This window comes from Pseudomonas sp. ZL2, assembly GCF_054788455.1.
In genome coordinates this window covers 1-40,852 of the sequence record NZ_JBGOGX010000035.1, presented here as the reverse complement: position 1 = coordinate 40,852, position 40,852 = coordinate 1, and the positions used below count along the sequence as shown (strand labels likewise).

Sequence of the window (40,852 nt, the reverse complement as noted above, 5' to 3'; positions counted from 1 at the left end):
ATGAACCTAAACCGGTGTCCAAAATCTGTTGACCAGTTCAAGCCAGCTCCCACAGGTCCCGCACCAACCTTGAGGGCACTGCCAATCCAGTGGGAGCCGGACTTGCCGGCGATCGAGCGCGCAGCGGTCGCAATCCAGCCGCCACCTGATGTGCCGGCAGTACTGGCCCCATCGCTGGCAAGCCAGCTCCCACAGGTCCCGCACCAACCTTGAGGGCACTGCCAATCCAGTGGGAGCGGGCTTGACCCGCGATCGGCTGCAATCCAGGCACATCGGCCATACGGACTAGGCGAGGCAAACGATTCTGCCGCCAACGCATCTGGCCACACTCGCCGGTACATCCGCCAGACGAGTAAAAGGCGCCGCGATGGAATTTGCATTCAGCGACGAACAGGAAATGATCCGTACTTCGGCCGAGGGCTTTCTCGCCGATGTCTCCAATTGCGCCGCCGTGCGCGCGGCCATGGGCAGCGAAAAAGGCTACGACCCGGCCCTCTGGCAGCGCCTGTGCACCGAGATGTACTGGCCGGCGATTCACATCCCCGAGGCCTACGGTGGCCTGGGCCTGGGCTTTGTCGAGCTGAACATCCTGCTCGAACAGATGGGCCGGCGGTTGTTCTGCTCACCGTTCTTCGCCACCGCCTGCCTGGCCACACCCGCTTTGCTGCTGACCGCTGACGAGGCGCAGAAAAACACCTGGCTTGCGCCCATTGCCGAGGGCCGCCTCACCGCCACCCTGGCGTTCACTCGCGGCAGCGGCTGGGGCGCGGAGGATATCCAGGCCACGGCCAGCGCCGAAGGCGAGGGCTTTGTCGTCGATGGCCTGTTCGGCCAGGTGATCGACGGCGACTGCGCCGGCTTGTTGATCGTTGCTGCCCGTACTCCGGGCAGCACCAATGAGAGCGGGATCAGCCTGTTTGCCGTCGAGGCCGGCCGCGAAGGCATCGAGCGCCAGTGGCTGCCGACCATGGACCAGACCCGGCGCCTGGCGCGCCTGCAGTTCAACCGCGTCTATCTGGGCCCCGAGGCACTGCTGGGTGAGGTCGGCAACGCTTGGCCGGCCTTGCACAAGGTGCTGCAGTTGGCCTGCATTGGTCTTGCCGCAGAGCAGGTCGGCGGGGCCCAGCAGGTCCTCGACCTGAGCGTCGCGTATATGCAGGAGCGCCAGCAGTTCGGCCGCCCGATCGCCAGCTTTCAGGCCCTCAAGCACCGCGCCGCCGACATGATGCTGCAGGTCGAGTGCGCACGCTCGGCCAGCTACTACGCCGCCTGTGTGGCCCAGGAAGTGCTCGACCCGCAGGGCGACCCGCAGGTGGCCGCCGAGCTGCCGCTGGCCGCCGCCCTGGCCAAGGCGCAGTGCTCGCAAAGCTATTTTCACTGTGCGGCGGAGTCGATCCAGCTGCATGGCGGCGTCGGTTTCACCTGGGAATACGACCCACACCTGTATTTCAAGCGTGCCCGCGCCAGCGAGAGCTACCTCGGCGCACCGGCCTGGCATCTGCAGCAGATCGCCACGCTGATCATCGGAGAGCAGCCATGAAAATCAGTTTCAGTGAACAGGACGAGCGCTTTCGTCAGGAGGTCGCCGACTGGCTGGCCGGCAACCTTTGCGGTGAGTTCGAGCCCCTGCGCTTTCGCGGTGGTCCGGGCGACGAACACATGTACCCGCAGCAGCGCAAAGCCTGGGAGCGCAAGCTGGCCGAAGGCCGCTGGACCTGTGTCGGCTGGGCGCCGGAGCATGGCGGCCGGGACCTGTCGATCAGCCAGCAGGTGATCTTCCATGAAGAGTACGCCCGCGCCGGCGGCCCCGGGCGCATGGGTCATATCGGCGAAGGCTTGGCCGGGCCGACCATCGCCGCCTTCGGCAACGACGAGCAAAGGCGCCGCCTGCTGCCCGGCATCGTCAGCGGCACGCAGTTTTGGTGCCAGGGCTACTCGGAACCAAGCGCAGGCTCCGATCTTGCCAACGTCAAGACCCGCGCCAGTCTTGAACACGGCAGATGGGTGATCAACGGCCAGAAGGTCTGGACCTCGCTGGCCCACGAGTCGGACTGGTGCTTCGTGATCGCCCGCACGGAGCCTGGCAGCGTCGGCCATCGCGGCCTGTCGTTCCTGCTGGTGCCGATGGCCCAGGCCGGCATCAGCGTGCGGCCGATCGAGCAGATGACCGGTACCTCGGAATTCAACGAAGTGTTCTTCGACAACGCCAGCACCGATGCCGCCAACCTCATCGGCCAGCCGGGTGACGGCTGGAAGATCGCCATGGCCTTGCTCGGCTTCGAGCGCGGGGTCTCGACCCTCGGTCAGCAGATGCAGTTTGCCAACGAACTGAACGAGGTCATCACCATCGCCAAGGCCAATGGCGCAGCCCGCGACCCGCTGCTGCGCCAGCGCCTGGCCGAAGCCTGGTGCGGCTTGCGGATCATGCGCTACAACTCGCTGCGCATGCTCTCCGGTGCCCAGGACGGCGCGCTGCGCAAGGAGGCGACCATCTACAAGCTGTTCTGGTCCAGCTGGCACGCCAACCTCGGCAAGCTGGCCATGGACGTGCTCGGCCCCGACGCCGAACTGCTCGAGGCCGCGCCCTACCAGCTCACCCGGCTGCAATCGCTGTACCTGTTCAGTCGCGCCGACACCCTGTACGGCGGCAGCAACGAGATCCAGCGCAACATCATCGCCGAGCGCGCCCTGGGCATGCCCAAAGAACCGCGCCTGCGTCCCTGACCGAAGGAGTTAGTCGATGTCCACCCCCAACTATGTAGCGGGCCATGGCCTGTTGCGCGGCAAGTCCGTGCTGATCACTGCGGCGGCCGGTTCCGGTATCGGTTTTTCCGCCGCCTTGCGTGCCGCCGAAGAGGGCTGCCGGGCTTTGATGATCAGTGATATCCACGAAGGCCGCCTGTACGAGGCGGTGGGCAAGATTCGCCAGGCCACCGGGCTTGCCGAGGTATCTGGCGTGCTGTGCAACGTCACCGACGAAGCCCAGGTGCAGCACTTGGTCAGCTGCGCCGAGCGCGACCTGCACGGCGTTGATGTGCTGATCAACAACGCCGGCCTCGGCGGCTCACGGGCGCTGGTCGACATGCCCGACCAGGAGTGGCAGCGGGTGCTCGACGTCACCCTCACCGGCACCATGCGCATGACCCGCGCGATGTTGCCGAAGATGATGGAGCGCCGCGCCGGGGTCATCGTCAACAACGCCTCGGTGCTCGGCTGGCGCGCGCAGAAGGAGCAATCGCACTACGCCGCGGCCAAGGCCGGGGTCATGGCCCTGACCCGTTGCGCGGCGGTCGAGGCGGCCAGCCACGGTATCCGCATCAATGCGGTCAGCCCGAGTATCGCCCTGCATGATTTTCTCGCCCGCTCCGCACCCCAGGCAGTGCTTGAACAGCTGGCGGCCAACGAAGCCTTCGGTCGCGCCGCCGAAGTCTGGGAGGTGGCCAACGTGATGATGTTCCTGGCCAGCGACTACAGCTCGTACATGACCGGCGAAGTGCTGTCGGTTTCCAGCCAGAGGGCCTGAGCATGACGCGCATATTCGACACGCCGCACGCCTTGCACGAAGCCCTCGGCGAGGTGCTGGGCGTCAGCGACTGGCTGCTCATCGACCAGGCGCGCATCGACCTGTTCGCCGAGGCCAGTGGCGATCACCAGTGGATTCATGTCGACCCGCAGCGCGCCGCCAGCGGCCCGTTTGGCGCCTGCATCGCCCACGGCTACCTGAGCCTGGCCCTGGTCAACCTGTTCCTGCCGCAGATCGTCGACGTGCGCGGCATCGCCATGGGCGTCAACTATGGCTGCGAACGCGTGCGTTTTCCCAGCGTGGTGCCGGTGGGTTCGCGGGTGCGGGGCAATGCCCAGCTGATCAGCGCCGAGCAGGTCAGTGGCGGCGTGCAGGCGGTGATCCGCGTCAGCGTCGAAATCGAGGGCCAGCAGCGCCCGGGTTGTGTGGTCGACACCATCAGCCGTTATTACCCCGCCTGAATCCAGGCATCGGAGCACTTGAACATGAATGAAGCCGTTATCGTTTCTACCGCCCGCACGCCGATCGGCAAGGCCTTTCGCGGTGCTTTCAACGACACCGAAGCGCCTGCTCTCGGCGGCCATGTGCTGCGCGAGGCCGTACGGCGCGCGGGCATCGAGGCCGACCAGGTCGATGATGTGATCATCGGCGCCGCCGCCCAGCAGGGCACCCAGGGCTACAACCTCGGGCGCTTGTGCGCGATTGCCGGCGGCCTGCCGTCGTCGGTGGCCGGGATGGCCGTCGAGCGCCAGTGCGCCTCGGGCCTGATGAGCATTGCCCTGGCGGCCAAGGGCATTATCTGCAATGAAATCGACATCGCCGTTGCCGGCGGCCTGGAGTCGATCTCGCTGGTGCAGAACAAGCACAAGAACCTCTACCGCAATCAGTCCAGCGCCGTGCTTGAGCGCGACCCGCAGGCGTACATCCCGATGATCGAAACCGGCGAAATCGTTGCCCAGCGCTACGGCGTGTCGCGCCACGAGCAGGATGCCTATGCCTTGCAGAGCCAGATGCGCACCGCCCAGGCGCAAGCCGCTGGCCTGTTCGACCTGGAACTGGCGCCGCTGAGCACACGCAAGGCGATCGTCGACAAGGCCAGCGGCGAGACCCGCTTCGAGACCGTGACCTTGCTGCACGACGAATGCAATCGCGCCGACACCACCCTGGCCAGCCTCACCGCGCTGGAGCCGGTGTGGCAGGGCGGGCAGTGGACCGAGCCCGGGCGTTTCATCACTGCCGGCAACGCCTCGCAGCTGTCTGACGGCGCATCGGCCTCGGTGTTGATGAGCGCCAAGCTGGCCGAACAACGCGGCCTCGCACCGCTGGGTATCTATCGTGGCCTGGCGGTGGCCGGTTGCAATGCCGATGAGATGGGCATCGGCCCGGTCTACGCCATTCCCAAACTGCTCAAGCGCCATGGCCTGAGGGTCGAGGACATTGGCCTGTGGGAGCTCAATGAAGCCTTCGCCAGCCAGGTTTTGTACTGCCGCGATACTCTGGGTATCGACAACCAGCGCCTGAACGTCAACGGCGGGGCGATTGCCATCGGCCACCCGTTTGGCATGTCGGGTGCGCGCATGGTTGGCCACGCCCTGATCGAGGGCAAGCGCCGCGGCGTGCGCTATGTGGTGGTAAGCATGTGTATTGGCGGTGGCATGGGCGCCGCTGCATTGTTCGAGGTGGCTTGAGCATGAACCTACCGACTGCGCAGGAAGTCCAGGGCCTGATGGCCCGTTACATCGAGCTGGTCGATGCCGGGGATATCGAGGCGATCGTGCAGATGTACGCCGATGACGCCACGGTCGAAGACCCGTTTGGCCAGCCGCCGATCCACGGCCGCGAGCAGATTGCCGCGTTCTATCGCCAGGGTTTGGGCGGGGGCAAGGTCCGCGCCTGCCTGACCGGGCCGGTACGGGCCAGCCATAACGGCTGCGGGGCGATGCCGTTTCGCGTCGAGATGGTCTGGAACGGCCAGCCCTGTGCACTGGATGTCATCGATGTGATGCGCTTTGATGAGCACGGCCGGATCCAGACGATGCAAGCCTACTGGAGCGAGGTCAACCTCAGCGTGCGCGAGCCGCAGTAGGGCTCAGGCAAGGCCCACCCCACCGGGGTGTGGCCTTGCGGGAGGCAGCGCTTACTGCGACTTTGCCGCGTCGAGAAACGCCGGGCGCTCGCCGCCACCATGCACGGCAATGTCGGCGCCGCTGACATAACGGGCCAGTGACGAGGCCAGGTACAGGCAGCTGTCACCGATGTCTTCGGGGCTGGCCAGGCGTTGCAGCGGGATGGTCGCCGCGACCTCGGCCAGGTCGCCTTCATCACCATAGTGCAGGGCTGCCTGCTCGGTGAGGATCAGCCCGGCGGTGACGGCGTTGACCCGTACCTTGGGTGCCCACTCTACCGCCAGCGAGCGGCTCAGGTTGAGCAAGCCGGCCTTGGCCGCGCCGTAGGCGGCAGTGCCGGGGGAAGGGCGGGTGGCGCTGACGCTGCAGATATTGATGATGCTGCCGCCGTCGGCCTGGGCCTGCATGATGCGGTTGGCCTGCTGACTGAGGTTCAGCGGCGCCAGCAGGTTCAGGCGGATGATCGATTCGCTGAAGCGCGGCGAGGCGCTGGCGGCTTCGGCATAGGGGGCGCCACCGGCGTTGTTGATTAGCACGTCAAGGCGGCCGAAGCGCTCGACGATCGCCACCATCATCTGCTGGACCTGCTCGATGTCCCGCACGTCGCAGGCCAGGAACAGCGCCTCGCGCCCGGCGCTGGCAGGCAATGTGGCAGGCGCCTGGCGCCCGCAGATCACCACCTCGGCGCCGCACTCGAGAAAGCGCCGGCTGATGCCGCGGCCCACACCTTTGCCACCACCGGTGACCAGAACCACCTTGCCGCGAAAATCCATAGGGTCGTGCATGCCTGCCTCGTGTTCGCCACAGTAATGAGCTGGATGCTAGGCAGCGCACGGGCAGGGGCCAACGTCCGAAGGGACTAGTAGTCCTGTCGGACGATGTTGGCGCGGCGGCCGATCTCAATAATCCCGGTACAACAACAAGCCGGGAGGACACCTCATGGGCGCATCAGCGCAAGGGCACGTGGTAACGCTGCCCGATGGTTTGCAGCTGCATTACCAGGACGTTGGCACGGGCGAGGCGGTGGTGTTCATCCACGGCAGCGGCCCGGGCGCCAGCGGGCATAGCAACTTCAAACAGAACTACCCGGCATTCGCCGCGGCCGGGTATCGGGTGATTGTCCCCGACCTGCCCGGTTACGGCGCTTCGAGCAAGCCGCAAACGGTCTATAGCCTGGACTTTTTCGTCAGTGCCCTGGGCGGGTTGCTCGATGCCCTGGATATCCAGCGCTGCGTACTGATCGGCAACTCCCTGGGCGGTGCCATCGCCATCAAGCTGGCGCTGGACCAGCCGCAGCGGGTCAGCCGGCTGGTGCTCATGGCCCCAGGTGGGCTGATGGACAAGGAGCAGTACTACCTGCAAATGGAAGGCATCCAGAAGATGGGCGCCGCCTTTGCCAACGGCGAGCTCAACGATGCCGCCGGCATGCGCCGCCTGCTCAGCCTGCAACTGTTCGACCCGGCGCTGATCAGCGACGAAACCGTGGCCGAGCGCGTCGCGGTGGTGGGCCAGCAGCCGACCTGCGTACTGTCGAGCATGCAGGTACCCAATCTGGCGTCGCGCTTGCCTGCGCTGCAGTGCCCGATCCTCGGCTTCTGGGGCATGAACGACAAGTTCTGCCCGGCTTCCGGCGCGCAGACCCTGCTTGCCGCCTGCAGCCGGATTCGCTTCGTGCTGCTCAGTGAATGCGGGCACTGGGTGATGGTCGAGCACCGCGAACTGTTCAACCGCGAATGCCTGGCGTTCCTCGCGGAGGCACGGGCATGAGCGAGCATTTGCATCGCCAGTATGGCGAAGAGCTGTACCAGGCCCTGTGCAGCGGCAGCACCCTGGTGCCGTTGAGCGAGCGTTGGGCGCAGATCAGCATCGAGGATGCCTACCATATCTCGCTCTACAGCATCGAGCGGCGGGTGGCGGCGGGTGACCGCATCGTCGGCAAGAAGATCGGCGTCACCTCGGCGGCGGTGCAGCGCATGCTCGATGTGCACCAGCCGGATTTCGGTTTTATCACCGAGCAGATGGCCTTTGCCGATGACGCGCAGATTTCCCTGAGCGCCAATCGCCTGATCCAGCCGCGCGCCGAAGGCGAGATCGCCTTCAAGCTCAAGCATGACCTGGTCGGCCCCGGCGTCACCGAGGCCGACGTACTGGCGGCGACCGAGTACGTCATGCCGTGTTTCGAGATCGTCGATTCACGCATCCAGGACTGGCGTATCCGCATCCAGGACACCGTCGCCGACAACGCCTCCTGCGGGGTTTTCGTGCTCGGTGACAGCCAGGTCGATCCGCGCCAGCTCGACCTGCCCAACCTGCGCATGCAGGTGTTCAAGAACGGCGAGCTGATCAGCGAAGGCCTCGGCTCGGCGGTGCAGGGCAACCCGCTGACTGCGGTGGCCTGGCTGGCCAACACCCTGGGCGCCTTCGGCATCCCGTTCAAGGCCGGGGAAATCATCCTTTCCGGCTCGCTGGTGCCGTTGGAGCCTGCCAGGGCCGGCGACCAGTTCTCCCTGACCATCGACGGCCTGGGCAGCGCCCGGGTGTCGTTCTGTGCCTGACCTGCGAGGTTGACGCGAATGAGCAAGAAACTGAAAGCGGCCATTATCGGGCCGGGTAACATCGGCACGGATTTGCTGATGAAAATGTGTCGCTCCGAGTGGATCGAACCGGTGTGGATGGTCGGTGTCGACCCACAGTCCGAAGGCCTCAAGCGCGCCCGCGAACTGGGCGTGAAGACCACCGCCGACGGCCTGGACGGGTTGCTGCCGCACGTACTCGACGATGATATTCGTATCGCCTTCGATGCCACTTCGGCCTATGTGCATGCGCACAACAGCCGCAAGCTCAACGCGCTGGGGGTGATCATGGTCGACCTCACGCCGGCGGCCATCGGGCCGTTCTGCGTGCCGCCGGTCAACCTCAAGCAGCATGCGGCGACGCTGGCGATGAACGTCAACATGGTCACCTGCGGTGGCCAGGCGACCATCCCCATGGTCGCGGCGGTGTCGCGCATCCAGTCGGTGGCCTATGGCGAGATCGTCGCCACGGTGTCTTCCGGCTCGGTGGGCCCGGGCACCCGGCAGAACATCGACGAATTCACCCGCACCACCGCCGGTGCCGTCGAGCAGATCGGTGGCGCCCGGCGCGGCAAGGCGATCATCGTCATCAACCCGGCCGAGCCGCCGCTGATGATGCGTGACACCATCCACTGCCTGACCGACGAGGAGCCCGACCGCGAGGCCATCCGCGCTTCGGTGCTGAGCATGGTCAAGGAAGTGCAGCGCTACGTGCCCGGCTACAAGCTGATCAACGGGCCGATTTTCGATGGCCGCAAGGTGTCGATCTTCATCGAGGTCGAAGGCCTCGGCGATTTCCTGCCCAAGTCCGCCGGCAACCTCGACATCATGACCGCTGCGGGTTTGCGCACTGCCGAGATGTTTGCCGAAGAAGCCCACAAGGGCACCCTGCAATTGCCCGTCCGTTGAGTGGAGAACTGCCATGAATCTGCAAGGTAAAAGCGTCCGTCTGCACGACATGAGCCTGCGCGACGGGATGCACGCCAAACGTCACCAGATCAGCCTGGAGCAGATGATCGCGGTGGCCAGCGGCCTGGATGCGGCCGGTGTGCCGCTGATTGAAATCACCCATGGCGATGGCCTGGGTGGGGCTTCGCTGAACTACGGATTTCCTGCCCACAGCGATGAGGAATACTTCGCGGCGGTGATCCCCAGGCTCAAACAGGCCAAGGTGTCGGCCTTGCTGCTACCGGGAATCGGCACCCTTGATCACCTGAAAATGGCCCATGAACATGGCGTCTCGACCATTCGTGTGGCGACCCACTGCACCGAAGCGGATGTTTCCGGCCAGCACATCGGCATGGCGGCGAAGATGGGCCTGGACACCGTCGGTTTCCTGATGATGGCGCACATGGTCAGCGCGGAAAAACTGCTGGAACAGGCGCGGCTGATGGAAAGCTACGGCGCCAACTGCATCTACTGCACCGACTCCGCGGGCTACATGCTGCCGGCTGAAGTCAGCGAGAAGATTGGCCTGTTGCGTGCCGGTTTGAATGCCAGCACCGAAGTCGGTTTTCATGGCCACCACAACCTGGGCATGGCGATTGCCAACTCACTGGCGGCTATCGAGGCCGGCGCCGTGCGCATCGACGGCTCGGTTGCCGGGCTGGGAGCGGGGGCGGGCAACACGCCGCTGGAAGTGTTCGTCGCCGTGCTGGAGCGCATGGGCGTGAGCAGCGGCGTGGACCTGTACCGAATCATGGACGTGGCCGAGGACCTGGTGGTGCCGATGATGGACCAACCCATTCGTCTCGACCGTGATGCCCTGACCCTGGGTTATGCCGGGGTCTACAGTTCGTTCCTGTTGTTTGCCAAGCGTGCCGAGCTCAAGTACGGCATTGCCGCGCGGGACTTGCTGGTAGAGCTAGGGCGGCGGGGCACGGTGGGCGGTCAGGAAGACATGATCGAAGACCTGGCCCTGACCCTGTCGCGGGCGCGTGGGGTGATGCCGACCTGAGAGGCGCGCTGGCTTCATCGCCGGCAAGGCCGGCTCCCACAATGGATCTGAGTACAGCGCTGAACCTGTGGGAGCTGGCCTTGCCAGCGATCGAGCGCATAGCGCTCGTAGTTCAGACAACTCCTTGCTGCGCAGGCTGCCCCGGCCTCATCGCGGGTCAAGCCCGCTCCCACAGGCCCCCATGGCCATGAACAACGCAGCAATCGCCCGGGCCTCATGCAACTCCCCACTGGCCACCCGTTCCGGGATCTGCGCCAGCGGTACCTTGATGCATTCCAGCGGCTCGGGCTCATCTCCGTCCAGGGCACAAGGGCTCAGGTCCTGGGCCAGTACCACGCGATAACGATGACACAAATGCCCCGGTGCCAGGGTCAGTTCGCCCAGTTCGGTCAGCCGTGCCGCGCGCAGGCCGACTTCTTCGCACAGCTCGCGCTGCGCCGCCTGCAGGTAGCTTTCATCCGCTTCGGCACCGCCCTTGGGCAGCCCGAGGATGGTGCCCTCTACACCCACGGCGTACTCGCGCACCATCAGCACATGCTCGGGATCGGGCATCGCCACCAGCATCACCGAGCGGTAGCCGGTACCGCGCAAACGTTCGTAGATGCGCCGCTGGCCATTGCTGAATTGCAGGTGCAGGGCTTCGATCTGGAAATGGCTGCTTTCAGCCAGCAGTTCGGTCTTGAGGATGGTCGGACAATTACGCATATGCAGGCCCACGCGGTGACGGAGGGTGGATGCCTGCACTGTGCGCTGTACTTGGCGGCCCGCCATCGTCCAAGCGGACGAGGGCGCCGCTTCAGCCGAGGGTCGCCACGCTGCGCAAAATCAAGCGCACCAGCATGGTCTGGCGGGTCACGCCGGTCTTGGAAAAGGTCGAACGCAGGTGGGCACGCGAGGTGTTGCGGCTGATACCCAGTTCTTCCGAGGCTTCATCCAGGGTCAGGCCGTTGGCCAACAGCATGGCCAGCTGGGTTTCGGCCGGGGTGAAATCGAACAGCGCACGGACGATCTCCTGCGGCGCTGACGATTGCTGCTCCGGGTCGCTGATGAAGATCACCACGGTCGGGCATTGCTTGCCTTCGCTCCAGGTCGACAGCGGTACCGAGCGCACGATGATGCCAAGGTCGGCGCGCCCGGACGGGCGTTGCACGCGCATGGCCTCGACCACCGAGGGGTTGCTGCTTTTTTGCGACAGCAGTGATTGCTTGACCAGGCGGCGGAACTCCTGGGTGTCGCGCGCGGTACCGACCTGCAGGCCGTCGTTGACCAGCTTGATGCCGTCCTTTTCCTGGATCAGCCGCTCGGCAACCTGATTGGTCTGCAGCACCTTGCCGGTTTCGTCGAGGATGATGGTGCCCACCGCCATCTGGTCGACGGCGCCGGCGTAGAGGTTGCGTTCGGTTTCGATGCGGTTGAGCTGCATGTGCAGCTTGATCGAGCGTTCCAGGTGCGGGATGAAACGCGCCAGCAGGGTTTTTTCTTCATCGCCGAAGGGCTGGTCGTTACGCCCGCGGCTGATGCGGATGCGGCACTGGGCGCCATCGCAGGTGTTGATGTCGGCACCGAGGATATGGAACACGTCCACCGGCTCGAGAAAATTCTTGTAGAACTCCGATTGCAGCAGCTCGTCGTTGGAAACGTAGCTGGCGAGGGTCACCACTTCACGGTTGGGCAGGTCGACGAATGGGTCGAGGGCAAAGAAATGCTTGTTATAGGAGGCGGTGGTTTCGCTCGAACTGCCGGTGGTGTTGACCATCAGGCCGTCGACGTGGGCGCTGGGCGGGCGCAGGATGAAGGTGACGTATTTGCTGTGCAGCTGCAGGTTGAGCTGGTTGAGGAAGGTGACCCAGGGAATGTTCTCCATTGGCCCTTGATAGAGGTGACCGAGCAAGTCGCTGAACGACTCTAGGGTGAGGCACGGCTGCATAGGGAACTACCATTTTTTATTATTAGCGTTGGCGATGGCAGAGAATAATCGTCGTCGACGCGTGCACGCAACGCTCCGTACACGCATCCGGACAGGCGTAACGCACGCCTGTCCGAAGCTGTCGGCAAGGCTCAGGCACGCTCGCCGTCAAGTACCACGAAACGCTTGTTGTCACGGGTCTCGGCAGGCAGCAGGGCGACGTCGGTATAGAACTGTTCGTACCAGCGCCGCAACTGGTAGACCGGGCCATCGCCGTCGCACAGCAGCGGGTTGTCGACCCGGGTCTTGCTGTGCCAGATCGCCACGTCTTCGTAGAAGGCGGCCTGGGCCTGTTGCACATAGGCCTTGGCCATGGCCTGGTTTTGTTCCTCGCTCAGCCCGGGGATCTTTTTCACCAGCACGCCATAGCGCAGGGTGAAGCTGTTGAGATCGATCGGCACATGGCAGTTGAGCAGGATCGAGTGGATCGGCTGGCCGTTCATCGCCCCGGTCATTTCGGTGATCTGGTAGGCCGGGCCGAAGTAGGTGGCCACGGTGCTCAGCTCGCTGTCGCCAGACAGGCGCTCGCTGCGGGCACGCATAATCTGGGTGGCCAGGTGGCCTTCGAAAACGTTGCTGAACTCGGCCACCGGCGCGCCATGGACCGTGCCGAAGTGCGCCATGTCGGCGACGTTGTCGATCAGCTCGCGGCAGTTGGTGTCGATCTGCAATTCGGCCACTTCCCAGCTGGCCCACTCGTCACTGAAACAGGCATCGATGCGCGGGATCGCCTGCTCGGCGATCGGCGGGTTACCTTGCGGGTCGTTCCAGACGAACAGCAGCTGGTTTTCCTCCATGATCGGCCAGCGCTTGACCTTGGCCCGTGGCGGAATGCGCTTGGCGTAGGGAATGTCGTCGCACACGCCATCGGCGCCCCAGCGCCAGCTGTGGAACGGGCAGCGGATCGAGTTGCCTTCGATGCAGCCGGTGCTCAGATCAGCGCCCATGTGCGGGCAGAAGCCGTCGAGAATGTTCAGTTGGCCGTCTTCACCCTGGAACGCCACCAGGCGGGTGCCAAACACGTCCAGGCGGTGGGCCTTGCCATCACGGTATTGCGCGGCCAGGCCCAGGCAGTGCCAACCACGGGCGTAGCGGTCTTCCAGCAGCTTGGCTTCAATGCGGTGCAGGGTGCTCATCTTATTGTTCTCCGGTGTATCACGGGGTGTGCTGTGCGAGTGATTCTGCCGCCCCTGTACTGGCGGGCATCGTCTGAACGGACGATGGCCGCCCGCTGGCTGACGGCTCTACTGGTGCAATCAAGCCAGCAGCGGGAGAGCAAAATGAGCAACGAGCAGGGGCGGGTGGCGGTGATTACCGGCGCAGCCAGCGGTATTGGCCGGGGCCTGGCCGAGCATGCGGCAGGGCTGGGCATGCAGTTGGTGCTGGCCGATGTCGATGGTCCGGGCTTGCAGACGCTCTGCGCGCAGCTGCAAGGGCAGGGGGCGCAGGCGATCGCCCAGGTGACCGATGTCAGCGATGTGACCCAGGTCGAGCGCCTGCGCGATGTCGCCTTGGCGCATTTTCAGCGGGTCGACCTGCTGTTCAACAATGCCGGGGTGATGCAGACCGGCTACAGCTGGGAAATCAGCCACGAGCAATGGCAGCGCATGCTCGCCATCAACCTGCAGGGGACGATCAACGGCATCCGCAGTTTTGTCCCGCTGTTGCTCAAGCAAGGCCACCCGGCACAGGTGATCAATACCGCGTCGCTCGCCGGGCTGCTCAGCAGCCCGTTGATGGCGCCGTACAACGTCACCAAGCAGGCGGTGGTGGCGTTGTCCGAGACCCTGCAGTTCGAGTTGAGCATGCTCGGCGCCCAGGTCTCGGTGTCGGTGCTCTGCCCGGGGCCGGTGGCCAGTGAAATCATGGCCTCGAACCAGGCCCGCGATCAGGCCGGCGCAGCGTTCAGCGCCGTACTTGACGACAGCATCCGCCAGGGCATGACGCCCCGCGCCTTGGCCGCCCAAGTGTTTGCGGCCCTGGCCGAGCAGCGCTTCTGGATCTTCCCCCATAAAGACTTCAAACCCGCCCTGGAGCTGCGCCTGCGCAGCATCCTTGAAGAAACCAACCCGCAGTTCCAGATGATCGATGTGCAAGGAGATGCCCATGCCGCTCGATAAGCAGATCGCCGCTGTGCTTGAGCCGTTCAGCGCCCGGGGTGAGCCCGACTACGACCAGCTCGATGCCGCGCAGTACCGCCAGTATGCCGACCACCTGTTGCCGCCGATCCCGGGCCCGGTCATGGCTGAAGTGCGCGACCTGCGGGTGGCCGGCGCTGCCGGTGAGCTGGATGCCCGGCTGTATCGGCCGCTGGATCAGGACAACCTGCCGCTGCTGGTGTTCTTCCATGGTGGCGGCTTTGTCATCGGCACACTCGAAACCCATGACCACCTGTGCCGGGCGCTGGCCAGTGCAACCGGCGCGGTGGTGGTCTCGATTGCCTACCGGCTGGCACCGGAGGCGCGCTTCCCGGCGGCGCCGCTCGATTGCTATGCCGCCACCTGCTGGCTGGTCGAGCAGGCCGGCAGCCTGCGGGTCGATGGCAGCCGCCTGGCACTGGCCGGCGACAGCGCCGGGGCCAACCTGGCGATCGCCGTCAGCCGCCTGGCCGCACAGCACCAGGGCCCGCGGATCCGCTATCAGTGCCTGTTCTACCCGGTCACCGATGGCCGTTGCGACAGCGCTTCATACCAGGCGTATGGCGAAGGTTATCTGTTGTCGCGGGCGATGATGGCCTGGTTCTGGCGCAGCTACCTGCAACGCCCTGAGCAGGTTGAGGATCCATTGGCCTCACCGCTGCTCGCCGAATCGCTGAGCGGGATGCCAGCCACCACGCTGATCACTGCCGAGTACGATCCGCTACGCGACGAAGGCGAAGCCTTTGCCGAGCGCTTGCAGCGGGCGGGTGTGGCGACTCGGGTCGAGCGCTGCGCGGGCATGGTGCATGGTTTCATCAGCATGACGGCGTTTGTCGAACGCGCTGGCACGACCCTGGCCGGCGCCGCGGCAGACCTGCGCCGGGCGCTGGTCTGAGCGGCGGTTTTCTAGTCCGTTTGGACGAAGCAGGTTGTCGCAGCAGTTTTTAGTCTGGGGCGCACAACGTCTTTTCCTCGTCTGTGGTGGAATGGCCATGAAAACAACAAAAACAATTTGCCTTGCCTTGACTGTCTGCGCCTTTGGCGCAGCCTATACCGCTCTTCTGAACCGCCCGTTACCGGCGCCAGTGACCATGGCTTACTACTGCCAACCCGGCTTCCAGCCTTGTTACATCCCGGTGCCGAGTGTTGCCAGGTTGATGCCCTAGGCTTTCTTGCCCAGCGCCAGCAGCGCTCTCTCGTGGCTCAGTGGCTGCATGACTCCGGGCGAATCGCTGATGTGCACATACAGGTAGTGCTGGCCTTGGTCATCGCGCAGTATCCGGTGCACCTGGATCGCCTCCGGGTGATAGCGGCGCTGGGTGCGGTCGAGCAGCACTTCGTGGTGATCAATCCGGAGCCGTCGCAGCGCCGTTTCGAACTCGCTGTCGACGGCCTCGCGCAGCTTGCGCATGCGGCGTATCGACAGATAGCCAAGGCCAAAGGTCAGCGCGAAGAAGAACAGCGCCTGCAACAGTGATTTGTAGTGCTCCATCCTGGATTTGATTAACTCTTGATTCGTGTGGTGAGCGGCGCTTGCTTGACCTGACCGTGGAGCACAATGGCTATCCCTGCCAGTATTTGCCACACAGTACTCGAGTTTGACGTCGAATGCTGTTGCCTCAATCCAGATCCTGCGCCGAATGCCGCTCAGCCACCTGACTCGATTCATCGCCCCAGGTGCGGTTCACCCGCAGGCCGCGGAGCACCGCCGGGCGTTCGGCAATCGCTTGTGCCCAGCGTTGCACGTGGGTGTAGTCCTGCACGCCGAGGAACTCGCCCGCCGAGTACAACCTGCCCAACGCCAGCTGGCCATACCAGGACCAGACGGCAATATCGGCGATGGTGTAGCTATCACCGGCCAGGTACTTGCTTTCCGCCAGGCGGCGGTCGAGCACATCCAGCTGACGCTTGGTTTCCATGGTGAAGCGGTTGATCGGGTACTCGAATTTCTCCGGCGCGTAGGCGTAGAAGTGACCGAAGCCGCCGCCCAGGTAGGGCGCCGAACCCATCTGCCAGAACAGCCAGTTCATGGTCTCGGTACGACCGGCCGGGTCGGTCGGCAGGAACTCAGCGAATTTTTCGGCAAGGTAGAGCAGGATCGAACCGGACTCGAACACCCGCAGCGGCGGCTGCACGCTGTAGTCGAGCAGGGCAGGGATCTTCGAGTTGGGGTTGACCTCGACGAAGCCGCTGGAGAACTGCTCGCCTTCGCTGATGCGAATCAGCCAAGCGTCGTACTCGGCGCCGGTATGCCCGAGCGCCAGCAGCTCTTCGAGGAGGATGGTGACCTTCACGCCATTGGGCGTGGCCAGGGAATACAGTTGCAGCGGCTGCTTGCCCACGGGCAGGGCCTTGTCGTGGGTCGGGCCGGCCAGCGGACGGTTGATGTTGGCGAACTCGCCGCCAGACGGCGCGTCGTGCTGCCAGACCCGAGGCGGGACATAGGGTGCCTTGCTCATGCGATGAACCTCCTGGTGTGCTCGAGGGGCTCATGTTCCGGTCTGGCGCGCGCGGTTGTCAAACAGGGCTGCTGGTGCTTCCCGGGGAGCCTGCGGCACAGGCTCCGGGGCTAAAGGGCGGGCGTTCTAGAAGCTGTACTCGAGCACGCTGGCGATGGAGGTTTGCACCCGGCGGTCGACGATCGGACTGTCACTCACATGCCCGGAGAGGTTCTGCACATCCAGCAGGGTATGCAGGCGGGTGTTTTCGCCCAGTGGCAGACTCCAGGTCAGGTTGACGCCCTGACTTACCAGGCCGCCGTGGGTCTTGTGTGCGGCAAAGCGGCTGTTGGCGGCTTGCTGCTCGCTGACGCCGTACCAGGTGCGGACGTAGTCGGCGTCACCAAACAGCGCATTGATGTTGCCGGTCAGGCTACCGAAATCACCTTCGTACAACGATGTGCCGACACTCAGCTCCAGGGTCTGGTAGGCGGAGCCGGTGTCTTTGTTGCTGTCTTTTTTCAGCGCATGTTCGAACGTCGCACCGAAGGTGACCGGCCCCCAGGTGTAGGACCCTTCCATGCCCACCAAGGCGCGGGATTTGATCGATCCCATGCCACGCAGGCGATCGGAGCCGCGGTAGCCTTTTTTGCGGTCTTTTCGCTCGTCGCTGGTGCCGATGTAGGTGCTGAAACTGGCGTCATCCCATTCCTGTTTCCAGCCTAGGCCTTTGTCCTGTAGGAAGAATCCATAAGGGCTTTCGATCTCGAAGCCGAGCATCGGTACTGTCGAGCGCTCACTGCTGCCGCTGTAACGGGGTGCATTGGCCGCGCCGCCTTGCAGGGTAAATAGCCAATCGTCAGCCAATAAGTCCGCCGAGGCGGTCACCAGGCAGAGGCCGGTCAATGCAGTGTAAATCCTTGTTATCTTCATGGTGGTTTACGTTGTTCTCGTGGGCTAAAGTTTGTTTAGGGTACGGGACTTGGTTGTTATCATCAGTGTGCAGAATGTAAAACTCTGTTAGTGCCATGATTATTCAATGGGCTTCCAGTTTTTGTAGAACATCCGGCGAAGCCCGAAGACCAACTTCGAGAACAGCAGCACCAGGCCGCTCAGTAGGCGGTGAACAGGGGAAGGGCGGACGATGTCGATAAACAGGCAATAACGTTTGCCACTGCTGTTGTTGTACGAGGCATGTAGCAGGGTGTCATCGAAAATAAACAACGGCTGGTCGTGCCAGTAGTGCTTTTCCTGTTTTACCTGGATGTATACACCTTCGTTGTGCAACGGTGGACTGATGTTGTAAAGCACCCGCAGCATCAAACGCAACGGCCCAAAATGAAAAGAGGTTGACTGGTTTTCATTGAACACCGACACGCCCACCGTCTTTACATAAGCGAACGGTTGCTGAAGCGCAGGAATATTCAGTTGCGTGCTGGACGAGCGCCCGTACCACTGGAAGAACAACATCCCGCGCTTGTTGTTGTGCATCCGCGATTCCAGGTGTCGGATGATCTCGAACTTGTGCCGCAGCGAAATCTCGATCACCTGCCGGACCTCGCGATTGCAGGCGTCAGGCAGGTCATGCAACTGATAGATGTGCTTGTTGGGTTTGCACAGCAGGTCGATCAGGGTGTTGAAGGGTGACAGCACCCAGGTATTGCGCCCGCCACCGAGAAAATATTTTTTGACGATGTGTTTGTCGACCGCACCGTTACGGCCGAGGTCATAAACACCGCAGGCGACAAACATCAGTATTAACCCTAGCGTCAGCAGGGTGTTCGAGTAAATTAGAAAAGCCACTACAGCGAAGATCGCCAAGTGGACGATCTGTTTGCGAAGTTTTTTGCTCATGCGTACCGCCTGAAAGAAGTCAGCTGTCCCGGATTGCAGCGTATCGGGAGTTGCTGTAACGTTCTTTCAGGCAAATGTAATAGAGTTTACATCTGCTGTTTGCGGGTGCTCATTAAGTACTCCGGGTGGCCGGTGTGTTCATCCACGGATTCGTTGATGATGGTAAAACCCTGTGCCAGGTAAAACTGCACGCTGGCGCTGTTTTCTTTATACACCGACAGCGTCAATTCTGTGCAGTGCTGCTTGGCATGGGTAATCAACGCTTTGCCAATACCTTGACCTTGGCACGCCGGGCGGACAAAGATCGCCGCCAGGTTATTATCATGTACTGCATAAAAGCCAGTCGTTCTGCCTGCTGCTTCGAATACATAAACCTGCGAGGCGGGTAAGTAGAGCGTGCGCATGTTGTCGACCTGGTCTTGCCAAACGGCCGGGTCGACAAAGTCATGCGCCTGGATCGAGGCCGTTAACCAGATATCCAGAACTGCATCCATGTCGTTTGCTTCAAATTGTCTGATCATTGCGTGCCTCTGTTAGTTGCTGTTGCGCTGCAGCCCGGTCTTGCGCGGTCACGGAAGTGAGTTTTGCCAGGCGCGGGGCCAGCCAGTTGTTCAGGTCGTCCATATAGCTGAAGACCACCGGTACGAAGACCAGGCTGAGCAAGGTCGACGTCACCAGTCCGCCGATAACGGCAATCGCCATGGGCCCGCGAAAGCCCGCATCGGCGCCGCTGCTGAGGACCGCTGGAATCATACCGGCGACCATGGCGATGGTGGTCATTACGATTGGCCTGGCACGTTCGGCACCTGACTGTATCAGTGCCAGGTGCCGGGGCATGCCGGCGCGGCGTTTTTCGATGATGAATTCGACCATCAGAATCGAGTTCTTGGTGACGATACCCATCAGCATCAGCAAACCGATAACCACCGGCAGGTCGATGGCGGCGCCATACAACAGCAGGCCGCCGATGGCACCGCCGACTGCCAGGGGCAGGGAGACGAGGATGGTCACTGGCTGCAGGAAGTCGCGAAACAGCAGGACCAGCACGGCAAATACCATGAGGATGCCGAAGGTCATGGCCGTGGCGAACCTCTCGAACATTTCATTCATGTACTCGGCGTCGCCATACTCCACCTCGCGCACGCCAAGGGGCAGGTGCTGCAAGGCGGGTGTGGCCTGGATCGCTTCCAGGGCCGAGCCGATGGTCACCCCGGCCAGATCGGCGTCCACCGAGATTCGCCGCAGCCGGTCGAAGCGTTCGATCCTTGTCGGGCCACTGCCGTAGTCGATGTCGGCGACACTGTACAGCGCCAGCGTGCCGCCATTGTCGCTGGCCACCCGCAGGTTGCGCAGCGTGTCGAGGTCGCCTTGCTGCGCCTCGGCAAGTTGCACGCGAATCGGTACTTGCCGGTCGTGGAAGTTGAAGCGCGCTGAATTGGCATTGATATCGCCCAAGGTGGCAATTCGCGCCACGGTGCCGATGGCCTGGGCACTGACGCCAGAGCGCGCGGCCTCATCCAGGCGCGGGCGGATCAACAGCTCCGGGCGCGGCAAGGGTTCGTTGACCTGGACATTGGCCAGTCCCTTGATCATGCGCATATCGCTTTGCAGCGCGTAAGCGGCCTGGGACAGTTGCTGGGCGTCGGCACCGACGAGAATCACCGAGATGTCTCGCGCCGCACTGTCGCTGCGAAAGGCAAAGCGCATATCGGCGAACTCACCGAGGACCGGTCGTAGCGCGTGTTCGAATGCCTTCTGGCTCACCTCGCGCTGCTCGGGTGGCACCAGGCGCACCAGTAATTGGCCGCTGGCGACATCGGTGGCGCCGGAGGCATCTTCGCCGCCTGCGGTGCTGAAAACGAACATCACTTGTGGCTGCTGGCGCAGTTTCGCGGCCATCTGTTGCAGGGTCTGGTCGGTCTGCGCCAGGGGCGTGCCGGGTGGCAGGGAGACATCGATGCGGCTCAGGCTGGTATCGCTGACCGGCATGAAACCCGAAGGCAGCAACGGTACCAGGGCAAAGGAGGCCAGCAGGAAAACCGCCGCGATCACCAGGCTCTTGCGTCGATGCGCCAGTGCCCACTCAAGCAGGCGCAGATAGCGAGCGAGCAAACCAGTGGGCGCTTGCGTTGCCTGCTGCTGATGTTCAGTCGATTTGGGCTTGAGCAAGTAGGCGGCCATCAGCGGCGTCACCAGCCGTGCCACCAGCAGTGAGCTCAACACCGCTGCCGACACGGTGATGCCGAAGGGGGTGAAATACTGGCCGACAAAGCCGCCGATAAAACTGACCGGCAGGAATACCGCAACGATGGTCGCGGTAATTGCCACCACGGCAAAGCCGATAGCATCGGAGGCATCAATGGCCGCCTGGTAGGGGCGCTTGCCTTGATCCAGGTGACGCTCGATGTTCTCGATTTCGACAATTGCATCGTCGACCAGGATGCCGATTACCAGGGTCAGGGCCAGCAAGGTGATGCTGTTGAGGCTATAGCCGAACCAGGCCATGGCGGCGAAGGTCGGCAGGATCGACAAGGGCAGGGCGATGGCCGCCACCAGGGTCGCGCGCCAGTTGCGCAGGAACAGGAACACCACCAGCACCGTCAGCAGCGCGCCTTCGATCAGGGTCATGATCGCGGCGTTGTAGCTGGCCAGCGTGTAGTCGACCATCGAGGCGACCTGCTGGACTTCGATATCCGGGTGATGTTGCTGCAGGCGCTGGAGCGCGGCCTCTACCCCTGCGGCCACCCGGGTATCGCTGGAGCCTTTGGCGCGAAACACGGCAAAACCGACCACCTGCTCACCGTTCAGGCGCGCCAGCGAGCGCATTTCACCGGCGCCATCGACCACGCTTGCCAGCTCGTTCAACCGCGCCCAGCGTCCGTCCGGCAGGGCGATTGGGGTGTCGCCCAGGGCTTGCACGGTCAGGGCGCTGCCCAGTGTGCGTATGGATTGCTCGCTGTCGGCGAGAATCGCCCGCCCGCCAGGCACGTTGCTGTTGCTGTGCAGCAGCTGGGTGTTGACTTGGTCGGCCGAGATGCCCAGCGCCTCAAGGCGATCGGGCTTGAGTTCGACCTTGACCTCACGCTCGAGGCCGCCCAGGCGCTGCACTTTTTGCACCCCGGGCACGCCAAGCAGTTCCCGGCCGAGTACATCATCGACAAACCAGGACAGGTCCACGGCATTGCGGGCGCTGGATTTGACGGCGTAGTTGAGGATCGCCCCGCCCTCGACATCAATGCGCGTGACCAGCGGCTCTTCGATAGTCTGCGGCAAGTCCGCGCGAATTTGCCCGATGGCGTCGCGGATGTCGTTGGCGGCCCGGTCGGGGTCGACACCGAGCTGGAACTCCACGGTGGTGACCGAGATGGCATCGGCGATCGTCGAGGTGATGTGACGGATACCGGCCAGGCCGGACACCGCGCGCTCGACCCGCTGGGTGACCGCATGTTCGAGTTCGCTCGGCGCGGCACCGACCTGGACTACGGCGACGGTGATCACCGGAAAGTCGACCCGCGGGTTGGCGTTGATCGGCAGGTCGGCAAAGGAAATCCAGCCCGCCACGGCCAGCACCAGGAACAATACCAGGGTAGGGATGGGCCGCCGAATGGCCCAGGACGACACCGCCAGGTTCATTGCTCCAGCTCCTGTGCCAGGCTGACCACGTCGCCGTTGCGCACGAAGGCCGAGGCGCTTGCCACTACCCGCTCACCGGCGGCAAGGCCGCTGCTGACCTGCACCCGCAGGCTGTTGCGCTGGCCGAGGACCACGCTACGCACGCTCGCCTGGCCCTTGACGTCCAGGACCATGACGGTGGCGCCGCCATCGTCGGCAAAGGTCACCGCCCGTAGCGGAATGACCACCGCGGCCGCGGTAGTGCCGGTTTCGATCCTGCTGCTGGCGAAACTGCCAGCGCGCACATCGGCCGTTGCCGCGAGGCTGATGCGCACGCGCCCGAGCCGGGTGCCGGCATCCACCTTGGGCGCCAGCAAACGCACCGTGCCGGCAACGCTATCGGCCATGCCGGCAACTTGCACCTGTACCTCGGTACCGACCCGGATGGTCTGCAGCGCACTTTGCGCCAGCTCGCCATCGAGCTCGAGTTGCCCGTCACGTATCAGTTTGAACAGCGGCTCACTACCGGCCATGGCACCCAACCGCGCGTGGCGTTCGGATATGATGCCGTTGACCGGGGCCAGGATGATGGCCTTGTCGCGGCGAGTGCGGGCGTCAGTCAGTTGCGCGATGGCCTGTTGGTGCTCGGCCTGGGCGGCAGCCAACGCGGCGGCGCTGGAGTGGGCCTGGGCGCGTTGCTGGTCGAGTTGCTGGGCGCTGACCGCACCGATGCTGCCCAACTCATTGATTCGCGCCAGGCTGGCCTGTGCCTCGGTGTCGAGCGCTTGCTGCTGTTTGATCAGGGCGGCATTGCGATTGAGGGTGGCCTCGGCCTGGCGTACCTGGGCGTCGAGGGTATCGGTTTCCAGCTGCGCCAGCAGTTGCCCGGCCACCACTGTGTCGCCTTCTTCGACCAGTACCCTGGCAATGCGCGTGTCTTGCAGCGCGGTACCAATGGACACCTCGTCGCGGGCCACCAGGCTGCCGGTGACGTGGAGGGTCTGGCTCACGGTGCCGGGTTCGGCCAGCACGCTGCTGACCTTGAGCAAGGGCACTTGCGGGGGGGCGATATCCGGTTGCTCGCTGGCAGGCATCACCAGCACCCAGCCAGCCACGAGCAGTAGCAACAGGCCGGGGATCAACAGGCGGGGTTTGTCTCGCAGCACAAAAGCCATCGCGATCAATCTCGAGTGGGCATATCAACAAGGGGAGGTAACAACGAGTACAACAGGCCGATATCGGGCTGCTTATGGCTGCAACTGCAGGAACCTGCGGATGATCGTACGCAGCATCGGTTTATGGGCTTTGGCCTTGAAGCCTGGCTCGAGCACGACGCGGCCGATGCCGCCTTCGGTCAGGGCGATCAGCCAGGTCGCGGCTATCGGTGTATCCAGCGTCGGGTCAATCTGCCCGGCTTCGATGCCGCGCTTGAGCAAGGCCTGGAGATCGGCCTTGACCTTGGCGTCATTGGCGGCAAGCAGGGCGCCGACCTCGGGGTTGCGCAAGGCTTCGGCGGCGACTTCGAGGCTGATCCGGGCGTAGGTGGGGTCGCTGCACAACTCCATCATGTCGATGGCGATGTTCTCGATTGCAACGAGGGTGTCCTTGGCCTTGGCGTGGTGGGCGATCAACTCGGCCATGCCATGCTGGTCGTCCTGGGCAATGGCTTCGATGATCGCGTTCTTGCTGGGGAAGTAGTGGAACAGGTTGCCCGGGCTCATGCCCGCAGCGGCGCAGATTTGCGCCGTCGAGGTGGAGTGAAAGCCATTGCGGGCGAAGCATTCGATGGCCGCATCGAGGATCTGCTTGCGTTTGGCGGCGACTTTTTCCGGGTCTACGGTTCTCATACCTGGCTCATTAATAGACTGACTGATCGATCTATTATTGGCCTACCGCTGCACGCCGTCAAGCGAGCAAGGCGGCGGGTTGGATTACTGCCGGGTATCGGGCATGTTCTTGCTGATGCAATGAATCCCGCCGCCACCGGCGGCAATCGGGTCGATGTTGACCTGCTCGATGATCCGCCCCGGGTACAGTTTGCTGAGCAATTGCTTGCAGTGCTGGTCGGCCTGCGGGTCGCCAAATTGCGGCGCGATCACCGCGCCATTGATCGGCAGGTAGTTGATGTAGCCGGCGGCAAACTCCGGGTTGTCGCGGGTGAAGCGGTTGCTGCGCAGTTTGCTTGGCGGCGGCAGCAGGTGCACGGTCAACGGGCGGCCGTCGGCGTCGGTGGCCTGCTTGAGGATCTCCAGGTGCTTGCGGGTGACTCGGTAATCGTAGGAGTCAGGGTCATTGTCGAGGTTGGCGATCACCACCCCCGGTTTGACGAAGCGCGCATAGAAGTCGACATGGGCATCGGTGATGTCCTGGCCCTTGATACCCGGCAGCCAGATGATCTTGCGCAGGCCAAGGTTGGCTTTAAGCTCGGCCTCGACGTCGCGGCGGCTCCAGTCCGGGTTGCGGTTGGCGTTGACCCAGCAGCTTTCGGTGATGATCGCCGTGCCATGGCCATCCACTTCGATGCCGCCGCCTTCGCCGGTCAGCTCGCTTTGCAGGTAGGGCACGCCCAGGGTTTCGCTGAGCGTTGCCGCCACCCGGCTATCGTTGCGGTGGCGTTGCTTGTTGCCCCAGCCGTTGAAGTTGAAGTCCATCAGCGCGCTGTTGCCGTCGTCGTCGATGACAAAGCAGCCGCCGTAATCGCGGATCCAGATGTCGTCCAGTGGCACAGGCAGGAACTCGATGTTGTCGGTGCCGCATTGCTGGCGTGCCTCAGCCAGGTCTTCGGGACGGCAGAGTACGGTGACCGGCTGGTACCGGGCGATGGTACGGGCCAGTTGCGCGATACAGCTGTTGACCGCGTCCGCCTGGTCTTCCCAGACATTTTCGGCGGCGGCGAAGGCCAAGAAGATCCGTCGCTGGGCCTGGTCTTCTTCGGGCATGAACCAGCGCTCGTCAGCGGCCATGGCCAGGCGCAACGGGCCGAGGCCGAGGCCGGCGATGCCGGCGGCGACTGACAAATGTTTGAGAAAGGTACGACGGGGTGTCATCGGTATGGCTCTCGTGGTGGCGGCTCAATGGGCCGAGGAAGTCTTGAGGGTGGTCCAGGTGCGCATGCGCGCGCGCATGTCTTTCTGGGAAATGTCCTTGCCCGGGACCAGCCGCGCGTAGGTTTCATCGCTGACATAGATGTCCGGGTTGTCACGCATCTGCGGCTCGACCAGCGGCCGCGCCTTGGCGCTGGAGGTGGGGTAGCCGGTGAACGAACTGATGGCGGCCATCTGCTGCGGCTGCATGACGAAGTTGATAAAAGCGTAGGCGTATTCCGGGTGGGCGGCGTCGGCAGGAATGGCCATGCTGTCCATCCAGATGGTCGTGCCTTCAACCGGGATGTGGTAACGGAACTCGACCTTTTTACCGGCGGCATCGGCGGTGCGCTGGGCCTGGATCATGTCGCCGCTGTAGCCGAGCGAAATGCAGGTATCGCCATTGACCAGCTGGGTCACCGGCTGCGACTGGAACTTGCGGATGTACGGCTTGATCGCCCCCAGCATCTGGCGGGCGGCGAGCAGGTCGTCGGCCTTGCCGCTGCGCGGGTCCTTGCCCAGGTAGTGGAGCACCACCGCCAGCACTTCGTCGGGGGAGTCGATCATCGAGATACCGCAGTCGGCCAGCAGCGCGGCGTTCTCTGGCTTGAACAACAGGTCGAGGCTGTTGACCGGGGCATTGGCGATGCGTTGCTCGATGGCTGCGCGGTTGTAGGTCAGGCCGATGCTGCCCCAGGTGTAGGGCACGGTGCTCTCGCGTGAATTGGGGTAACGCTGGTGCAGGCGCTGCAGGCCAGGCTCGATGTCTGCCAGGTGCTCGAGCTTGCCCGGGTCGAGCTTCTGCAGGGCCCCGGCGCGGGCCAGGCGCTCGGCCACGGTGTCGCCGGGGAAGATCAGGTCATAGCCGCTGTTGCCTGACAGCAGCTTGGCCTCCAGGGTTTCGCTGCTGTCCATGACGTCGTAGATGACCTTGATGCCGGTCTGGGCGGTGAAGTCCTTGAGGGTGTCTTCGGCAAAGTAATCCGCCCAGTTGTACAGGCGCAGGACTTTGTCTTCGGCGCCGGCCAGGCTGCAGCTCAGGGCCAGGGAAACGGCGATCAGGGTTTTCAGGCTGTTCATGCGCCTTGCCTCCAGGTGGTGTGCGGGTGACGGCCATCCAGGCTCAACAGCGTGCCGTACATCTCCGGGCGACGGTCGCGGTAGATGCCCCAGGTCAGGCGCTCCTCGCGCATCTGCGCCAGGTCCAGCTCGGCCAGCAGCATGCAGGTGTTGTCGCGATCGGCTTCGGCCAGCAGGCGGCCCTTGTGGTCGGTGATAAACGACGAGCCGTAAAAGCGCATGTGCAGGTCGGCATCGCTGCGCGCCACTTCAACGCCGGTGCGATTGGCGGTGATCACCGGGAGGATGTTGGCGGCGGCGTGGCCGCGCTGGGTCAGTTGCCAATGGTCGCGTGAATCCAGGGCCGCGGCGCCGGGTTCGGAGCCGATGGCGGTGGGGAACAGCAGGATTTCCGCGCCCTGCAAGGCCAGGCAGCGAGCGGTTTCGGGGAACCACTGGTCCCAGCAGATGCCCACGCCGAGGCGCCCGGCGGCGGTGTCCCAGACCTTGAAGCCGGTATCGCCGGGGCTGAAGTATTCCTTCTCCTGGTAGCCGATGGCGTTGGGGATGTGGGTCTTGCGATAGACACCGAGCAAGCGCCCGTCGGCATCGGCCACGGTCAGCGAATTGAAGTAGGCGTTGCCGGCCTGTTCGAACCAGCTCAGCGGCAGCACCACCCCCAGCTCTGCGGCCAGGGCGGCAAAGCGTTGCAGCAGCGGGCTGTTGTCATAGGGTTCGGCCAGCGCCAGATGCTCGTGGCATTGCTCGATGCAGAAGTAGGGCGTGGCGAACAGCTCCGGTAGCAGGATCAGCTTGGCCCCGGCTGAGGCTGCCTCGCGCACCAGTTGCTCGGCTTTATCGAGGTTGCCTTCAAGGTTCCAGCTGCAGGCGAACTGCAAGCTGGCGACAGTCAGCGCGCTCATTGCTTGCCTCCCGCCAGGGGCCAGGCCGGTTGCTGCTGGGTGATGCAATGTACGCCGCCACCGCCGTGGGCCAGCTGGTTGATCTGCACCGGTACCACGGTGCGGCCGGGGAAGGCCTGCTGCAGAGTGGCAGCCGCCTGCTGGTCGGCGTCGATGCCGTAGGCCGGCATGATCACCGCGTCGTTGCACAGGTAGAAGTTGGTGTAGGAGGCGCAGAACACTTCGGCGTCGGTATCGACGGCAGCCGAGGCTTCGTACAGGTCGATCAGCTCGAAGCCACGGCCACGGGCGTCGGTCGCCAGTTCAAGGGCGCGGCGGTTCTCTTTGGCCACCTGGGCGTAGACGGAGGATTTGTCGTGGGTCGCGTCGACCAGCAATACGCCGGGTCGGGCGAAAGCACAGACGCCGTCGACGTGGCCATCGGTCATGTCGCCCGTGACGTAATCCGGGTCGCCCGGCAGCCAGATGACTTTGTTCACCCCCAGCAGGCGCACGAAGATTTCCTCGATATCCTTTTTGCCCATCCCCGGGTTGCGGTTGGGGTTGAGCAGTACCGATTCGGTGGTGATCAGCGTGCCGTCGCCGTCGACATGAATGGCGCCGCCTTCGTTGGCCAGGAAGCTGCCAAAGCAGGGCAGGCCCAGGCCATTGAGCACACGGCGGGCCAGGCCTTCATCAAGGTCATGGGCCGACTTGGCACCCCAGGCGTTGAAGCGCCAGCTGACCCCGGCCAGGCCCTGTTGCGGGTGGCAGATGAAGCTTGGACCGGAGTCGCGGCACCAGCTGTCGTTGACGGCGATTTCGATCAGCTCGATGTTGGCCCCGCACAGCGCCCGGGCCTGGTCGACTGCGCTGGGGTCGACCACCATCTTCACCGGCTCGAAGCGGGCGATGGCGTTGGCGACCCGGGCGAAATCGACCTGCACATCCGCCAGGGTCACGCCCCAGGTCGACTCCCACAGGGCCTGGTTGTGCGGCCAGACCATCCAGGTGGCGGCGTGTCGGGCCCATTCGGCGGGCATGAACCAGCCGTTGTTGTTGGCGCTGTCGTTGTGCATTGCAATAACCTTCAGTTAAGTAATTGTTTTCAGCGTTGTTGCCTGGGTGTCCATGCTATAACTGGGCTTTGCACCTGAACAAACGATGGATTTTGCCGATATATGATTAGCTGGGCTTATCAATCATGCTGAAACACTGGCCACCCCTCAATACCTTGCGCGGCTTTGAAGCGGCAGCGCGCCTGGGCAGTTTTCACAAGGCCGCCGAAGAGTTGCACCTGACCCAGTCGGCGATCAGCCAGCAGATCCGCAGCCTGGAAAACTACCTGGAGCAACCGCTGTTCTTTCGCGAAGGGCGCAGTGTGTCGCTCACCGATGCCGGCCATGACCTGCTCAGCACCACCCAGGTAATGCTGCAACAACTGACCGTAGGCATTCGCCGCCTGGAGCAGTACCGCAAACCCAACCAACTGGTGGTCAACACTACTCCGGCGTTCGCCCGGCACTGGCTGGTGCCGCACCTGGGCGACTTCCATCGCCGGCACCCGGAAGTGGACCTGTGGCTGTTCACCAGCGATGAAATCCCCGACATGACCACCCAGACGATTGACGTCGCGGTGCGTGACGACATCAGCGCCCAGGCCGATTGTGGCTTTCGTGTGTTGTTGCAGGATCGCTTGTATCCGGCCTGTCACCCGCGCTTGCTGGCGCAAGAGGTGCAGCAGCGGACCACTTTGCATGGCGAGCGGGAAATGGACTGGAGCTACTGGCACACCCAGGGTGGCGAGGGCGTAGGGCAGAAGCTGCAGGGCCTGAATTTTTCCGACCCTGGGCAGTTGCTCGACGCTGCCAGCCAGGGCTTGGGTATTGCGCTGGTGAGTGCATTGCTGGCCGAGCAGGCTCGTGTGCAAGGCAGCCTGGTGGCCCTGACCGAGCAGACCGTGCGCGGTCCCAAATGGGCATGGCTGGTGCACCGCAACAGTGAAGGGGAGGCCTTGACTGTGAGCTTCTGCCAATGGCTGGAGCAGCGCCTGGCGGGCAGCTCAGGGCTTAATGGTGACCCAGCGCCAGCGCGTTGATGATGCAGATTGAACCGTCAGTGCTGGGGGTGCTGTCGCTGTAGTCGATCTGGTTGTAGACCCCGCCATGGAAGTTGAAAGTGCGGCTGTTCCAGCTGCTGTCCATCTGCAGTGCGCCGCTGCTGCCGGTAGTGCCGTTGCAGGTGGCGACGAGGGTGACCACGCCTTGGGCGGTGACATCGAGGATGATCTCGAACGCGGCGCCCAGCGGCACGTTGGCCAGCAGGGTGACGCTGGCCGGGGCGGCCTGGTTGTAGCTCTGGCGAAAGCCGTAGGTGAGCTTGCCCTTGTTCCAGAACACCTTGACCGCCGGGCTGTCGTCGTTCTTGACGTGCAATTGGGAGATCACCACCTTCTGCGCCGAGTTGACCTTGCTCAGGGTCATGGTCTGGTGGTTGTGGTGTTTGGCGGCGCTGCTGAGTGACCAGTAGGTGGGTTCTTTCCATTCGCAGCGGGTGCGGTGAGTGCTTTTGCTTGAGGCGCCCTTGGTCGGGGCGGTGAAGCGGACCGAGCCGTCGCTCAAGGTGGCGATGACCTGTGGCAGTTGTTCAAGCGCCTGGGCACCGGTCAATTCCAGGGCGGTGGGGTCGGTGCTGGACTTGGGCACCGGGGTGGTGATGGTGAGTCGGTCGATGTTGACGCTCATGTGTTTCTCCTTCGGTTTTGGATGTGGGCCCTCTCTGAAATGAATGTGGGCTTGAGCTAATATTTAGCTGTAAGCTAAATATTCGTCAATGGCTAAATTAATTGCTGGCTGCAATTTCTGTGAGAGGTGCAAGACCTGTGGGAGCGGGCTTGACCCGCGATGAGTCCACTAGATGGACAGATTCAGCACCCGCTCGCCCTGGGTATTCCCCGCAGGCTGCCTGCGATTCACCGCCAGCTCGCCCATCTTGATCAACCGGGTACGGGTGACGTTGCGACTCAGCCCGAGCAGGTTCGCCGTATGCACCTGGTTGTAATGACTGAACCGATACGCCGCCCGCAACAGCGCATCCTCGACCTTCTCGTGCAAGGCGCCGCCGGGCTGCTCGAAGAGTTTCTGGAAGGCCCGCTCCAGCAGCCCCTCAGCCGAGTCATCACTGCCGGGGCTGTCGTCGGCGCGTTCGATGCGCATGTTCGACAGGCGCAGGTCCTCCTGGCGGATCACGCCGTCGCGGCAGATCAACAAGGTGTGATGGATGACGTTTTCCAGCTCGCGAATATTGCCCGGCCAGCCATAGCCGCGCAGCTTGGCTTCGGCCTCGCTGCTGAGGCTGACCTCGCCATAGCCCAGGCGCTGGCTGTAGGCCTGGATGAAGTGGCGGGTCAACGGCAGGATGTTGCCCGGGCGTTCGCGCAGCGGCACCAGCTCCAGGCTGACCACGTCGAGACGGTAGTACAGGTCTTCGCGAAAATGCCCGGCGTTGATGGCTTTTTCCAGCTGCACGTTGGTCGCCGCCAGCACCCGCACATCGATGGGGATGCTCTTGCGCGAGCCCAGGCGCACCACTTCGCGCTCTTGCAACACGCGCAGCAGCTTGACCTGGATCGGCATCGGCAAGTCGCCGATCTCGTCGAGGAACAGGGTGCCGCCGTTGGCTTCTTCGAACCAGCCGGCCTTGGAGCTGAGGGCGCCGGTGAATGCGCCTTTTTCGTGACCGAACAGCTCGGCCTCGACCAGCGATTCGGAAAACGCCCCGCAGTTGACCGCCACGAAAGGCTTGTCGCGCCGGCCGCTCAAGTTGTGGATGTGGCGGGCCACCAGCTCTTTGCCGGTGCCGGTTTCGCCGATGATCAGTACGCTGGCTTCACTCGGCGCAACCCGCTGCAGGTGCGCCAGCAAGGCCTGCGACTTGGGGTCTTCAAACACTTGCGCAGTGGCGCGGATCGAGGTGGCCAGGGCCGGGGAGGGCGGTAGGGTCAACAATTGCATGGCGGTCACACTATGAGTAGAAGGTCGGAGTCGGCAATTGCCCACGCAGGGCCCATTCACCGAGTTCGTGCAGCTTGTAGTCGAGCGGGTCGTGCAGGCTCTGGGTGCGCAGGTTGCGCCAGTGCCGGTCGAGGCCCACCGAGGCCTGGGTGGCGCGGGCACCGGTGACTTCAAACACCTTGCTGCAAATCTCCAGGCCATCACGGCTGGCGGCAACCTTGGCGGTGGCAATGGTTACGGCCAGGCGCCCGCGTTGTTCGGCACTCAACGCCGCGCCCCTGCCCCAGGCCTGGTCCAGCTCGAGGGCGGCCTGCTCGACCAACAAACGTGCGCCCTGCAGGCGCACCCAGAAGTCGCCGAAATGGTTGAGCACGTAAGGGTCGGCGCTGCTCTGCTCGGCGGGTGACTTGAACCATGGCCGCGATTCGCGCAAGGCGTAATGCCGGGCCTCGTCGAAGGCGCCTTCGGCGATGCCAAGGAAGATATTGGCGAAATGCAGCTGGGCAATCAGCGGCCGCAGACAGGCGAACGGCGTGCTCAAGGGGCCGGGCTCAAGCAGCAGGTCGCTTTCTTCCACCCGGACCCGTTCGAAGGTGGCGCTGCCACTGTCGGTCTGGCGCTGACCCATGTTGTGCCAGTCGTTGTGCAGGGTGATACCGGTGCGGCCGCTGGGAATCGCCGCGATCAACAGCTTGCCGCCCGCGCTTTCGTCCACCGCCGAGGCGATGAGCATTTCCGAATCGCTGGCGCCGGAGCAGAAGCTCTTTTTGCCGGAGAATTCACGAAAGCTGCCGCGGTCTTTGACCACCGTGCGGGTGTCCAGCGGGTTGAGGGCGTTGCCCCAGAACCAGCTCTTGCGCGCGGTCAGTTCGAACCACGGCTGCCACTGCGCCGGGGTGGCAAACAGACGCACGGTGGCGAGCATCAGGTGATGAAAGCCGAACACGTGGGCCAGCGAGCTGTCGACACGGGCGAATTCACGGACCACGTCGAAGGTTTGCGTCCAGCTGGCGCCCAGCCCGCCGAAGTCGCGGGGGATGCTCAAGGCCAGCAGGCCGCTGTTGCGGATGGCATCGCGCTCGGCCTTGGGCGTGCCGCCCTGGCGGTCGCGCTCGACTGCGGTGCGGGCGAACTCACTGGCCAGTTCCCGCGCGATTTGCAGAGGGGTCGATGGAGTGCTGTGCAAAGGTGGCGCTCACTTGCTCTATGAGGGTGGCACCGATGCTAAAGGATCTAAAAAACTGAAAATAAATAACTTATGGATCTTTCTATATGACGATTTTTATATTTCTTTTGGTTCTATATTCGTAAGTATTTATTCTTTTTAATTTTATCTGCCCAGGCGCACTCTGCACCTCAAGCACTGCGCGGCAGTGCACCCCAGGACGAGGAAGCAGCGCATGACCATCAAGGCGATCAACGTACGCAATCAGTTCAAAGGCACGGTCAAGGAGATCATCGAAGGCCCGGTGGTCTCGGAAATCGATGTGCAGACCTCCGCTGGCATCGTCACCTCGGTGATCACCACCCGCTCGGTGCACGAGCTGGAACTGCGGGTCGGCAGTGAAGTGATTGCCTTCGTCAAATCCACCGAGGTATCGATCGCCAAGCTATGAAGGACAGGAACAAAAACAGGCCGAGCCCCGGCGACGGGGCTCGGCCTTTTTGTTTCAGGAATGGCTGCTTTGCGGCAGGATCATCTGCGCTGGGGCATCGGCGGCCTTGCGCCGTGCAACCAGGTAATACAGCACGCTCGGCACCACCAGGCCGATGATCCACGACAGGTCGACGCCGCCCAGATGGGCAACCATGGGACCGGTGTAGAGCTTGGTGGAAATGAACGGCATCTGCACCAGCACGCCAATGGTGTAGACGATGATGCCGGGCATGTTCCAGCGCCCGTAGCGGCCGTTGGGATTACCCAGTGCCGGCACGTCGTAGCGCTCCTTGGTGATGAAGTAGTAGTCCACCAGGTTGACCGCACTCCAGGGCACGAAGAAAGTCAGCAGGAACAGGATGAACGACTTGAACGCAGCCAGGAACGAATGCTGGCCGAGCAGGGCGATCAGGGTCGAGGCACCGACAATGGCCAGGACGAAGAACAGGCGCTGGCGCCGGGTCACTTCGATGTGCCCGCGAAAGCCACTGATGATGGTGGCGATGCACATGAAGCTGCCGTAGGAGTTGAGGGTGGAGATGGTCACCTTGCCGAAGGCGATGCTGAAGTACAGCAGCGCGGCGGTGGCGCCGGTACCGCCCAGGCCAACGATGTAGGCCACTTCACGGCCGGAGAACTGGCCGTTGGCAATCGCTGCGGCAAACACCCCGAGCACCATCGACGCCTGGGCGCCGACCACCGAGCCCAGGCCCGCGGCGAGGAAGGTCTTGAACGATGAGGTGTTGCTCGGCAGGTAGCGCGAGTAGTCGGCGACATACGGGCCGAAGGAAATTTGCCAGGACGCCGACAGCGACACTGCGAGCAGGAACGAGGCCCAGGTGAAGTGGCGGTTCTCCAGCAACTGGCTGATGTCGCTGATGACCATGATGCGGCTGAACAGGTAGACGAAGGCGATGATCCCCAGCACGCTGGCGACCCGGCCGATCCAGTGGATCATGCGGTAGCCGAACACCGTGGCGAGGACGATGACCCCGGCGAAGATCAGGATGCCGGCGCTGTCACTGACACTCAGCAACTGGCCGATGGCCTGGCCCGAAAGCACTGTGCCGGTGGCGGTGAAGCCCAGGTACATCAGGCACACCAGGGCAATCGGGATGGCCGCGCCATACACACCGAACTGCACGCGGCTGGAGATCATCTGCGGCAGGCCGAGTTTCGGCCCCTGGGCGGCGTGCAGGGCCATGACCGCGCCACCGACCAGTTGGCCGAGCAGCAGGCCGATCAGCGACCAGAACACATCGCCACCAAGCACCACGGCCAGGGCCCCGGTGACGATTGCGGTGATTTGCAGGTTGGCGCCCAGCCACAGGGTGAACTGGCTGTAGAGGCGTCCGTGTCGTTCGTTTTCCGGGATGTAGTCGATCGAGCGCCGCTCGATCAGGGGCTTGCTGCGCGAGGCATTGGCCTGGGTCATTGCTCGGGATCTCCGCCTATTGTTGTGTTGTCGCGGTCGGGTCGCCAGCCGAACGCAGGTGGGCGACTGAAACAGATATGAGCATGTATATACAAATACAGTCAAGTGAAGGTGTCGACTTTGCTGCACCCATCCGTCGCGATGGATGAAGGTGATCAATTCAGTGGTCGGGGCAGGGCTTCGCAAGCCTGCGTCGGCAAAGCATGACCGCCGACAATGTTTTACCTGAGCAGGGTGGTTAGCGTTCTGTGGGTTGTGCATTGGCAGGCACGGCTCTAATATCCAAGTGTTTTCTTGTGTTATTGCGCTCAACCACCACGGACGTTCAAATGGATTTGCACACTTCCCTCTGGCTGTTCCAGGCCGTTCAGGCTATTGGCCTGAGCCTCTGGCTCGGCATCGCGGTACTCAACAACCTGCAGGCGTTTCGCGCTTCCCTCGGCGCGGTTGGCGCGACCATGGCCATGGCGCCGTTACGCCAGGCACCGGCCATCGATATTCCGCTGTTGTCCCGGGCCCTGCACGCCACTGCTGCCCACCGCATCGCCTTGCTGGTGGTGCTGGTACTGCAGGTGGTCGCGGCGGTCGCGGCCCTGATCGGCACCTACGTCCTGTTGATCGGTACCGGGCTCGAGCCAGCGCGGCCCTGGCTGAACCTGGCCCTGAGCGCGTTTCTCGGTTTTTCCTTCGCCATGCTCCTGGGCGGGTTGTGGTTCGGCTACTGGATTCGCCAGGAAGGCTTGCAACTGACCCATCTGGTACTGGTGCTCTGGGCCCTGCTGGCCTTCGTGGTGTTCAACGTGCAGTGGGCCTGAGGCCAGCCTCACAGGGAGTGATGGATGAACAGGAAGAACCTCGCGCTCGGCACCGTACTGGTGGGCGCAGCAATAGCGTTGCTGGTGGTCTGGCAACAACCGCATGGCGCACAGGCTTCGGCGCCGCCGGCCAGGTCGCTTATCAAGGTGGCATTGGGCACGGTGCAGCGTGGCCCGGCCAACGGTTTTTTCGCCGGGGTCGGCGAGCTTGAGGCGGCGCGCCAGGTGCTGGTCTCGGCTGAGATCGGCGGGCGGGTGACGCGGATCAACTTCGTCTCCGGGCAAAAGGTGCGCCGTGGCGATGTGCTGATCACCCTCAACGACGCCCCCGAGCAGGCCGAACGCATTCGCCTGCAGGCGCAGTTGCACAATGCGCAGATCAACCACCGCCGGGTCCGTGAGCTGGTGGCGGAAAACGCCGCCACCCAGGAGCAGCTCGACAACGCCCTGGCCGCCCGCGACATGGCCAGCGGCGAACTGGTGCACACCGAGGCGGTAATCGCGCAGAAGACCATCCGCGCGCCCTTCGACGGCGTGCTGGGCATTCGCAAGGTCAACGAAGGCCAGTACCTGAATGTCGGCGATGCCATCGTCAGCCTGATCGACACCCGCACCTTGTATGTGAACTTCTCCCTCGACGAGCAACTGAGCATCCACCTCAAGCCCGGGCAGCCGGTCGAGGTGCTGCTCGATGCCTATCCCGAGCGAACATTCCCGGCGCGCATCACCGCCATCGACCCATTGATCGGCCGTTCGCGTACGGTGCAGGTGCAGGCCACCCTGGACAACGCCGATGCGCTGCTCAAGGCCGGCATGTATGCCAGCGTCAAGGTCGCCGACCCGCAGGTGGCCGAGATCCTCAGCGTGCCGGAAACCGCCGTGACCTACACCGCCTATGGCGACACGGTGTTCCTCGCCCGCCATGACGAGCAGCAACAGGCGCTGGTGGTGCAACGGGTGCCGGTGAAGATCGGCGAGCGCCAGGACGGCCGGGTGATCATCCTCGAAGGGCTGGACGAGGCCGACCAGGTGGTGACCTCCGGCCAGCTCAAGCTCAGTGACGGGGTAGCGGTGGAAGCCACCGCAGACACCCTGCAAGCCCCGGCGCTGTCCGGCTCCTGACCGATCGCCCAGAGACCCTCCGATGAAATTCACCGATCTGTTCGTGCGTCGGCCGGTGCTGGCGCTGGTGGTCAGCATCCTTATCCTGCTGCTGGGCATCCTCTCCCTGCGCCAGTTGCCGATCCGCCAATACCCGATGCTGGAAAGTTCCACCATCACCGTCACCACCGAATACCCCGGCGCCTCGGCCGAGCTGATGCAGGGCTTCGTCACCCAGCCGATCGCCCAGGCGGTGTCGTCGGTCGAGGGCATCGACTACCTGTCGTCGTCCTCGGTGCAGGGCCGCAGCCTGGTCACCGTACGCATGGAGCTCAACCGCGATTCGACCCAGGCGCTGACCGAAGTCATGGCCAAGGTCAACCAGGTGCGCTTTCGCCTGCCCGAGCAGGCCTATGACCCGGTGATCGAACGCTCGTCCGGCGAGTCGACGGCGGTGGCCTATATCGGCTTTGCCAGCAACAGCCTGTCGACTCCGGCGATGACCGACTACCTGGCGCGGGTGGTCGAGCCGATCCTGACCACCATCGACGGTGTGGCCAAGGTTCAGGTGTTTGGTGGCCAGACCCTGTCGATGCGTCTGTGGATCGACCCGGCGCGCCTGGCTGCACGCGGCCTGACGGCTGCGGATGTCGCCGAGGCAGTCAGGCGCAACAACTACCAGGCAGCGCCCGGCAAGGTCAAAGGCCAGTTCGTGGTTTCCAACATTCGGGTCAACACCGACCTGACCAGCGTCGGCGAATTTCGCGAGCTGGTGATCCGCAACGACGGCAATGGCCTGGTGCGCATCAAGGATGTCGGCACCGTCGAGCTGGGCGCCGCCTCGGTGGAAACCAGCGCCTCCATGGATGGCGTGCGCGCCGTGCACCTGGGCCTGTTTCCGACCCCCGGCGGCAACCCGCTGGTGATCGTCGACGGTATCCGCAAGGTGCTGCCGGACATCCGCAAGACCCTGCCGCCGGACGTCAAGGCCGAGCTGGCGTTCGAGACCGCGCGCTTCATCCAGGCGTCCATCGACGAGGTGACCAAGACCCTGCTCGAAGCGCTGCTGATCGTGGTGATCGTCATCTACCTGTGCCTGGGTTCGCTGCGTACGGTGCTGATTCCGGTGGTGACCATTCCGCTGTCGATGCTTGGCGCGGCGGCGCTGATGCTGATGTTCGGCTTCAGCCTCAACTTGTTGACCTTGCTGGCCATGGTCCTGGCCGTTGGCCTGGTGGTGGACGATGCCATCGTCGTGGTGGAGAACGTCCACCGCCATATCGAGGAGGGTAAGACTCCGGTGGCCGCTGCCCTGGTGGGGGCGCGGGAAGTGGCCGGGCCGGTGATTGCCATGACCATCACCCTGGCTGCGGTGTACGCGCCGATCGGCATGATGGGCGGGTTGACCGGCGCGCTGTTTCGCGAGTTTGCCCTGACCCTGGCCGGGGCGGTGGTGGTCTCCGGGGTGGTGGCCCTGACCCTGTCGCCCGTGATGAGCTCGTTCCTGTTGCAGTCCAAACAGTCGGAAGGGCGCATGGCCCATGCCGCCAACCGCTTCTTCGACGCCCTGGCAACGCGCTACAGCCGGGCGCTGGAGTTCTCCCTGGCACGGCGCTGGCTGAGCGTGGGTTTTGCCTTGCTGGTGCTGCTCAGCTTGCCCTGGCTGTACGGCTTGCCCCAGCGCGAATTGGCACCGACCGAAGACCAGGCCGGGCTGCTGACCGCGATCAAGGCGCCGCAGCACGCCAACCTCGAGTACGTCGAGCGCTTTGCCGACAAGCTCGACCAGGTCTACAACCGTCTGCCGGAAACCGTCAGCACCTGGATCATCAACGGCAGCGACGGCCTGGCCTCGGGCATCGGCGGCATCAACCTGTCGTTGTGGGACGAACGGGAGCGTACCGCTGCGCAGATCCAGGTCGACTTGCAGGCGGCGGTCAACGATGTCGAAGGCACCAGCATCTTCGCCTTCCAGCTGCCGGCCTTGCCGGGTTCCACCGGTGGCTTGCCGGTGCAACTGGTGCTGCGCAGTTCCCAGGATTATCAGGTGCTGTACCAGACCATGGAGGAGATCAAGCAGAAGGCCCGAGACAGTGGTCTGTTCGCTGTGGTCGACAGCGACCTGGACTACAACAACCCGGTGGTCCAGGTGCGGGTCGACCGGGCCAAGGCCAATAGCATGGGCATTCGCATGCAGGACATCGGCGAGTCGCTGGCGGTGCTGGTGGGGGAGAACTACTTGAACCGCTTCGGCCTGGAAGGGCGCTCCTACGACGTGATCGCACAGAGCCCGCGCAGCCAGCGCCTGACCGCGCAAACCCTGACCCGCCAGTACGTGCGCAGCGAAGACGGCACGCTGGTGCCGCTGTCGACGGTGGTGCAGGTGTCCGAGCAGGTCGAGCCGAACAAACTGACCCAGTTCAACCAGCAGAACGCCGCGACCTTTCAGGGCATTCCAGCGGCCGGGGTGACCCTGGGCGATGCGGTAGCGTTTCTCGACCAGGTGGCGGCATCATTGCCGGCCGGCTTCAGCTATGACTGGCAGTCCGATGCGCGTCAGTACACCCAGGAGGGCAGTGCGCTGATGCTGGCATTCCTGGCGGCGGTGATCGTCATCTACCTGGTGCTGGCGGCGCAGTACGAAAGCCTGATCGACCCGCTGATCATCCTCATCACCGTGCCGCTGTCGATCAGTGGTGCGCTGATTCCGCTGGCACTGGGCTATGCGACGGTGAACATCTACACCCAGATCGGCCTGGTGACCCTGATTGGCCTGATCAGCAAGCACGGCATCCTCATGGTTGAATTCGCCAACACCCTGCAGGAAGAAGAGCAGCTTGACCGTGCTGCGGCGATCAGCAAGGCGGCGCAGATTCGGTTGCGGCCGATCCTGATGACCACTGCGGCCATGGTGGTAGGCCTGATCCCCTTGCTGTTCGCCTCCGGCGCCGGGGCCAACAGCCGTTTCGGCCTGGGCCTGGTGATTGTCTGCGGCATGTTGATCGGCACCCTGTTCACCCTGTTCGTGCTGCCCACGGTGTACAGCCTGTTGGCGCGCAAACACTCGGTGGCTGCGCGCACGCCGCGTGCGGTGTCCCTGGCTGATGCGCTGAGGAGCGAAGGATGAACAGAGCGAACCTGGCCCTGGCCTGTGTGCTTTCGAGCCTGGCAGTGGCGGGCTGCAAGGTCGGCCCCGACTATGAAAAGGCAACCCCTGCGCCAATCCCCTTGAGCACGCCGCAACAGCAGCAGTTTGCCGCGGGTGCGCAGTTGCCGGCGCAGTGGTGGTCGTTTTTCGATGACCCGCAACTCGATCACCTGGTCGACACCGCGCTCAAGCACAACCACGACATCCGCCAGGCCCAGGCCAACCTGCTGGCGGCGCGGGCGCTGTTCGATGACCGGCGCCTGGACCAATATCCAGGGGTGACCGCGCGCACCGGCTTCAGCCAGAGCCTTGAGCAACAGCAACTGGCCGATGGCAGCGAGCCGCAGCGCATGTTCTCGCGCAGCTATCGCGCAGGTTTTGACGTGCAGTGGGAGATCGACCTGTTCGGCCGTTTGCAGCGCCTGACCGCTGCGGCTGAGGCACGCTCGGAGGCGGCGCGGGCGGACCTTGAGCAGATGCGCCTGAGCATCGCCGCCGAAGTCGCCCGGGCCTATTACCAGCAACAGGGTTTGCGCCGCAGCCTTGAAGTGGCGCAGGCCCAGGTCGAGGCCTGGCGCGAAACCCTGAAACTCACCAGTGCCCAGGTGCGTGCCGGCAGCGGCCAGTACGAGGACGAGCAAAGTGCCCATGCCAACCTGCTGCTCAGCGAAGCGGCGGTGCCACCGTTGCAGGCATCGATCCAGGAGGCCGGGTACCGCCTGGATGTACTCACCGGACGTGCGCCCAGCCTTGCCCAAGAGCCTGCGCAAGCACGGTTTTTGCCACCGCTGGCGCGGCAACTGCCTTTGGGCGACGTCAACGCGCTGATCAACAATCGCCCGGATGTCGCCAGTGCCGAACGGCAACTGGCGGCCAGCAGCGAAGACGTCGGCGTGGCCACCGCCGAGCTGTACCCGCGCCTGGACCTGGGCGGCTTCATCGGCTTCTTTGCTTTGCGCAGCGGCGACCTGGGCAGCGCGGCGCGGGCCTACGAACTGGCGCCAACGGTGACCTGGCCGGCGTTCCGTTTGGGCAATGCCAAAGCCCGTTTGCGAGCTGCCGAGGCGCAATCGCAAGGAGCGCAGGCGCGCTATGAGCAGTCACTGTTGCTGGCCCGCGAAGAAGTGGAAAACGCCGTCACTCGCCTGGCCCGCAACCAGACCCGCCTCGGCGCGCTGATGCAGTCGGCGGCCCATGGCGCTGATGCCATCGACATCGCCTCCAAGCGCTATCGGCGCGGGGCGGGTACCTACATGGCCGTGCTGGAAAACCAGCGCGCGTTCTTCTTGATCAAGCGTGAAGTGGCGGAGGCGGAGACCGCTTCGTACTTGAATGCGATTGCCTTGTACAAGGCGTTGGGCTGGGGCAGTGGTGGGGTGCAGTGATCGGCTCATCGCGGTCCGGCGTACACAGATCCACTGTGGGAGCTGGCTTGCCAGCGATGAGGCCGGT

The 40,852-nt window shown here is 63.7% G+C and carries 38 protein-coding genes; 18 read left to right on the top strand and 20 right to left on the bottom strand.

The features are described from left to right. Nucleotides 1–367: 367 nt before the first annotated feature. Genes ABM562_RS20200 through ABM562_RS20175 form a run of 6 tightly spaced genes read left to right on the top strand, consistent with a single transcriptional unit; the run spans nt 368 to nt 5,609 of the window. Nucleotides 368–1,540: an acyl-CoA dehydrogenase family protein gene (locus ABM562_RS20200; RefSeq protein WP_460423088.1), complete on the top strand. Its 1,173-nt coding sequence runs from the start codon at nt 368–370 to the stop codon at nt 1,538–1,540. Continuing rightward, nucleotides 1,537–2,724 carry an acyl-CoA dehydrogenase family protein gene (locus ABM562_RS20195; RefSeq protein WP_460423087.1) on the top strand — a complete coding sequence of 396 codons (1,188 nt, stop codon included), beginning with the start codon at nt 1,537–1,539 and terminating at the stop codon, nt 2,722–2,724. The genes ABM562_RS20200 and ABM562_RS20195 overlap by 4 nt, the downstream gene beginning before the upstream one ends. 16 nt (nt 2,725–2,740) lie before the next feature. Beyond that, nucleotides 2,741–3,523 (top strand): SDR family oxidoreductase, encoded by a 783-nt coding sequence (locus ABM562_RS20190; RefSeq protein ID WP_233674311.1) that lies wholly within the window; start codon nt 2,741–2,743, stop codon nt 3,521–3,523. A gap of 2 nt (nt 3,524–3,525) precedes the next feature. Continuing rightward, nucleotides 3,526–3,984 (top strand): MaoC family dehydratase, encoded by a 459-nt coding sequence (locus tag ABM562_RS20185; protein WP_460423085.1) that lies wholly within the window; start codon nt 3,526–3,528, stop codon nt 3,982–3,984. Nucleotides 3,985–4,008: 24 nt separating this feature from the next. Continuing rightward, nucleotides 4,009–5,211 carry an acetyl-CoA C-acyltransferase gene (locus ABM562_RS20180; protein WP_258579066.1) on the top strand — a complete coding sequence of 401 codons (1,203 nt, stop codon included), beginning with the start codon at nt 4,009–4,011 and terminating at the stop codon, nt 5,209–5,211. A gap of 2 nt (nt 5,212–5,213) precedes the next feature. Then, the gene (locus tag ABM562_RS20175) at nt 5,214–5,609 is read left to right on the top strand and encodes a steroid Delta-isomerase (RefSeq protein WP_258579067.1); all 396 of its coding nucleotides are present in this window, start codon (nt 5,214–5,216) and stop codon (nt 5,607–5,609) included. A gap of 51 nt (nt 5,610–5,660) precedes the next feature. Here ABM562_RS20175 and ABM562_RS20170 read toward each other — a convergent pair whose 3' ends face one another. Beyond that, the gene (locus ABM562_RS20170; RefSeq protein ID WP_115087509.1) at nt 5,661–6,434 is read right to left on the bottom strand and encodes an SDR family oxidoreductase; all 774 of its coding nucleotides are present in this window, start codon (nt 6,432–6,434) and stop codon (nt 5,661–5,663) included. Between the two features lie 154 nt (nt 6,435–6,588). On the opposite strand from ABM562_RS20170, the gene ABM562_RS20165 reads away from it, so the two are divergent. Genes ABM562_RS20165 through dmpG form a run of 4 tightly spaced genes read left to right on the top strand, consistent with a single transcriptional unit; the run spans nt 6,589 to nt 10,179 of the window. Beyond that, nucleotides 6,589–7,416 (top strand): alpha/beta fold hydrolase, encoded by an 828-nt coding sequence (locus ABM562_RS20165; RefSeq protein ID WP_115087508.1) that lies wholly within the window; start codon nt 6,589–6,591, stop codon nt 7,414–7,416. Next, on the top strand, nt 7,413–8,204 hold the full coding sequence (locus ABM562_RS20160) for a fumarylacetoacetate hydrolase family protein (protein WP_115087507.1): 792 nt from the start codon (nt 7,413–7,415) through the stop codon (nt 8,202–8,204). Before ABM562_RS20165 ends, ABM562_RS20160 begins: the two co-directional genes overlap by 4 nt. Before the next feature lie 18 nt (nt 8,205–8,222). Then, nucleotides 8,223–9,131 (top strand): acetaldehyde dehydrogenase (acetylating), encoded by a 909-nt coding sequence (locus ABM562_RS20155; RefSeq protein WP_115087506.1) that lies wholly within the window; start codon nt 8,223–8,225, stop codon nt 9,129–9,131. 13 nt (nt 9,132–9,144) lie between these two features. After that, nucleotides 9,145–10,179 carry a 4-hydroxy-2-oxovalerate aldolase gene (gene dmpG, locus ABM562_RS20150; protein WP_115087505.1) on the top strand — a complete coding sequence of 345 codons (1,035 nt, stop codon included), beginning with the start codon at nt 9,145–9,147 and terminating at the stop codon, nt 10,177–10,179. Nucleotides 10,180–10,326: 147 nt separating this feature from the next. Here the strand turns inward: dmpG and nudE are convergent, their stop codons facing one another. The 3 genes from nudE to ABM562_RS20135 form a co-directional block, all read right to left on the bottom strand. Beyond that, nucleotides 10,327–10,884, bottom strand: coding sequence for an ADP compounds hydrolase NudE (gene nudE, locus ABM562_RS20145; protein WP_115087504.1), 558 nt, complete (start codon nt 10,882–10,884; stop codon nt 10,327–10,329). A 91-nt stretch (nt 10,885–10,975) separates the two neighbouring features. Next, nucleotides 10,976–12,106 carry a helix-turn-helix transcriptional regulator gene (locus ABM562_RS20140; RefSeq protein ID WP_115087503.1) on the bottom strand — a complete coding sequence of 377 codons (1,131 nt, stop codon included), beginning with the start codon at nt 12,104–12,106 and terminating at the stop codon, nt 10,976–10,978. A 131-nt stretch (nt 12,107–12,237) separates the two neighbouring features. Beyond that, nucleotides 12,238–13,281 carry a Rieske 2Fe-2S domain-containing protein gene (locus tag ABM562_RS20135; RefSeq protein ID WP_115087502.1) on the bottom strand — a complete coding sequence of 348 codons (1,044 nt, stop codon included), beginning with the start codon at nt 13,279–13,281 and terminating at the stop codon, nt 12,238–12,240. Between the two features lie 144 nt (nt 13,282–13,425). Here ABM562_RS20135 and ABM562_RS20130 point away from each other — a divergent pair, with 144 nt between their 5' ends. Together ABM562_RS20130 and ABM562_RS20125 are read left to right on the top strand one after the other, a co-directional pair. Continuing rightward, on the top strand, nt 13,426–14,265 hold the full coding sequence (locus ABM562_RS20130; protein WP_460423082.1) for an SDR family NAD(P)-dependent oxidoreductase: 840 nt from the start codon (nt 13,426–13,428) through the stop codon (nt 14,263–14,265). Beyond that, nucleotides 14,252–15,178: an alpha/beta hydrolase gene (locus ABM562_RS20125; RefSeq protein WP_460423080.1), complete on the top strand. Its 927-nt coding sequence runs from the start codon at nt 14,252–14,254 to the stop codon at nt 15,176–15,178. Before ABM562_RS20130 ends, ABM562_RS20125 begins: the two co-directional genes overlap by 14 nt. Nucleotides 15,179–15,445: 267 nt before the next feature. Here ABM562_RS20125 and ABM562_RS20120 read toward each other — a convergent pair whose 3' ends face one another. The 12 genes from ABM562_RS20120 to ABM562_RS20065 all read right to left on the bottom strand — a co-directional run bounded on the left by ABM562_RS20120 (nt 15,446) and on the right by ABM562_RS20065 (nt 28,310). Next, nucleotides 15,446–15,775 (bottom strand): hypothetical protein, encoded by a 330-nt coding sequence (locus ABM562_RS20120; RefSeq protein ID WP_115087499.1) that lies wholly within the window; start codon nt 15,773–15,775, stop codon nt 15,446–15,448. A gap of 127 nt (nt 15,776–15,902) precedes the next feature. Further along, nucleotides 15,903–16,742, bottom strand: coding sequence for a glutathione-dependent disulfide-bond oxidoreductase (yghU, locus tag ABM562_RS20115; protein ID WP_460423078.1), 840 nt, complete (start codon nt 16,740–16,742; stop codon nt 15,903–15,905). 126 nt (nt 16,743–16,868) lie between these two features. Beyond that, the gene (locus ABM562_RS20110; protein WP_167458907.1) at nt 16,869–17,654 is read right to left on the bottom strand and encodes a MipA/OmpV family protein; all 786 of its coding nucleotides are present in this window, start codon (nt 17,652–17,654) and stop codon (nt 16,869–16,871) included. Nucleotides 17,655–17,753: 99 nt separating this feature from the next. Beyond that, nucleotides 17,754–18,575, bottom strand: coding sequence for an aspartyl/asparaginyl beta-hydroxylase domain-containing protein (locus ABM562_RS20105; RefSeq protein ID WP_460423076.1), 822 nt, complete (start codon nt 18,573–18,575; stop codon nt 17,754–17,756). Between the two features lie 86 nt (nt 18,576–18,661). Further along, nucleotides 18,662–19,096 (bottom strand): N-acetyltransferase, encoded by a 435-nt coding sequence (locus ABM562_RS20100; RefSeq protein WP_134063220.1) that lies wholly within the window; start codon nt 19,094–19,096, stop codon nt 18,662–18,664. Then, nucleotides 19,080–22,208, bottom strand: coding sequence for an efflux RND transporter permease subunit (locus ABM562_RS20095; RefSeq protein ID WP_346617597.1), 3,129 nt, complete (start codon nt 22,206–22,208; stop codon nt 19,080–19,082). The genes ABM562_RS20100 and ABM562_RS20095 overlap by 17 nt, the downstream gene beginning before the upstream one ends. Beyond that, nucleotides 22,205–23,362 carry an efflux RND transporter periplasmic adaptor subunit gene (locus ABM562_RS20090; protein ID WP_460423074.1) on the bottom strand — a complete coding sequence of 386 codons (1,158 nt, stop codon included), beginning with the start codon at nt 23,360–23,362 and terminating at the stop codon, nt 22,205–22,207. Before ABM562_RS20090 ends, ABM562_RS20095 begins: the two co-directional genes overlap by 4 nt. Before the next feature lie 72 nt (nt 23,363–23,434). Further along, entirely contained in the window at nt 23,435–24,034 is a 600-nt protein-coding gene (locus ABM562_RS20085; protein ID WP_115087493.1) for a TetR/AcrR family transcriptional regulator, read from the bottom strand. Nucleotides 24,035–24,118: 84 nt separating this feature from the next. Next, nucleotides 24,119–25,234: an agmatine deiminase family protein gene (locus ABM562_RS20080; RefSeq protein WP_460423072.1), complete on the bottom strand. Its 1,116-nt coding sequence runs from the start codon at nt 25,232–25,234 to the stop codon at nt 24,119–24,121. A gap of 24 nt (nt 25,235–25,258) precedes the next feature. Further along, on the bottom strand, nt 25,259–26,350 hold the full coding sequence (locus ABM562_RS20075) for an extracellular solute-binding protein (RefSeq protein WP_134063214.1): 1,092 nt from the start codon (nt 26,348–26,350) through the stop codon (nt 25,259–25,261). Next, entirely contained in the window at nt 26,347–27,252 is a 906-nt protein-coding gene (gene aguB / locus ABM562_RS20070) for an N-carbamoylputrescine amidase (protein ID WP_134063212.1), read from the bottom strand. Before aguB ends, ABM562_RS20075 begins: the two co-directional genes overlap by 4 nt. Continuing rightward, the gene (locus ABM562_RS20065; RefSeq protein ID WP_460423070.1) at nt 27,249–28,310 is read right to left on the bottom strand and encodes an agmatine deiminase family protein; all 1,062 of its coding nucleotides are present in this window, start codon (nt 28,308–28,310) and stop codon (nt 27,249–27,251) included. Before ABM562_RS20065 ends, aguB begins: the two co-directional genes overlap by 4 nt. A 125-nt stretch (nt 28,311–28,435) precedes the next feature. Here ABM562_RS20065 and ABM562_RS20060 point away from each other — a divergent pair, with 125 nt between their 5' ends. Continuing rightward, entirely contained in the window at nt 28,436–29,329 is an 894-nt protein-coding gene (locus tag ABM562_RS20060) for a LysR substrate-binding domain-containing protein (RefSeq protein ID WP_115087488.1), read from the top strand. Here ABM562_RS20060 and ABM562_RS20055 read toward each other — a convergent pair. The 3 genes from ABM562_RS20055 to ABM562_RS20045 form a co-directional block, all read right to left on the bottom strand. After that, on the bottom strand, nt 29,301–29,975 hold the full coding sequence (locus tag ABM562_RS20055; protein WP_115087487.1) for a polysaccharide lyase family 7 protein: 675 nt from the start codon (nt 29,973–29,975) through the stop codon (nt 29,301–29,303). The genes ABM562_RS20060 and ABM562_RS20055 overlap by 29 nt on opposite strands. A 168-nt stretch (nt 29,976–30,143) precedes the next feature. Further along, nucleotides 30,144–31,244, bottom strand: coding sequence for a sigma-54 interaction domain-containing protein (locus tag ABM562_RS20050; RefSeq protein ID WP_460423068.1), 1,101 nt, complete (start codon nt 31,242–31,244; stop codon nt 30,144–30,146). Nucleotides 31,245–31,254: 10 nt separating this feature from the next. Continuing rightward, nucleotides 31,255–32,430, bottom strand: coding sequence for an acyl-CoA dehydrogenase family protein (locus tag ABM562_RS20045; protein WP_115087485.1), 1,176 nt, complete (start codon nt 32,428–32,430; stop codon nt 31,255–31,257). A 214-nt stretch (nt 32,431–32,644) separates the two neighbouring features. Here ABM562_RS20045 and ABM562_RS20040 point away from each other — a divergent pair, with 214 nt between their 5' ends. Continuing rightward, entirely contained in the window at nt 32,645–32,860 is a 216-nt protein-coding gene (locus tag ABM562_RS20040; protein ID WP_010227092.1) for a TOBE domain-containing protein, read from the top strand. Between the two features lie 54 nt (nt 32,861–32,914). On the opposite strand, the gene ABM562_RS20035 is transcribed toward ABM562_RS20040, so the two are convergent. Beyond that, nucleotides 32,915–34,336, bottom strand: coding sequence for a purine-cytosine permease family protein (locus tag ABM562_RS20035; RefSeq protein WP_460423066.1), 1,422 nt, complete (start codon nt 34,334–34,336; stop codon nt 32,915–32,917). Nucleotides 34,337–34,665: 329 nt separating this feature from the next. Between ABM562_RS20035 and ABM562_RS20030 the strand changes: the two genes are divergently transcribed. The 4 genes from ABM562_RS20030 to ABM562_RS20015 are packed head-to-tail and all read left to right on the top strand — an operon-like array spanning nt 34,666 to nt 40,785. Continuing rightward, complete coding sequence (locus ABM562_RS20030; protein ID WP_134063206.1) at nt 34,666–35,151, top strand: DUF2165 family protein; 486 nt, start codon at nt 34,666–34,668, stop codon at nt 35,149–35,151. 24 nt (nt 35,152–35,175) lie between these two features. After that, nucleotides 35,176–36,273, top strand: coding sequence for an efflux RND transporter periplasmic adaptor subunit (locus ABM562_RS20025; protein ID WP_460423064.1), 1,098 nt, complete (start codon nt 35,176–35,178; stop codon nt 36,271–36,273). A gap of 22 nt (nt 36,274–36,295) precedes the next feature. Beyond that, nucleotides 36,296–39,379, top strand: a complete 3,084-nt coding sequence (locus ABM562_RS20020; RefSeq protein ID WP_115087481.1) for a MexW/MexI family multidrug efflux RND transporter permease subunit — start codon at nt 36,296–36,298, stop codon at nt 39,377–39,379. Continuing rightward, the gene (locus ABM562_RS20015; protein WP_460423062.1) at nt 39,376–40,785 is read left to right on the top strand and encodes an efflux transporter outer membrane subunit; all 1,410 of its coding nucleotides are present in this window, start codon (nt 39,376–39,378) and stop codon (nt 40,783–40,785) included. The genes ABM562_RS20020 and ABM562_RS20015 overlap by 4 nt, the downstream gene beginning before the upstream one ends. The last annotated feature ends 67 nt before the right edge of the window (nt 40,786–40,852 follow it).

What these genes read in the sequence shown, in the direction of transcription:
- ABM562_RS20200 (WP_460423088.1), top strand. Translation starts at nt 368, where the DNA reads ATGGAATTTGCATTCAGCGACGAACAGGAAATGATCCGTACTTCGGCC.
- ABM562_RS20195 (WP_460423087.1), top strand. Translation starts at nt 1,537, where the DNA reads ATGAAAATCAGTTTCAGTGAACAGGACGAGCGCTTTCGTCAGGAGGTC.
- ABM562_RS20190 (WP_233674311.1), top strand. Translation starts at nt 2,741, where the DNA reads ATGTCCACCCCCAACTATGTAGCGGGCCATGGCCTGTTGCGCGGCAAG.
- ABM562_RS20185 (WP_460423085.1), top strand. Translation starts at nt 3,526, where the DNA reads ATGACGCGCATATTCGACACGCCGCACGCCTTGCACGAAGCCCTCGGC.
- ABM562_RS20180 (WP_258579066.1), top strand. Translation starts at nt 4,009, where the DNA reads ATGAATGAAGCCGTTATCGTTTCTACCGCCCGCACGCCGATCGGCAAG.
- ABM562_RS20175 (WP_258579067.1), top strand. Translation starts at nt 5,214, where the DNA reads ATGAACCTACCGACTGCGCAGGAAGTCCAGGGCCTGATGGCCCGTTAC.
- ABM562_RS20170 (WP_115087509.1), bottom strand. Translation starts at nt 6,434, where the DNA reads ATGCACGACCCTATGGATTTTCGCGGCAAGGTGGTTCTGGTCACCGGT.
- ABM562_RS20165 (WP_115087508.1), top strand. Translation starts at nt 6,589, where the DNA reads ATGGGCGCATCAGCGCAAGGGCACGTGGTAACGCTGCCCGATGGTTTG.
- ABM562_RS20160 (WP_115087507.1), top strand. Translation starts at nt 7,413, where the DNA reads ATGAGCGAGCATTTGCATCGCCAGTATGGCGAAGAGCTGTACCAGGCC.
- ABM562_RS20155 (WP_115087506.1), top strand. Translation starts at nt 8,223, where the DNA reads ATGAGCAAGAAACTGAAAGCGGCCATTATCGGGCCGGGTAACATCGGC.
- dmpG (WP_115087505.1), top strand. Translation starts at nt 9,145, where the DNA reads ATGAATCTGCAAGGTAAAAGCGTCCGTCTGCACGACATGAGCCTGCGC.
- nudE (WP_115087504.1), bottom strand. Translation starts at nt 10,884, where the DNA reads ATGCGTAATTGTCCGACCATCCTCAAGACCGAACTGCTGGCTGAAAGC.
- ABM562_RS20140 (WP_115087503.1), bottom strand. Translation starts at nt 12,106, where the DNA reads ATGCAGCCGTGCCTCACCCTAGAGTCGTTCAGCGACTTGCTCGGTCAC.
- ABM562_RS20135 (WP_115087502.1), bottom strand. Translation starts at nt 13,281, where the DNA reads ATGAGCACCCTGCACCGCATTGAAGCCAAGCTGCTGGAAGACCGCTAC.
- ABM562_RS20130 (WP_460423082.1), top strand. Translation starts at nt 13,426, where the DNA reads ATGAGCAACGAGCAGGGGCGGGTGGCGGTGATTACCGGCGCAGCCAGC.
- ABM562_RS20125 (WP_460423080.1), top strand. Translation starts at nt 14,252, where the DNA reads ATGCCGCTCGATAAGCAGATCGCCGCTGTGCTTGAGCCGTTCAGCGCC.
- ABM562_RS20120 (WP_115087499.1), bottom strand. Translation starts at nt 15,775, where the DNA reads ATGGAGCACTACAAATCACTGTTGCAGGCGCTGTTCTTCTTCGCGCTG.
- yghU (WP_460423078.1), bottom strand. Translation starts at nt 16,742, where the DNA reads ATGAGCAAGGCACCCTATGTCCCGCCTCGGGTCTGGCAGCACGACGCG.
- ABM562_RS20110 (WP_167458907.1), bottom strand. Translation starts at nt 17,654, where the DNA reads ATGAAGATAACAAGGATTTACACTGCATTGACCGGCCTCTGCCTGGTG.
- ABM562_RS20105 (WP_460423076.1), bottom strand. Translation starts at nt 18,575, where the DNA reads ATGAGCAAAAAACTTCGCAAACAGATCGTCCACTTGGCGATCTTCGCT.
- ABM562_RS20100 (WP_134063220.1), bottom strand. Translation starts at nt 19,096, where the DNA reads ATGATCAGACAATTTGAAGCAAACGACATGGATGCAGTTCTGGATATC.
- ABM562_RS20095 (WP_346617597.1), bottom strand. Translation starts at nt 22,208, where the DNA reads ATGAACCTGGCGGTGTCGTCCTGGGCCATTCGGCGGCCCATCCCTACC.
- ABM562_RS20090 (WP_460423074.1), bottom strand. Translation starts at nt 23,362, where the DNA reads ATGGCTTTTGTGCTGCGAGACAAACCCCGCCTGTTGATCCCCGGCCTG.
- ABM562_RS20085 (WP_115087493.1), bottom strand. Translation starts at nt 24,034, where the DNA reads ATGAGAACCGTAGACCCGGAAAAAGTCGCCGCCAAACGCAAGCAGATC.
- ABM562_RS20080 (WP_460423072.1), bottom strand. Translation starts at nt 25,234, where the DNA reads ATGACACCCCGTCGTACCTTTCTCAAACATTTGTCAGTCGCCGCCGGC.
- ABM562_RS20075 (WP_134063214.1), bottom strand. Translation starts at nt 26,350, where the DNA reads ATGAACAGCCTGAAAACCCTGATCGCCGTTTCCCTGGCCCTGAGCTGC.
- aguB (WP_134063212.1), bottom strand. Translation starts at nt 27,252, where the DNA reads ATGAGCGCGCTGACTGTCGCCAGCTTGCAGTTCGCCTGCAGCTGGAAC.
- ABM562_RS20065 (WP_460423070.1), bottom strand. Translation starts at nt 28,310, where the DNA reads ATGCACAACGACAGCGCCAACAACAACGGCTGGTTCATGCCCGCCGAA.
- ABM562_RS20060 (WP_115087488.1), top strand. Translation starts at nt 28,436, where the DNA reads ATGCTGAAACACTGGCCACCCCTCAATACCTTGCGCGGCTTTGAAGCG.
- ABM562_RS20055 (WP_115087487.1), bottom strand. Translation starts at nt 29,975, where the DNA reads ATGAGCGTCAACATCGACCGACTCACCATCACCACCCCGGTGCCCAAG.
- ABM562_RS20050 (WP_460423068.1), bottom strand. Translation starts at nt 31,244, where the DNA reads ATGCAATTGTTGACCCTACCGCCCTCCCCGGCCCTGGCCACCTCGATC.
- ABM562_RS20040 (WP_010227092.1), top strand. Translation starts at nt 32,645, where the DNA reads ATGACCATCAAGGCGATCAACGTACGCAATCAGTTCAAAGGCACGGTC.
- ABM562_RS20035 (WP_460423066.1), bottom strand. Translation starts at nt 34,336, where the DNA reads ATGACCCAGGCCAATGCCTCGCGCAGCAAGCCCCTGATCGAGCGGCGC.
- ABM562_RS20030 (WP_134063206.1), top strand. Translation starts at nt 34,666, where the DNA reads ATGGATTTGCACACTTCCCTCTGGCTGTTCCAGGCCGTTCAGGCTATT.
- ABM562_RS20025 (WP_460423064.1), top strand. Translation starts at nt 35,176, where the DNA reads ATGAACAGGAAGAACCTCGCGCTCGGCACCGTACTGGTGGGCGCAGCA.
- ABM562_RS20020 (WP_115087481.1), top strand. Translation starts at nt 36,296, where the DNA reads ATGAAATTCACCGATCTGTTCGTGCGTCGGCCGGTGCTGGCGCTGGTG.
- ABM562_RS20015 (WP_460423062.1), top strand. Translation starts at nt 39,376, where the DNA reads ATGAACAGAGCGAACCTGGCCCTGGCCTGTGTGCTTTCGAGCCTGGCA.